The sequence below is a fragment of the Xenorhabdus sp. PB30.3 genome (assembly GCF_963895965.1).
Taxonomy (GTDB): Bacteria; Pseudomonadota; Gammaproteobacteria; order Enterobacterales; family Enterobacteriaceae; genus Xenorhabdus; species Xenorhabdus stockiae.
This window is the reverse complement of record NZ_CAWQMW010000116.1, coordinates 1-51,104: the sequence shown is the minus strand read 5'-3', so window position 1 is coordinate 51,104 and position 51,104 is coordinate 1. Positions and strand designations below refer to the sequence as shown.

Below are 51,104 nucleotides of genomic sequence, written 5' to 3'. Positions count from 1 at the left end.
ATGCAATTATTGCTGTGATGAGAGATTAACGACATTGATAGGTTGTAAAATAAACAATTAATTTTCTATCTATCCGATATGCGGTCAGTGATTAAAAGAAGTTCTTATAAGCGTTTTATATTTAATTACTTTTGAAAAAGTTGATCTTTGTTTGTTATTTGTTTCTTTTTTGTGTGTAAATTGTTTCGTAAGATGTGCATCTTAAATACAGCTGATATCAACAAAACAGACCATTTATTCGTCATTAAGTATGATTAACAGGGCTAAAATAGGGCCGTTGGCATAAATGTAACTTAGTGCAAATGTTCATAAACGCTAAAGTAAATGTAAAAATTTCATTAAAAGTTACCCATTGAAATAGATATTGTGTTACATTCTTTTCGTTTTACTGGCTAGTATCTCTGTGTCTCATTCGCAGAATTGTGTTACTTGTTAATAATAAAGGATATTAAGCACAATAAATTTTAGACGGATACTGATTATGGTCAGCTAATGTTTGCTAATAGTAAGGGGAAAATATCTTGACGGATCTGATTAACTTCATTAACAACATTCTTTGGGACTACGTATTAATATACTTGCTTCTTGGGGTTGGCCTTTACTTCACTATAAGATTTGGTTTTATACAACTTCGCCATTTTGGCCACATGTTTTCAGTCCTGAAACACAGCAAGAAATCAGATAAATCCGGCATCTCATCTTTTCAGGCTTTATGTACCAGCCTTGCGGCGCGCGTAGGGACCGGGAATCTTGCCGGAGTTGCGATTGCACTGACTGCTGGTGGCCCTGGGGCTATTTTCTGGATGTGGGTTGTTGCATTTATTGGTATGGCAACTTCCTTTGTGGAAAGCACGCTTGCTCAGTTGTACAAGACGAAAGACGATCAGGGAAATTATCGTGGTGGCCCAGCCTACTACATGGAGAAAGGGTTGAAGAAGCGGTGGATGGGTGTATTGTTTTCATTCTTCCTTATTATCGCGTTTGGTCTTGTATTTAATGCCGTTCAGGCAAACTCAATTGCACAAGCAGCTTCTTTTGCCTTCGATATCAATCCGTTATATGTCGGTATTGCGTTAGTCATTATTAGTGGTGTGATTATTTTTGGCGGTTTGCGCTCAATCGCGCGGGTTGCTGAATTAGTTGTTCCATTTATGGCGGGTGCATATTTAATTCTGGCATTCTGGGTTGTAGGTCATAATATTGAACGTATTCCTGAAGTATTTGCATTAATCTTTAAGAGTGCTTTTGGTCTTCAGGAAGCTGCGGCAGGAGCATTGGGTTATGGTATTTCCCAGGCAATGCTTCAGGGTGTTCAGCGTGGTTTGTTCTCGAATGAAGCGGGAATGGGTTCTGCGCCAAACGCAGCGGCTTCTGCTTCTCCATATCCGCCACATCCGGCCTCTCAGGGGTATGTGCAGATGTTGGGGGTATTTATGGATACGATCGTTATCTGTAGTGCTACAGCAGTCATCATTCTTTCTTCAGGCATCCTTAATGAGAATGTTACTGCCATCAGCGGAATTGAATTGACGCAACGTGCACTATCCTCCGCAGTTGGTCATTGGGGAACAACTTTCGTTGCCATTGCAATTTTCTTCTTTGCCTTTACATCAATTATTGCTAATTACGCTTATGCTGAAAGTAATATGATATTCCTTGAGCGTAACCATACCGCAGGTTTATTCATTTTACGTATTGCAGCATTAGCCATGGTGATGTTCGGTACAATGGCGGAAGTGCCTTTAGTCTGGAATATGGCAAACGTATCCATGGCCTGTATGGCTATTGTGAACCTGATAGCTATTTTCTTGTTATCAGGCATTGCGCTGAAATTGGCTAAAGACTATAACCAGCAGAGAAAAGCAGGGCAGTTACCAACATTTGATATTAATATGTATCCGGAACTCCAAAAGCAGATTGAAGAAGGCATTTGGGGTAATGAGCCGGCTCAGAAGAATCAAAAACGTAGTAGCTGAAATTAAGACCAATATTCATTATTAGTAAAATAAAATGAATAGACATATTAGCCGGATATTCCATATTTAATGGAAGTCCGGCTTTTATGTTATTGTAAAAACGGTATAACGCATAGCATTCCAGCCGATAAAAAGACAGCATCTACTCTAGTTTCATCTACTATATAGTGACATTATTCAATTTTTCTTCTGTTATTGTATAAATATGATGAGAAAAATCTTAGTAGGTGTGCTTATTACGCTGTTGATTGGTTGTAGTCGGCAATCCCCATTGGAAGAAAGGAATGATTATCTTATTGATCATTCTTATTCGTATTCGACAAAACAGAATATTGAATCAGTCAAGTTTCTGGTCGTACATTACACGGCCTTGAATGAGAAACGTTCTTTACGGGCTTTGACTGGCGGTAATGTCAGCGTCCAGTATTTGATTCCTGCTCATCCCAAATATAAAAATAATGAACCGATTATTTTTCAATTATCTTCTGAGGGAGAAAAAGCCTGGCATGCCGGCAGAAGTGAATGGAGGGGGTATAAAAATTTAAATAATTATTCCATCGGCATAGAAATAGTTAATTGTGGATTTAAAAAATACTTTTTTAAAAAAGAGTGGTGTGAATATCATCCAACACAAATAGATGCTTTGATTCGACTGGCAAAAGATATTATCCGTAGGCATAAAATTGAAGCTGTGAATGTGGTTGGTCATAGTGATATCGCCCCACTTAGGAAAGAAGATCCGGGGCCTGTTTTTCCATGGCATACTCTTTATGAAGAAGGGATAGGAGCCTGGCCTGATGCTGATACGGTCAGTAAATATTTAGCTGACAGAGCGCCAGATACGCCTGTTTCCGTTATCAGAATACAAAAAGCACTGGCTGTTTATGGGTATTCTATTCCTCAGACAGGTTATCTGGATGTGCATACACATAAAACGATCCGGGCATTTCAGATGCATTTTCGTCCATCAGATATTCAGGGTTATCCCGATGCAGAAACGGAAGCGATAGCATTAGCCTTAGTTGAAAAATATAAATTAAATGAAAACTAATCTCGTTGTGGTACTAAAAAAGTTAGTAAGGTAGCGGCCTGATATTGATGTCTGGCCGCATAACTTATCTTATGATTAGCAATTGTAAGACAGGTGTAATGGAAGTTTAACTCCAAGCTCTATATCTGTACTTTGACGAAAATCGTAAGGTGTAATGCCATATTCTTTACGGAACATATAAGTAAAGTGGGATTGAGAGCCGAAGCCAAAATCCAGCGCAATATCAAAAATGGGTTGGGAACTGTTCTTCAGAAGATGTACAGCACCAGCCAGACGACGTTGACGTATGTATTTACCCAGTGAGATCCCGGTGACTTCCTTGAATATTTTCTGCATGTGCCAAAGCGAATAGCCAGAGTAAGCAGCAAGTTCTTCAAGATGGATGACACGACCAAGGTGGTTTTCTATCCATTTACTCAGTGCGCATACAAGTGCTAAGTGATTATCCTGTGGCATTACAATTATAAATTGGTTAAAGGTGATGGGAAGTATACACAACTTCTTTTCAAGATTTTAGTTTTATACATAATCGACAATCGAGAGTTAATTTTACTCTTATCGGTCCTGAATATGCATTACAATCACAAGGGGACGAAGAGTGAATTAGTATGCATTTCCGGTATTTATTCTTTGTGAATGATGTTTTAATATTCATCTGATTTGAATGAGTAAACTAAATATTGGGTCAAAATTAGAGTCTGACACGATAGCAATAGTGTCAGGGCAGTTTGGGTATGATAGATCGCGCAAAAATTGAAGGAATCTAAGGTTTCTTCGGCCAGTTCAGGTCCAAAACGACAAATAAAATAGTTTAAACAGGTTCTATACCCAATGGATTTCGGGCTGAATCGTAGTGGTGGGTGAACTAAGCCAACACAGAAATGGCCTGAAAGACGACGGATATAATTATCGAAATAAGAGGACTAGATGACGGGGCATATACAACAGTCGACGCTTAAGCGTGGTTTAAAGAACAGGCATATTCAGCTTATTGCACTCGGTGGCTCAGTAGGAACAGGGTTATTTTTGGGAATTGCCCAAACGATCAAAATGGCCGGTCCTTCAGTGCTTCTTGGGTATGCTATTAGTGGTTTTATTGCATTCCTGATAATGCGCCAGTTGGGGGAAATGGTTGTTGCAGAGCCAGTAGCAGGTTCTTTTAGCCACTTTGCTTATAAATATTGGGGTAATTTTGCCGGTTTTCTATCCGGTTGGAATTACTGGGTTATGTTTATACTGGTTGGAATGGCGGAGCTCACAGCTGTCGGTATGTATATTCAATACTGGTGGCCTGAGATCCCGACGTGGGTTTCAGCAGCAATATTCTTTGTAGTGATTAACTCTGTCAATTTAATTAATGTCCGGCTTTATGGGGAGGCAGAATTCTGGTTCTCTATGATTAAAGTCGGAGCTATTATCGGCATGATCCTCTTCGGTTCTTATTTGCTCATTAGTGGAACAGGTGGGCCACAGGCCAGCGTAAGCAATTTATGGCAGTATGGCGGTTTCATGCCTAATGGTGCTGCGGGTCTGATCACAGCAATGGCCGTAATTATGTTTTCATTCGGCGGGTTGGAAACTGTAGGAATTACGGCTGCAGAAGCTGAAAATCCAGAAAAGAATATCCCGAAGGCAACTAATCAGGTTGTGTACCGTATTTTACTGTTTTATATCGGTTCGTTGTTCATTCTGTTGTCTCTCTACCCGTGGGTAAAAGTTGTTGAGGGCGGAAGTCCATTTGTTCTGATTTTCCATAACCTGGATAGCTTTTGGGTTGCTAATGCCTTGAATATTGTCGTGCTGACGGCAGCGCTGTCGGTTTATAACAGTGGCGTTTATTGTAACAGCCGAATGTTGTACGGCTTGGCTAAGCAGGGTAATGCACCACGTATTCTGACCAAAGTGAATAAGCGCGGTGTTCCGGTTTTATCAATTGCATTGTCAGCTTTGGCAACATCGATAGGTGTATTAATTAACTATGCTATGCCGGGTAAGGCATTTGAGCTTTTGATGGCATTGGTAGTAACAACCTTAGTTATTAATTGGATTATGATTTGTGTATCACACCTGAAATTCCGGGCTGCAAAGGATGCCGAAGGTGTTAAAACAAGTTTCAGAGCATTCTGGTATCCATTTGGTAATTTCCTGTGTCTGATATTTCTGGCTTGTATTCTTATTATCATCCTGACGATACCTGATATACGTATATCTGTTATCCTCATGCCATTCTGGATTGGAGCATTGTGGGTTGGTTATTTATTTTCCAGATCCAATAAAGCAAAGACATAACTTGATAGTTTTAAAATGAGCACACTTTTTCAGCCGGGCATAATGCCCGGCTGATTTTTTATAATGAATCTAATTTTATTAATCCCTGATAACAAAATTTTATTACGTGAGAAAACTATGTGAAAATTTAAACTACAAAAATTGCATATAAAATGAATGTTATCCATTTTCTCCATAAGATGTTTGCACTGAACTAATATCCGTGTAATAGGCTGCTTAAAGCTCAGTTCTTCCTGGGCTATAAACATGATGTCAGCTTCTGACATATTTAGATAATAAAGGACGTCTATAAATTGAATAAAATGGAATTTAACTGAACAATCTTTAATAAAGGATATACAAAATATAAACCAGCTGAATTTGGAGCAGTCATATTACACTCTCAGGTGTTAATAAATATACTCCATTCTTTTATTGCTTCTTCAATAAAGTTTAAAAGTTATAACTCTCTGCTGTATCTCTTAATAAGCGTGATAAACAGAATTATATATCAAAAAAATCAAAATACTTTCCTAGGGTTAAAATTCTATTTCCTTGTTAATTCATGGTGTTATGTGATATAAATACTTCTGGTTGACGTTAAATAAAAAGCAGATATTAATAATTTGAAATATGTGCTTTAGCTCGTGCCGCTGAAAAAAATGGCTTGCGATTATATAAAGAGTATGTGATAAAACACATGGGTAAACGAAGTACTGTTTCTGTTAATGAATAGCAGCAATGAATACGGGTTCGTTTCTTTTTAATGCCAATCGGCTAATAAAGTGATTCAAAGGAAATTTTTGAAATGGCAAAAATCACTGGTACTGTGAAGTGGTTCAACGAGTCTAAAGGTTTTGGTTTTATTACTCCAGCTGATGGCAGCAAAGATGTATTTGTACATTTTTCTGCAATTATGAAAGATGGATTTAAAACATTGTCTGAAGGCCAACAAGTTGAGTTTGAAATTCAGGATGGTCCTAAAGGGCCTGCTGCTGCAAACGTGACAACTTTATAGTAATAAAAAGTAATAAAAAGTAATAAATTTATTTTTGCTGGTATCTTCATGACCAGCTGAATATATATCGTTAATCTGTTTCATTATTTGACGATAACATATTGCAAATATCACTCTATTGGGATACTAATAGAGTGATTTTTATTTTGGCTCGGGGCGTTCTTAAGTGAACTGAGAAGTACCCGTATTACCTGATCTGGATAATGCCAGCGTAGGGAAGTCTCGGTATATCCCATATCCGATAGATCTTGAAAAGGCAACTTGAAAGAGAATGGGTATTCTGATTGCCGCTGTTCCTGAGCTGGTCGCAGGAATCATCATCATGTCAATTCATTCATTGACCATTGCAGGAACTGATCCTAGCGGTGGTGCCGGCATTCAAGCCGATTTGAAAACCTTTTCTGCACTTGGCGTTTATGGCACAACCGTAATTACCGCTCTCGTTGCGCAAAATACCACCGGAGTTCAAGCCGTTTACGATATTGCCCCCAGTTTCCTTGCTGCTCAACTTGAGTCTGTGCTTTCAGATGTCAGGATAGACAGTATTAAAATTGGCATGTTATCGAATGTTGCTAATGTAAAAGTTGTCGCGGAAATGCTGCATCGTTACCCAGTTCCTTACACTGTGCTGGATACAGTGATGCTGGCAAAGAGCGGAGATCCGTTACTGTCGGAAGAAGCGGCCACAGCCATGACAGAGTTACTACTACCTGCTGTTTCCTTAATTACTCCTAACTTACCTGAAGCGGCAGCGTTATTGAAATGTTCTTCTGCGGAAACAGAAGATGAAATGTTACAACAAGGGCGAAAATTATTATCAATGGGTTGTCAGGCTGTTTTGTTGAAAGGAGGGCATCTAACCGACGGAGAAAGTCCTGACTGGTTGTTTACGCCTGAAGGAGAATGGCGTTTTACTGCTTCCAGAGTTAATACCCATAATACACATGGCACGGGTTGTACTTTGTCGGCGGCTCTTGCTGCATTACGACCACGTTATGAAGATTGGCAGAGCACAGTGCCAGTTGCAAAAGCCTATTTACAGAATGCCTTAGTGCAGGCAGATAAATTAGACGTGGGAAAAGGGATAGGGCCGGTACATCATTTCCATCAATGGTGGTAGTTACTGACCGTGAAAATGGGGATATATCTATCCCCATATCTAATTTATTTATTATTCAGTGAATTAGTCTGATTTTATCAGGCTATAGTGACATTTTTGTCGAGGTAGACATCCTGTACTGAGTGGATCAGGGCAATGCCTTCTTTCATTGACTTCTTAAATGCCTTACGCCCAAGAATCAACCCCATGCCTCCAGCGCGTTTATTGATGACCGCTGTACGGACTGAATCATTCAAATCATTGGCACCAGAAGCTCCACCGGAGTTGATTAGGCCGGCACGTCCCATGTAACAGTTAGCCAACTGATAACGAACTAAATCGATAGGGTGTTCTGTTGTTAATTCAGTATAGACGCGTTTATCTGTATGCCCGAAACCAATTGCAGTGTAACCGCCATTAGTTTCCGCCATTTTTTGTTTAACGATATCCGCGCCGATAGTGGCTGCCAGATGGTTTGCCTGACCGGTTAAATCGGCACTTGTATGGTAATCAACGCCATCTTTTTTGAAGGCAGAATTACGTAAATATGCCCACAGTACAGTGACCATTCCTAATTCATGGGCACGTTCGAAAGCAGCAGAAATTTCTTCTATCTGGCGGCGTGACTCATGAGAACCATAATAAATCGTCGCACCAACTGCAACTGCACCCATATTGAATGCCTGTTCAACACTGGCATATAAAGTCTGATCATATTCGGCGGGGTAAGTCAGAGTTTCATTGTGATTTAGTTTCACCAGAAACGGAATTTTATGGGCATAGCGGCGGGAAACAGATGCCAGAACACCATAAGTTGAAGCAACGCAGTTACATCCTGCTTCAATCGCTAATTCAACAATATTTTTAGGGTCAAAATAGAGCGGATTTGCTGCAAAAGAGGCACTGGCTGAATGTTCAACGCCCTGATCAACCGGCAGAATCGAAAGATAACCAGTTCCTGCCAGACGCCCATGATTAAATAAAGTTTGCATTGAGCGCAATACTGCGTTTGGCCGATTATTTTCGATCATTACACGATCAACAAAATCTGCACCCGGAATGTAGAGATTTTCACGTGGAATAGTGGAACATTGATGTTGCAATAAACTTTCTGCGTCTTTTCCTAACAACTTCACGATATCAGTCATGTTTAACTCCAGTTTGCAAAAGGCGCTACTGATTGTTGTTTATATTTGCACGGAGTACAAGGTGAGCAGGAAGGGAAGATGTAGTGGATCGCTTCAGTTGAGATTATACCCGTCGTCTTTCAAATTACCTCTTTGTTGGCTTTACTCATTTCCAGTTACATAGTGTCTGGATTCATTCCCTTGCTGCTGCGATGTAACTTGGATTCATTAGGTATATTTTTCATAGTTAATGTTATGTTTATTAAAATTTAATTATTTCACTCCTGTCATGCATGTGTATAGTGAGATAATATCAATCGACTCTGTTGGAAATAACTATCTCAAGGTGTTTTTCTAAAAATTCCTTCAGGATGTTGAATAAATATGAGTAATATTTATTCAAACCGATTTTTTCATTTACAATTAATTTTGTAATGGGTAGTGAGATAATTATTATTGACTGGATAAACTCAATAACTAGTAATTCAGTTAATGATTTTTTCTTGCTGATATTACAGATGATTTTTCGAATTTTAAAATTTTCAGGAAAAGAAAAGGCTAGCCCAAGGGAGATTGAGCTAGCCAAGGAGGTGGTTCCTAGTCTTACAGTGAAACTTTTTTAGTTCTTCATTTTTCAGAATGGATGATACGAGAAATAAAATAGTATTGATGTGATCTGTTTCTAAAAAAATGGAACTATTTCTGTAAAATTCATACTGAATTATTTTTTAGGAACTGCATTTGTATGTGGTGCTCGGGTATTACCCGATTTCAGATTACGGATAAGCAGAGCATAATTCAGTTCAATTTCTTCAGGAACAGGTAAGTAAACAATATGACCATCACCCGGAGCAACTTCTATAGCCTGATTTTTTTTGTTTGTCATTGATGCCAGTACAAAGTTGATATTGCCTGCTGGCGTCATAATTTCAAGATTGTCACCAACGAGGAACTTATTTTTTACTGCTACTTCAGCCAGCCCGTTGATCCGGTTGCCGGTAAATTCTCCGACAAATTGTTGCGTCTCTGATACTGAATAACCATATTCATAGGTTTGATAGGCATCGTGAGTATGACGACGCAAAAAGCCTTCCGTGTAACCACGATGAGCTAATCCTTCCAGTGTGTTCATCAATGTTGGGTCAAACGGTTTACCGGCAACGGCATCATCGATGGCACGGCGGTATACCTGAGCTGTACGGGCACAATAGTAGAAAGATTTAGTGCGGCCTTCTATTTTCAGCGAATGTACGCCCATGCCAGTCAGCCGATCTACATGTTCCACTGCCCGCAAATCTTTGGAGTTCATGATATAAGTGCCATGTTCATCTTCGAATGCGCTCATATATTCACCCGGACGTTTGGCTTCTTCTATCATGAATACCTTATCCGTCGGATTTCCCTGTCCTAGTGTTGGCTCAATATTTTTAACCGGAATAGGGTCATGGGTATGAACGATATTGCCTGTATCGTCTTCTTTGCCTTCCTGCACATTATATTCCCAGCGACAGGCATTCGTGCAGGTTCCCTGATTAGGATCGCGTTTATTGATATAGCCCGATAGTAAACAGCGGCCTGAATAAGCCATACAAAGTGCGCCATGTACGAAAACTTCCAGTTCCATTTCAGGCACCTGCTGGCGGATTTCTGCAATTTCTTCCAGTGAAAGCTCACGTGAGAGAATCACCCGCGTTAAGCCCATTTGTTTCCAGAATTTCACCGTTGCCCAGTTAACTGCGTTTGCCTGTACGGAAAGATGGATATCCATTTCGGGAAAGGCTTCTCTCACCATCATAATTAAACCGGGATCGGACATAATTAGTGCATCTGGCCCCATTTCAACCACAGGCTTCAAGTCGCGGATAAAGGTTTTCAGTTTTGCATTGTGTGGGGCAATATTGACAACGACATAAAAACGTTTGCCTAATTCATGGGCTTCTTTAATCCCCTGAGCCAGTGTTTCATGGTTAAATTCGTTGTTACGAACACGCAGGCTGTAACGGGGCTGCCCGGCATAGATAGCATCTGCGCCATAAGCAAAGGCATAACGCATGTTTTTCAGGGAGCCGGCGGGTGAAAGTAATTCTGGAGTAAACATATTATTAGCGTTCTCAGTCTGAGTTCAAATCAGACCTTACCCTATATCATTACTAAGGGTAAGGTTAAAGAGGGGATTTTAGCGCTTATACCTTTTATCTTTCAAGATCGTCTTGAAAGGTACATATCATAGATAGAGAGGAAATAGATATGGTGAATGGATATGCTGATAAAAACGCGCCGCAGATGCGGCGCTGTTAACGAGCTACAACTAACTTCCTTTGGTTAAGTCCCGTATTTTATCTGTTACCCCGGTTTTCATCACAGACTGCATTCCCTTTTTCATTGTTGTTTCATCACCATAAGATTCACTAATACCAATAATCTGGTGATTTCTGGCTTTCAGGACAAAATATGTTTTGCCAGATTTATTTTTCCTCACTTCATGACGGGTTTTGTCCGGAGAGTTGATTTGCACCGAGTGAATACCTTTATTGGCGGCAGCCTTAGTGGTGTACATCTCACTGCTGAGAATAATATCACCGTTTGCTGTTACCAGATTGAAGTAAAATTGCCCGTTCTTCGCTTTCTTAAGATCATAGTGACCAATAGCCATAAGAAATTCTCCTGATTGGGTAATTATCAGATTAAGTTTAGCCTGAAATTTATGCAGGTGAATTTTTTAATAACAGTAGGTAACTTACATCAGACGGCAAATTTCTGCTTCCCAGCGATATCCCAACCCGTAAATTGAGCGAATGAAAGATTTATCTTCATCCAGCTGTTCTAACTTTCTGCGTAGATTTTTTATATGGCTATCAATTGTTCGATCATTCACAATACGATGATCGTTATAGAGATTATTCAACAGTTGATCACGGGAAAAAACACGCCCCGGCTGACTGGATATGATTTTAAGTAACCGGAATTCAACCGGAGTCAGATCCAGCACCCGTTCAAGATAGCGAGCCTGAAAATGGTTTTCATCAATCGTCAGGGCTCCCTGTTCGCTGACGATATCCTGCGGACGATAGCAGCGGCGTAAAATAGTTTTCACTCTGGCAATGACTTCGCGCGGGCTATAAGGCTTACAGACATAATCATCAGCACCAATTTCCAGCCCCAGCAGGCGATCAATTTCTTCAGTTTTAGCCGTCATCATCACAATGGGGATATCTGAAAATTTGCGGATTTCCCGACAGACAGATAACCCGTCAAGGCCGGGTAACATCAGGTCGAGCAGAATAATATCAGGCTGGTGTTGCTGGACATGAGCAACCACCTCATCACCGCGCACCAACCATTGTGTTTGATAATTGGCAGTTTGTAGATAATCAACCAGTAACTGTCCCAGTTTAGGTTCATCTTCAACGATCAGAACGGTATATTGTGCACTCATTATTTCAATATCTTATTTGGCGTCTTCTGTTCAGGAAATTTGAACAAGGGTAATTCTATGTGAATCTGAATACCACCTAAAGGTGATATTTCAGCGTAAATAAGACCATTGTGCGCTTCAATAATGTTGTAGCAGATTGCCAGACCTAAACCAGAGCCACCACTGGCTCGATTGCGGGAAGATTCGCAACGGTAGAAACGTTCAAAAATACGCTGACATTGTTCAGAAGTAAGACCGGGAGCACTATCTTGCCAGTTTAAAACCCATTTTTGCTGGTTCACATATCCGTGGATAAGCACTGTTCCGTGATCAGAAGTATAGCGAAGGCTATTTTCCAGCAAATTATGGAATAGCTGAGTTAATCGCTTAGGGTCTGCAAATACTACTGTGTTTTGCGGTAAATATAACTCCAGTGAAATTTGTTTATCGGCAAAACCTCCACGATAGGCAGCGGCAGCGATTTGCAGGAGCTCATTGACATTAACCCGTTCTTTTCGATAAGTCAGGGAACCGCGATCCGTCAGGGATAGCAAGTGTAAATCATCCACTAATTTTGTCAGAATGGTAACTTCTGTCAGTAGCGAATGAATAGTTTCCGCTGTCGGCTGACGGACACCATCCTGTAAGGCTTCCAGCTCACCACGCAGAATAGAGAGTGGAGTGCGTAATTCATGGGAGATATCTGCCATATAATCCCGGCGCATTTGTTCATTCTTTTCCAGCGTGCAGGCAAGGTGATTAAAATCTGATGCTAGTTGCCCGATTTCATCCTGATCGGATGATGCAACACGCACGCTGAAATCACCGGAAGCCAGTTTATGAGTGCCTTCCACCAGCCGCTTAACGGGTTTCAAGAAAATGCGGGATAAAACGAAAGTTGCAATCAGGGCCAGCATAGTAGAGAAGCCAGCGATAATCCAACTGGTCAGCTGTTGTTGCTGAGCAAAACGGATATCAGCCTGACGGGTAATTTTGTCCGAAGTACTGACAATAACCCAACCGACCACTTTATTCTGATAATTTACCGGAACGCGGTAAGTTTCTTCCGACATATTATCAGAATGACCCACTAACCGGCGCATATGGCTGTCAACCACCCAGAACTGGGAGCGCCAGGCGCGGGGAGACAGCTCTTGCCGGTTATCACTGTTCTGTTCGATATTTTGGATAATTTTAAAGATGGCCCGATCATTTTGAGTCAGGAAATCCCAGTTACCATATTGCTGGTATTGTTCTGTCAATGCTTCGGCCAGCATTCTGGCACGTAGCTGGCTGTTCTGCTGAATATAACCGATGAATCCATACTGGAAACTGAGGCGAATGCCCCAGTGCATTGTCACTAATACCAGCATACAGGTAGCAAAAATAGCCAGAAACAGTTTGCCGCTGATCCCGGCTTTTATCCGCAATTTCACAACGATTTTATTCTCTGAAATTTTGCTAAACGACGTTGTTGCCATTTCTCACGTAGTCTGTCAAAAGACAGATAAACGACAGGGGTGGTATATAACGTAAGAATTTGGCTCATAACCAGCCCCCCAACAATCGTGATACCCAGAGGATGACGTAACTCAGCGCCCGCACCATTGCTCAGTACCAAAGGTAAGGCGCCGAATATAGCAGAAAGAGTCGTCATCATGATTGGCCTGAACCTTAATAAGCTGGCCTGAAATATGGCTTCCCGCGCACTGAGTTGCCCGTTACGCTGAGCTTCAAGAGCAAAATCCACCATAATAATGGCATTTTTCTTCACGATACCAATCAGCAGCATAATGCCAATCATGGCAATCAGGCTAAATGGCGTATTGAAGAGTTCAAGTGCCAGTAAAGCGCCAATTCCGGCAGACGGAAGGGTAGAAAGGATTGTCAGTGGGTGAATATAACTTTCATACAATACCCCGAGAACCAGATAAACAGTGATGATAGCCGCAAGGATCACCAATAACTGTGAACGCTGACTTTCCTGAAAATCTTGCACAGTACCGCCAAAAGAGCTACGAACAGCGGATGGGACGCTGAGTTCAGTCATTGTTCTTTCTATCGCACTCACTGCATCAGACATCGTATAGCCTTCCGCAATATCGAAAGAGATCGTAGACGCTGCCGAAAGCCCCTGATGATAAATATCTAATGGCGCATTGGCTGGCCGCCAGCTGGCAAAATAGGAGAGCGGAATACGTTTTCCTTCCTTATTAATGACAAAGATTTTCTCCAGTGCGCTGATATTCTGGTTATATTCAGGAGCAACTTCCATCACCACTTTATATTGATTAAGAGGCTGATAAATCGTTGAAATTGGTTGTTGCCCGAAAGCGTTTCCAAGCAGGCTATTCGCCTGAGCAACGCTGATACCAAGACGGGCCATAAGATCACGATCATAGGTAATCGCCAGTTCAGAACCTTTATCGTCGTCATCAGAATTAACGCCCGTCAGTTGGGGTAACGTTTTCAATGCCTTGTGGATAATAGGTGTCCATTTGCGAAGCGCATCGGAATCGTCCGACAGTAAATTAAATTGATAAATAGATTTGGCATTACCACCGCCGCCGCCACCTGATCTGAGATCCTGCACAGGGATCAGATACAGTGAAGCCCCCGGCTCGTGGGACAACTTATCCTGTAAACGTTGTATGACTTTATCAATACTTTCTTTGCGTTCACTCACAGGCTTTAATGACATAAACATAAAGCCGACATTCATGCTGTCGCCACCGGTAAAGCCTGTCACATTTTCAACAGTCGGGTCAGCATTAATGACTTGCATAAAATGTTCCATCTTCTTTTGCATGGCCTGAAAAGAAATACTTTGATCAGCAACGACAAAACCCCGCAATTGACCCGTATCCTGTCTGGGGAAAAAGGTTTTCGGGATATTAATATAGAGCCAGCCATTTAGGACGATAATGCCGATCAGCATTAATAAAACCCAGCGTGTGTGGTTAAGAACCCACTTTAATGAGCGGCCATAATACTGCTGGAACCTGAGAAAAATTTTACCGAAACCGCGGGTTTTCTTCAGTGATTTTTCAGGTGAAGATTTTAGCAGGTGTGCACACATCATCGGAGTTAAGGTGAGTGACACAAACAAAGAAATGCCTATCGCCGTTGCGAGTGTTACCGAAAAATCAAGGAACAGCCTGCCGAGCATTTCATCGATCAACTGAAGGGGGATAAAAACCGCTACGAGAGACAGGCTCATGGCAAGAACGGTAAAACCCACTTCTCTTACACCCTTAAGCGCGGCTTGTGCAGGTTTCATCCCGGCTTCCAGATGACGGGAGATATTTTCCAGCACAACAATGGCATCATCTACAACAAAACCCGTCGCGATGGTCAGAGCCATGAGTGAGAGATTATTCAGGCTGAAACCACATAAATACATCGCAGTAAATGTGCCAATCAGTGAAACCGGAACGGCAATTGCTGGAATAAGAGTGGCACGCCCTGAACGCAGGAACAGAAAAACAACCAAAATAACCAGAGCAACGGCGAGAGCAAGCGCTTGTTCCACTTCATACAGGGAAGCTCGGATGGTGGGAGAGCGATCCTGTACAACATTAAGTTTAATATTGGCGGGTATGGAGGTTCGTAGAGTGGGAAACTCTGCACGAATTTTATTGATGGTTTCAATGATATTCGCATTTTGTTCACCCCGGATAATCAGGGAAATAGCCGGTTTATTACCGGACATACCTGCGGCGCGAATATCCTCTACAGACTCTTTGACCGTTGCGAGATCTTTTAAGCGAACAGGTGAGCCATCACGATAATCGACAATAATGGAGGCGTAGTCATCCGCCTTTTTTATTTCATCGTTAGTTTGTATTTGCCAGTTGTATTCACTTGTCTCAACATGCCCCGTCGGATTTCTAACATTGGCATTGTTGACCGCAGTGCGGACGTCATCCAGAGAGATCCCCTTACTGAACAGGGCGTTGGGATTGAGTTCAACCCTTATTGCAGGCAATGAGCTTCCTGAAACACTGACCTGACCGACACCTTCTATCTGTGAGATTTTCTGGGCAAGGCGTGTTGAGGCAATATCATATAACTGTCCCTCACTATAACTGTCTGATGTGAGCGTCAGGATCATAATGGGAGCGGAAGAGGGGTTTGCCTTGCGGTAGGTTGGGCGGCTTGGCATCCCTGAAGGCAAAAGACTTTCCGCCGCATTAATCGCTGCCTGTACATCCCGGGCAGCTCCGTTGATATCCCGGTTCAGTTCAAATTGTAGGTAAATGAAGGTATAGCCTAATGAGCTGGAGGAACTCATTTCCTTAACACCCGCAATTCTGCCGAGTGATCGCTCCAGTGGGGTTGCGACAGAGGAGGCCATTGTTTCCGGTGATGCGCCGGGCATATAAGCTGAAACACCAATCACAGGAACATCGACTTGCGGCAGAGGCGATACTGGCAACAGGATAAAACTGAATGCCCCACACAGTGTAATAGCTACACTTAATAATGTGGTTGCAACAGGCCGCTGGATAAATAAGGCGAAAAATTTCACAACGGCTCCTGATGATCAGTAGAAGAACGCGCTAATGCGGTTTGATTGTCATCCTGATGTCTTCTGTTTTGCCTATTTCTGTAATAGTGCGCCAGTCTGTCAAATAGCAGATAAATGACAGGAGTCGTAAACAGCGTCAGGATTTGGCTCATAATCAAACCGCCTACCATGCTGACACCTAATGGACGACGCAGTTCAGCTCCGATGCCACTGCTGAGCATCAATGGTAATGCGCCTAACAGTGCTGCCATTGTTGTCATCAGAATCGGTCTGAAACGCAGGAGACAGGCCTGAAAAATAGCATCGTAGGGCGACATACCTTTCTCGCGTTCTGCTGCCAGCGCAAAGTCAATCATCATAATGGCGTTCTTCTTCACAATACCGATCAGCAGAATAATCCCGATAATGGCAATGATATCCAGCTCATAGCCTCCCAGCATTAATGCCAGTAGTGCGCCGACTCCCGCAGTGGGCAGTGTTGACAGGATCGTTACTGGATGTATAAAACTTTCGTACAGTATTCCGAGCACAATGTACATGGCAACAACAGCAGCCAGTATCAGCAATAAGGTATTGCTCAGGGCATTCTGGAATGCCAGAGTTGCTCCCTGAAATTGTGTATTGATATCTTTAGGCATGTTAATGGCATGTTCTGTTTCCTTCACGGCATTAACAGCTGCTTCGAGAGAGGTATCCTGTGCCACATTGAATGAAAAAGTGGTCGCAGGAAATTGTTGCAAGTGATTAATGGATAAATATCCCAGCCGCTGTTCAATCGTGGCGATAGCAGTCAGAGGTACGATATTACCATCTGCACTTAAAAGCCGGACATCATTGAGCGCATCAATGCCGGGAGAGTGTGTTGTATCCTGCGCGAGTACAACCCGATATTGATTTGACTGCGTATAAATGGTTGAGATCATCCTCTGACCAAAGGCGTTATATAGCGTGTTATCAATCGCAGCAATCGTAATACCTAACCTGCTGGCCATATCACGATTTACATTGATATGAGCGACTAATCCCTTGTTTTGCAAATCACTGCTGATATCGACCAGTTCAGGACGCTTTTTCAGTGCTTCCTGTAACTTAGGTACCCAGATGTTCAGTTCATTAAGAGAAGTCGCCTGTAGCGTAAATTGATATTGCGTACGGGAAAGCTGGGTATCAATAGTCAGATCCTGAATTGGTTGCAGATATAAGGTGATATCAGGCACTTTGGCTATCCGGGCCTGTAGGCGTGGGATAATATCCTCAATTCTGTCATGGCGCTGGTCGAAAGGTTTTAACGTAATTTGCAGACGTCCGTTGTTCAGCGTAGGGTTACTGCCATCAACGCCGATGAATGTAGTCACATTTTCCACCGCCGGATCTTGTAGCAGTAATGCGCTTACCTGACGCTGTTTATCTGCCATGGCACTGAAAGAAATGGACTGTGGTGCTTCCAGTGTCCCCTGAATTAATCCATTATCCTGCGACGGAAAAAATCCTTTTGGAATGACGACATAGAGCAGGGCGGTCAGAGCCAGAGTGCCAAGTGTGACACCGAGTGTCAGCCAGGGATGGTTCAGGACACGTTTCAGCCATACGCTATATATCGCAATTATCCATTCAAAAAAGTGCTCACAGGCTTGTTCAAAACGATTATGTTTAATGTCTGATTCTGCTTTCAGCATTCGTGCGCACATCATTGGCGTCAGGGTGAGTGAGACAACGGCTGAAATTAAAATTGCCACCGCAAGTGTAATGGCAAACTCCCGGAATAGACGCCCTACAATATCCCCCATAAATAACAGTGGGATCAAAACGGCAATCAGAGAAAAAGTCAGTGAAATAATGGTGAAACCGATTTCGCCCGCCCCTTTGAGGGCAGCGGCGAGAGGTTTTTCTCCCCGTTCGATATAGCGGGAAATATTTTCGATGACAACGATGGCATCATCGACAACAAAGCCAGTTGCAATGGTCAATGCCATCAATGTCAGATTATTGATGGAGAAACCACAGAAATACATCACTGCGAATGTGCCGATAAGTGAAAGCGGAACGGCAATACTTGGGATTAAGGTGGCGGCGGCATTACGCAAAAACAGGTAAATCACCATGACAACCAGAGCAACCGCTAACAATAATTCAAATTGAACGTCTTTAACGGAAGCACGGATCGTGACAGTGCGATCCGTCAGAACGTCAACTTTAACCGATTTAGGCAGGCTGCTTATCAGCTCTGGCAACACGCTACGAATGTTATCCGTGGTTTCAATAACATTAGCGCCCGGCTGACGCTGAACATTAATAACAATGGCGGGTTTTTCATTTGCCCACGCACCGAGTTTCGTATTTTCTGCTTCCCGCTCAATGGTAGCAACATCACGCAGCCGAATCGGAGCACCATTTTTATAGGTCACGATTAAGTTGCGGTAATCATCTATGGATTTCATCTGATCGTTAGCAGATAAGGTAATTGACCGCGTTGGACCATCAAAACTGCCTTTTGGTGAATTCACATTCGCACTGACAATCGCATTACTAATGGCATGGCTATCCAGCCCCTGTGCGGCTATAGCCTGCGCATTTAACTTCACGCGGACAGCAGGACGCTGCCCGCCAGCCAGTGTGACCAGACCAACCCCACCGACCTGAGAAATACGCTGAGCAACACGGGTTTCCACCATATCCTGCACTTCTGTCATTGGTAAGGCATCAGAAGTGACGGCCAGCGTTAAAATTGGTGGATCAGCCGGATTCACCTTACTGTAGATGGGAGGGTAGGGCAGGTCATTAGGTAACAGATTGATACTTGAATTAATTGCAGCCTGCACATCCTGCTCTGCAACATCCAGTGGCAGGGAAAGCTGGAAGACCAGCGTAATAACAGAAGCTCCACCAGAACTTTGTGATGACATCTGTTTCAGGCCGGATATTTGCCCGAATCTGCGTTCCAGTGGGGCTGTTATGGCGGAGGTCATCACGTCAGGATTGGCGCCGGGATAGAGCGTAACAACCTGAATAGTCGGATAATCCACCTGTGGTAATGCAGAAACCGGCAGCATCCGATAGCCAAGAATACCAGCAAGCAAAATTGCAATCATAAACAGCGTCGTTGCTACCGGACGCAGTATAAACAAGCGGGATGGGCCGCCCCCTGTCACCGGAGAATCAGAAAGCATTAACTATTCTCCACCTTACCGTTTGACTTAGCTGATTTATCGTTGCTGTTATCTGATTTTGGTTGCAGAGGCTTAACAATTTCAACAGCCGCTCCTTCTGTCAACTGATCAATACCGTCTGTTATTACCTGATCACCAACGGACAGACCGCTGTTGATAATAACCAGATTATCATTTTGCAGTCCGATGGTTATTTTATGTTTTTTCACCTTATTATCTTTACCTACCAGCCAGACAAAGTGACCGTTGCCACTCATCTGTAATGCTGCATCAGGGATGACTATAGCGTTATCCAGCGTATTGACTTTGATTTGGATATTAACGAATTGATTTGGAAACAGTGCGTTATCCTGATTATCAAATCTGGCTTTCATTTTTATGGTGCCGGTTGCAACGTCAATTTGGTTATCGATGCTGAGTAGTTTGCCTTGTGCTAATTGCAGCTGGTTATTGCGATCCCGGGCAATGACGGCAGGTATCGTATTATTTTTCTGTGCCTTTAGTATGGCACTGAGATCGTTTTCAGGCAGAGAAAACAGCACGTCGATTGGATCAACGCGCGTAATGACGACAATTGGTTTTTCTCCCCCAGAAGAGATGTAGTTACCCACATCTATCCGTTTCAGACCAACACGACCTGAAATGGGGGCTGTGATACGGCTGTAGGCTAATTGGAGTTTTTGTTCATCAATATCTGCCTGATCACTTTTGAGGGCGGCCTTATATTGACGAACTAAAGCGTGCTGTTTATCCAGATCCTGTTGAGAAATTAATTTACTTTTTGCCAGTTGTTGATAGCGGGCCAAATCCTGCTCAGCATTGGCCAGCATTGCCTGATCTTTAACATATTGTCCCTGTGCTTTTGCCAGCCTGACCTGATAAGGGCGGGGATCAATTTCTGCCAGTAAATCCCCTTTTTTCACCTGTTGGCCTTCTATAAAATGCAGGGCAATTAATTGCCCGCTCACCAGACTGGTGACATTGACAGTATCTGCTGCCTGAACCGTTCCTAACCCTACTAGATAGTGGGGCACGGATTCCATTTTAGCGGTAGCCGCCTGAACAGGGCGGGGTGGTACTGCTGTTAAATTCTGTTGTGGGCCGGACTTTTGTGATGTTTTGAAATGGTTCCATGCAAAGAAAATTGCTGCGATTACAACGACTAACGCAGCAAAACAAAAAAAGTAGGTACGACGTTTATTGCTCATATATTCGACATTCTCTTAATATTGCATCGGTAATCAGCCACGCATGCATCTTATGCTAAATTAGTGTAAATATATATTTAATTAGTGTACTTGGAGAGAAATTGCCAATCATGGAGAAAATATGGAAATTGTGTCAATGAGATAACGCAGAACGTTTTATGAGGAAATCGAAGTTATGGAGGGCGAGAGAGCATGTAAAACATTCATTAGCATACGCGATATCTGATAAAGTATCTTTGATCAGGAATGATTGTTAAATTTAAAAACAATAAACATCGCATAATGAGATGGGAAATATGAAAAAATCAATAATATTAGGTATTATAATTTCACTTTTTTCTGGTTATTCATTTACATCAGAAAGCGAAATCCCACTAGATATTCAGGAGTACATAGATAGTATAGAAACTTGTCAACACTTCTCTAATGAATGGGATAATTCTCTTCCTGAAGAACGTAAAAAAGAAATAGAGGAAGGTTCAGCGGAATATTGTAAAAAAGCAAAAATTTTACATAATAAACTAAAAAATAAATACAAAGATGATATTCATAAAATAAAAATACTTGATGAGTACGATATGTCTATTCAGATAGAATTATAAAAAATAACAATCTGTTAGATTTTATTTTGTTATCAGTTTTCTTAGCGCAGTTGATACTTATAAAAACGGAAGTAATACTGAGTGAATTATCAAATAATGCACATATCCTATCTTGTTTTTCGTTGGTATAATATCGCATGATCGCTGATAAAGTGAGTCGCTAGAATTAGCAACAATGAAAATATAGTTTGGTTTAGGGAATCGTGATCTTAATCACATTGCCCCTGAAAAGATGCGGTACTTCAGACTATATTAAAAGCGATTGATAGTTCTTTAAAACCTAAACAAAACAGGAAGTTATTATGGCTAATATGATCTATTTAACCTTGCAAGGAAACAAACAAGGGTTGATTTCACAAGGTTGCTCTTCAGTTGAATCCATTGGCAATAAGTATCAGGCAGGTCATGAAGATGAAATTTTTGTATTAAATCTTCATCATTCCATTCACAGAGAACAAAATGTTAACCATAGTCCAATTGTATTTGTAAAACCACAGGATAAATCATCACCGTTATTAATGATGGCAATTTCAGATAATGAAAGTTTGAACCTGAAATTTGATTTTTATCGTACTTCACAATTAGGCTCTCAGGAACTCTATTACTCAATTGAGTGTCGTGATGCGACGATTATTGAGTTATCACCGAATTATCCGCACAGTATTAACCATGCGGAAGCACAGCCGGAAGAAATTGTTTCTGTTAAATATAAAGATATCATCAGTCGTCATCATATGGCAGGAACATCCGGATATAGTGTCTGGGACGAAAGAGTCTATTGATGCTGAGTTAACGTAGTAATTGCCAAAACGCCGATTGAATTATCGGCGTTTCATTATCACGCTTAAACCTCCTATGCAGGTGTTCTAAGCGTGACAATGAAACAAATCAGGTGCCAGAGTAATAATATCTTCAACCATGAGACACTCAGGGAGAGCTTTCCTAATGCACTGGGTATGGAAAATTAGCAATAAAATGGAAAAGATAATCATATCGAGTGTGATTTTTTTCTGCCTACATGGAGTTTCATGGGCATTAAGAGATAATATGCCAAAAGATTTGCAAGAATACATGAAAAAAACTGAATATTGCGAATATCTTGCAGGTGAATGGGATAGTGATTTATCTGATGCAAGAAAGCGATTACTGGAAGATGAGATTGATATATTTTGTAAAAAAGCCAATGAATTATTTTATGAGTTGAAGGAAAAATACAAAGACGATCCCAGAGAAATGGAAATAATTAATGAGCACAGTGAATTAATAAAATACTATGCTGAAAAGCCTATTGAGTAGTTTATTGAGTTTCATCAATCATAAGATTATGAGCCGCCAATCAAATGTCTTTTCATAATCATCAAAATATTTTCAAATGATAAATATTAACCCGTATTATATACGGGTTAAGTCAGTTGATGTTTTTTACGCATTAAACCAAAAACAGGGTTGCCAGTCCTAAAAAGATAAAAAAACCACCGGTATCAGTAATCGCAGTTATCATCACACTGGAGCCAATAGCAGGATCTCTGCCCAGTCTCATCATAATAAAAGGGATCAGCACGCCCATCAGGGCAGCCATCAGCAGGTTGAGTATCATTGCCATGGTCATCACTCCGCCCATTGCTGGGTCATCATAGAGCAGATAAGTGACAAGCCCCATAATTCCCCCCCAAATAATACCGTTTATCAGGGCGACACCCAGCTCCCTTAATAAAATATAAGGAAAACTTCCTGTCCGGATTTGATGGAGTGCCAGTGCCCGTACGATCATCGTGATGGTCTGATTGCCGGTATTTCCCCCGATACCTGCCACGATAGGCATCAGCGTGGCAAGGGCAACGAGCTGGGAAATGGTATGTTCAAACAGACCGATCACCCGTGAGGCAACGAATGCAGTGCACAGATTAATGGCTAGCCATGCCCAGCGGGTTTTTACTGCCTGCCCAACCGGAGCGAAAACATCTTCTTCACGGCTCAGGCCACCCATACGCCGGATATTGGTATCTGTCTCTTCGCTTAAGGTATCGACGATATCCTCAACAGTCAGACGTCCCATCAGACGGCCATTATTATCCACAACTGCAGCAGAAATCAGGTCATAACGTTCGAACGCACTGGCTGCATCTTCACCTTTTTGCTCCGGCAGAAAAGTGACGGTATCTATGTTCATCACTTCGGCGACTAATTTATCGGGGGCGCTGGTTAGCAGGGTAGTGAGCGGAAGTTCCCCCTGAAGCCGGTTTTTACGGTCAATAACAAAGATTTTATCCGTTGTTGCAGGAATAGACCCACGGGAACGCAGAAAACGCTGAACGGTACTGAGTGTGACATTGCCCCGTACAGTTACAAATTCAAAGTCCATCATCTGGCCGATGCTGTCTTTGTGGTATTGTAATACTTCCCGGATACGGTTGCGCTGGCTGGGTTCCAGATAGGTCAGCAGACGGTGTGTGGTATCCCTGGGAAGGTGTTCGACAATATAAGCCTGTTCATCGACATGCAGTGTACCGATTGCTCTAAGCAGCGCCAGATCCGACATATCCTTAATTAAGTTTTCCCAGACCGGGATTGAAGCTTCCACCAAAACTTCACCACGCTGGTTGTTGTCGATGAGCCGCCACAAAGCAAGACGCTCATCATAAGGCAGTGCCTCCAGAATATCTGCGATATCTGCTGCATGCAGGCTGGTCAGTAAAGAGCGTACTTCTTCAATTTTTTCGAGTAGCAGATCATTGCTAATCTTTGCATGTGCATCAGCCTGTCCTAATAATGTATCAACGAATAGCTTATCGTTAATTAACAGAGAAAATAGATGCTGGCGAGCAAGAGCCAGTTTTTGCGAATGCTGGCTGGCAACATTCGTATTATCGGGTTTAAAGGCTGGCTGTAACATTATATGACCTTTAGTTTTTGCCAAAATTACACTATCAGGAATGATGTTATTTTGTCTTAAGATCGCTGCTTTGTTCCATCATATTTTGCTTTTTTTGCTGATGATGTTCTAACGCTGCAATTGATGAATAGATAAAACGCCCAAATAAAATCAGAAAGCTGATAAGCAGAATTAATTTTGTAATCTGAGCGGTTTTCTTTTTCTTTTTCATAATACGATATCGTTAAGTTGATTCCTCTTGGATATGTAGATGCCAGCCTGTCACATCACTCCAGTAAGCTTGCTCTTTTTCTAAATCCAGTTGCATTAGTGTATTTTGAGTTAAATAGTTTCTCGGAAAAGAAAGTATCCAGTGCCCATGATCCGTTTCCAGTGTCAGTGACTCAGGTGTTGTTGTGGACTGACGCTGATTATTCAGCAGTGTTGCTAATCTTAATATCTGGAGCATAGGAAGATATTGCTTTTTCTTAAACAAATAGAAACGAGGGTGCTCATGAACTTTAACCGCTTTGCGGTGATAACGAACCAGTGTTGCCAGTAATGATTGCTGCTCTTGGTTGAAACCAGGCAAATCAGTATGTTGCAGGATATAGGCAGAGTGCCGTTGCAGGCCACTCAGATTAATACTTAAGCCAACTTCATGCAGCATGGCAGCCCAGAGCAGGATAGACTCCAGTTGTGGTTGTACCCGTTTCGGATTTTGCGCAGCCCACTGATCATACAGTGTTTTAGCTGTATCCCAGACACGACTGGCCTGTTCGCGATCGATATTATAGTGATCAGCAAGACTTTTGGCGGTTCTCTGACGGATATCCAGATGGCGGAAACGGTCTTCCATTTCGTAAAGAACGCCTTCACGTAGTGCTCCGTCAGACAAGCATAATTCCTGAATATTTAGGGCATCAAATATACCGCACAGGATTGCCAGACCAGGAACCAGAGTCTGTTTGCGATCGTCCGATAAACCGGGCAGATCCAGCGATTTGAAATTTTTGTATTTCAATACTCTCTTGACCAGCATCTGAAGCCGCTCAGGTGTAATCAGGCCATCTTTTTCACCCAATTCAACCAGTAATTCATGCACTGCCTTAATCGTACCCGACGCCCCCAGAGCAAAATCCCAGCCCTTGGTGCGGAATTGCCAGATGAGATTTTCCAGCTTTTGTTCTGCCTGAAGCCGTGCTTTACGGAAATTGTGTTCATTTATCACCCCATCAGGGAAAAACTGCCGGGCAAAACTGACGCATCCCATACGGCGGCTTTCAATGAGAAGAGGTTCGAAGCCTTCACCAATAACCAGCTCGGTTGAACCGCCACCAATATCAATCACCAGCTTACGGCCTTTTTCTGGCTGAGTATGTTCTACTCCCATAAAAATTAAACGGGCTTCTTCATGACCGGAAATAATCTCAATAGGATAGGGGATGACTTCTTTGGCCCGTTGCAGGAATTCTTCGGCGTTACTTGCTTCCCGTAAACTGTGAGTTCCTACAAGGCAGACGTTTTCTGCGGGGAAACCTTGCAAACGTTCAGCGAATAACGAAAGACTCTCAAGACCACGTTTGATGGCTTCTTCACTCAGTTCATTTTTATCGTTGAATCCATCAGCAAGGTAAACCCGTTTTTTCAGGCGACCGATAACTTGTAATGCCCCATTTACAATTCGGGCGATAACCATATGAAAACTATTGGAGCCCAGATCGATGGTTGCAATTTCCAGCGGTTTAGGCATTGGTGTATCGTGTTTCAACGGCATAAATTAAACTCTTGATTCAGGCTGTTCCAGATTTTTCAGGTAATCGTAAATGGCAGTTTGTGCGCGAATTTTACGTTTATTTCCTCGTGGGACATACCTATTGCTCAATTCTTTATCAATATAACGAGCCTTGACCGTATCACTAAACTGTAATTCCAGAATATCGAGAACACGCTGTTTTAACAGTGGGTCAAGCAGACAAACGGCAACTTCAATACGATAATCAATGTTCCGTGTCATCCAGTCTGCGGAAGAAAGGAAGATTTTCTCATCTCCTTTATTAGTGAAAACATAAACCCGATCATGTTCAAGGAAACGATCGACAATACTGGTAACCTGAATATTTTCACTAAAACCGGGCTGGCCGGGAACCAGAGAGCACATTCCCCGGATCAGAAGGCGTACTTTGACACCCGCTTCAGAGGCATCGTATAGGCGATCTGCCAATTCTCTGTCTACCAGATTATTTATTTTCAGCGTGATACCTGCAATTTCTCCTGCTCTGGCATTTTCAATTTCCTGATCAATTAATTTATTGAGCATAGCCCGTGAGTTTTGGGGAGAAACCATCAAGTTCTCAAACGTCACCGGACGATAAGGGTTTTCAATAAAGTTAAATACCCGGCGTACTTCGTTGGTGACTTCGGGTTTGGCTGTCATTAGGGAGTAGTCGGTATATAAACGGGCTGTTTTTTCATTGAAATTCCCTGTACCGATGTGGGCATAACGAATAATTTCATTCCCTTCAAGGCGTGAAATGATAAACAGTTTGGCGTGAATTTTCAGGCCGGGAGCCGAGAAAATGACATGCACCCCCGCTTCAGTCAGGCGTTTTGCCCAGTGAATATTGGCTTCTTCATCAAAGCGTGCCTGTAATTCCACGACGACTGTCACTTTTTTGCCATTGTGGGCTGCATGGATCATGGATTCAACTATGCGTGAGTCTTTCGCTACCCGATAGATGTTAATTTTTATCGATAATACGCTTGGATCGAATGATGCCTGCCGCAGTAATTCCAGTACATGCTCGAAAGTGTGATAAGGATAATAAAGCAATACATCCTGTTCACGGATAGCATCAAAACCATTGCGGAAATTATCAAACCAGGTATGGCGCAGCCGGGGCATTGGTTTATTCAGCAGAGTCCGGTTCCCTTCATTGGGGAATTTAATGAAATCTCTGAAATTGTGATAACGGCTGCCGGCAATTACTGAGTCATCATTGGAAAGCCCCAGTTTGCTACGCAATAATTCGACCATTTCATCAGGCATATCGCGCTGATAAACAAAACGGACAGGTTCGGCTGTCAGCCTTTGTTTCAGTGTTGAAGACATTAATTCCAGCAAGCTGGATTCCATTTCCGTCGCTAAATCGTATTCAGCATCACGGGTCATTTTCATGGAGTAAACACTCAGCGTGTCGTAATCAAAAAAGCCCTTAAAAATTTCATCCAGTGTGTAGCGCAGAATGTTATCGATCAGGATCATTGATTTGCGTCTTTTGGGCATTTCCGGCGGCAAATTAACGAAACGGGGAACTTTATCGGAAGGGATTTCCAGCAAAGCGTATTTGGTTTCCTGCCCGCGGATAATTTCTACCGCTAAATAGGTGTAATCATCTTTTAAAAATTCAACCAGATTAGTTTCTGGATTGATAACGATAGGCGTAATGTGTGGACGCAAATGCTGGCGGAAATACTGCCGTAGCCAGATTTGCTGATTCGGGGATATCTGCCGTTCATTGATGAGGAAAATCTGATTACGCGCCATTTCCAACAATAAATCGTTATAGAGTTCATCAAACTCCTGATCGATTTTGGCGACTTTTGACTGGATTTTTTTTAATAATTGCCGGGAACCCGTTGCAGAACCCCGGGCTTCGCTAATCAAAATGCGACGTTTTACATCGGCGAAACGGACTTTATAAAACTCATCCAGATTATTGGAGTAGATCCCTAAAAACCTCATCCTTTCAATAAGTGGATTACTTTTGTCAGCCGCTTCCTGAAGCACACGTTCATTGAAAGAGAGCCAGCTGAGTTCTTTTTCTGTATAGAGGCGGTCTTGGGACATTACTACTCCATTTGGTCCATTGGTTAACAGTGCTGCTTTTTACTCTGGGAATGCCTAATTTTGTTAGCAAAATAGTGATGCTGGAAAGTACACATTCGGATAGCAGTATGATAAGAGCCGTTTACAAAGAACTCATCAATAAGCTCTCCTTCAGTATAAAATCCCAGTTTATTGTATATATGAATTGCTTTTTCGTTTTCTTTATCAACAATTAAATAGAGTTTATAGAGGTTTAGGACTGAAAATGCGTACTCCATCGCAAGTTTAACTGCTCCTGTTGCATAGCCTTGCCCCTGATAAGCTGGTGCAATAATGAGCTGAAACTCAGCCCGGCGGTGGACATAATCAATTTCCACTAGTTCCACCAGACCAACTTTGGAATTCATACTTTCAATAATAAAACGGCGTTCACTTTGATCATGGATATGTTTGTCATAGAGATCGCATAATTCAACGAAAGCTTCATAAGGTTCTTCAAACCAGTAGCGCATGACACTGGCATTATTATCAAGCTGGTGGACGAAAGGGAGATCTTCCCGCTCAAGTGGGCGTAGGTTTACAGGTGGATTTTCGGAACCACTGGACATTAGATACCTCAGTGTTTTTAACGTAAGGACAACTTAGTTTTGATTTTTCTCAAAGAGAATATTATGAAGTAATAAAGTACAGCAAGGTGCCCGGTTAATTATTTTTACCTTAGTATGATTAAGTTTAGCTTAATTAACTAACCTTAACACAATGCTGTAGTTTTGGAACTAATAATAAATTTTGGAATTAATTATATCGATTAGTCTGAAGCATATCCTTGTTGAGAAAGTACTTTCCCATCCAAAATGGCGGTATTATTGCCCATGCTCAAACGCCCTTCCAGAAACCAGCCAATGACCATCGGGTAAATATTATGCTCCTGAGTTTGCACGCGTCGAATCACTTCCTCTTCTTGATCTTCTGCAAAAATGGGCACTTTGGCCTGTAAGATAACAGGACCACCATCAAGTTCTTCGGTGACAAAGTGGACAGAAGTGCCATGTTCCTGATCACCGTTTTCTATCGCCTTACGGTGAGTATGTAAGCCGGGATATTTCGGTAGCAGGGAGGGATGAATATTGAGTAGTCGTCCACGGTAATGCTGCACAAAGTCAGATGACAGGATCCTCATATAACCCGCTAAAACGATTAAATCGGGCTGATATTGATCAATGGCTGTAAGCAGGGCGGAGTCATAATCTGTGCGATCAGAATATTCCTTCGGATTAAGAAAATGGGTTGGAATAGCTGATTCTTCAGCGCGTTGCAGACCATAAGCGTCAGCTTTATTGCTGAACACAGCACAGATCTGACCATTAATCCGGTTTTGCTGGCAGGCATCAATGATAGATTGCAGATTACTGCCATTACCAGAAATTAAGACCGCAATTTTTTTCATAGTCTTCATTGAATCACTTTCTATTAACTGGCTTTTTATTAACTGATCGTAACTTGCTGTCCGCTATGATCAGATTCAGTGATGCTGCCGATTTGCCATGCGTTTTCACCCGCTTTATTCAGCCATTCAATCGCCTGTGTTGCCTGAGACTGAGGCAGGGCAATTATCATGCCGACGCCGCAGTTAAACGTACGGTACATTTCATGGTCGCTGACATTGCCAGCCTGTTGCAGCCATTTAAAAATGGCTGGCCATTGCCAACTGGTGCCGTCGATTTTTGCCTGCATATTTTCAGGCAGAACGCGGGGAATATTTTCCCAGAAACCACCCCCTGTCAGGTGGCAAATCGCATGGATTTCAATTTGTTCGATCAGTTCAAGCAGTGGTTTAACGTAAATACGGGTTGGAGCGAGAAGATGATCAGCCAGTGTTTTACCATCCAGCTCAGTTATCTCGGGATTGGTCTGGCTCACTTCAAGAATTTTACGGATCAATGAATAACCATTGGAATGTGGCCCGCTGGATGACAGTGCTATGAGTGCATCTCCAGCCTGAATTTTGCTGCCGTCAATGATTTCTGATTTTTCAACTACACCGACACAGAAGCCTGCAACATCGTAATCTTCACCGTGGTACATGCCCGGCATTTCAGCTGTTTCTCCACCGACCAGAGCACAGCCTGCTTGTTTACAGCCTTCCGCGATGCCGGTTATAACGCTCGAGGCGGTATCAACATCTAATTTCCCTGTTGCATAGTAATCAAGGAAGAACAGAGGTTCAGCTCCCTGAACTACCAGATCGTTAACGCACATGGCGACCAAATCAATGCCGATTGTATCGTGGCGCTTCAGATCCATGGCCAGACGTAATTTAGTCCCCACACCATCTGTGCCAGAAACTAAAACAGGTTCACGATATTTTTGTGGCAGAGAACATAATGCACCAAAGCCACCCAATCCCCCCATTACTTCCGGGCGTCGGGTCTGTTTCACTACACTTTTGATACGATTGACTAAGGCATTACCAGCATCAATATCGACACCAGCATCTTTATAGCTAAGAGAGGTTTTGTTGGTCACTGCGTAGCTCCCAGGCGGTTGCATTTGAATGAATAAAACAGAACGGAATAATTCTAACAGCCAAGGCAAACGTTTGCGATAGCTTTATGCAGGTTTATTGCGGATAAAAAATAGGAAAAAATGACTTGTAGTTGCTAAAAATCAATATATTGATAGTTGCCTGATCCCAAAAAGGAGGTATAATCCCGCGATTTTTTTATCTGCCGGCTATATACAGTAGGAGAAACCCATGAAGATCGTTGAGGTTAAACACCCACTCGTTAAACATAAACTGGGCCTGATGCGTGATCATGATATAAGCACTAAGCGCTTTCGTGAACTGGCTTCAGAGGTGGGAAGTCTTCTGACATATGAAGCAACTGCTGATTTAGAAACTGAGAAAGTGACCATCGAGGGATGGTGTGGTCCGGTAGAAATAGACCAGATTAAAGGGAAGAAAATTACTGTTGTGCCTATCCTGCGTGCAGGTCTGGGAATGATGGATGGTGTTCTGGAAAATATTCCGAGCGCCCGCATCAGTGTTGTTGGTGTTTATCGTGATGAAAAAACTTTTGAACCTGTACCTTATTTTCAGAAACTGGTTTCTGATATCAATGAGCGTATGGCGTTGATTGTTGATCCGATGCTGGCAACAGGTGGCTCTATGATTGCCACCATTGATTTGCTGAAAAAAGCAGGATGCCCTGTTATTAAGGTTTTGGTTCTGGTTGCTGCTCCGGAAGGGGTTGCCGCTTTGGAAAAAGCACATCCTGATGTTGAATTATATACTGCATCAATTGATGAGTGCCTTAATGAGCATGGATATATTGTTCCTGGCCTGGGGGATGCAGGCGATAAGATATTTGGTACAAAATAATATTTTTAGCCGGCTGAAAAGTCGGCTTTTTTTTGGTTCCTAGTAAAACATAAGAGGACATAGATAGTGACCCGTCGGACTATTGGGGTAGATGAAAGACCACCGTTAAGACAGACCATTCCGTTAAGTTTGCAACATTTATTTGCGATGTTTGGGGCGACAGTTCTGGTTCCCATTCTGTTTAAAATTAATCCCGCCACAATTTTATTGTTTAATGGTATTGGAACACTGTTTTATCTGTTTATTTGTAAAGGAAGGATCCCGGCTTATTTAGGATCCAGTTTTGCCTTTATATCTCCTGTATTATTGTTGCTGCCTTTAGGGTATGAACTGGCACTGGGCGGATTTATTGTCTGTGGATTGCTGTTCTGTCTGGTTTCCCTGATTGTTAAAATCGCGGGAAGAGGCTGGCTTAATGTGATATTTCCTCCTGCTGCAATGGGAGCTATTGTTGCAGTGATTGGTCTGGAGCTGGCAGGGGTTGCTGCTGATATGGCCGGGCTACGTCCTGCTGCGGGAACGGATGTTAATACGACGAATCTTATCATCTCAATGGTTACACTGGCTGTGACAATATTGGGTTCAGTCATGTTCCGCGGTTTTATGGCGATCATTCCAATCCTGATAGGGGTGCTGGTGGGTTATGCGCTATCCTTTTTTATGGGAGTTGTAGATTTTACACCAGTACGTGAAGCGCCATGGTTTGCATTGCCAACTTTTTACACTCCGCGTTTTGAGTGGTTTGCTATTATGACGATTTTGCCTGCGGCACTGGTTGTCATTGCGGAGCATGTTGGTCATTTGGTCGTAACAGCCAATATAGTGCAAAAAGATCTGCTGAAAAATCCGGGATTGCACCGTTCGATGTTTGCCAACGGTTTTTCAACGATTATTTCAGGGTTCTTTGGCTCAACACCAAATACCACTTATGGCGAAAACATTGGTGTAATGGCTCTGACTCGCGTATACAGCACATGGGTCATTGGCGGAGCAGCGATTCTGGCGATTTTACTTTCTTGTGTCGGTAAACTGGCGGCTGCGATCCAGATAATTCCGGTTCCGGTAATGGGAGGCGTATCTTTATTACTGTATGGTGTGATCGGTGCATCTGGTATACGAGTACTGATTGATTCAAAAGTAGATTACAGCAAAGCTCAGAACCTGATCCTGACTTCTGTCATTCTGATTATCGGCGTGAGTGGTGCGAAAATCCAAATTGGTGCAGCAGAGCTGAAAGGTATGGCACTGGCAACGGTAGTTGGTATTGGTATGAGTCTGATTTTCAAGTTGATTAGTATCATTCGCCCGGATGAACCGTATATTAGTTCTTCTGTGGAATCACTCAGTGATGATAAAAAAGCGAGTGAAATCATAAAATAATTTGTATTGGTTTTCCTTTAAGAGAAAGGGATTTTCAACGAACTCTTTCTCTTATTTTTTTATTAGGAAAATATTGGCTAATTTCTCTTGATATCCCTATAGTTGCTTAATTTCACCTCATTCCTACTTATCGATTTGCTATCTTTTTGTCATAATCTTTTACTATACTTGTAAGTACAAACACTCAAAGATGAAAAATATTGAGGGATAAAATGGAAAGCATAAATAATATTACTCTATATATAGATAAATCATTGGAAAAAGAATTTTATACAGAGCTTAAAAAATTTAATATAGAAGTTAATCCAATCGGCTCGGATTTGAAAACACTCAATATAGCTAAGCGGACGCTCACGTTTATTAAAGATAATTTAAGGTATCTTGATGGTTTAAGAAAATCATTAATTGCTCTTTTAGGTGGTGAACGTAATCTAAAAATATCTATCACTAAAAATGATGGTAGCTCCATATCTATTGAGGGTGATTTAGATAAAGGTGAAATTATTGAGGTCTTGAAAGAAGCAAGTGCTCTGATCATTTCGCAGTCTGATAAAGAAAGATAATTATTATTAATTAATAGATAATTCTCAGTTTGTTATCTGATATTTTTAAGTTTTTCTATTTTCTATCTTGATTGTTATTTTTAATGCTCATGGAGTTCAGCATAGGTCATATTATTCATTTCGGATATGTCATAACCAATGGTGATTTTAAACACAGTTTCGACAAAGAGTATTTTGTGGTGTTCAGTATAAATAATGTTCTGAAGCGAAAGAAAGGAATAATATTGAATATATGTCAATGATAATTTTTATTAAAAATAAATTTTTACTATTTCTTTGCTTTATTTTTCTTTTTTCATGAAAAAGCGAGTGCCAACGACAGCTACTATCTTAAACTAAGTATTCATTTCATTTGCTATCGTTTTTTGTGGTAAACTTGGTTTCTATGGTAAACTTAATGCTGTTCGTTATCCATTCTGTTTGAGGTGCTTCTGAATACACCGGCGCAGCTTTCATTGCCCTTATATTTGCCAGATGATGAAACATTCGCCAGTTTTTTTGCAGGTGAGAATTCTTCTTTATTAGCCGCAATAAAATTGGCTATTAGTCAGTCACATGGCAGTTATATCTATTTTTGGTCCCGCGATGGCGGGGGCAAGAGTCATTTGCTCCACGCAGCCTGTGCCGAACTGTCCCAGCAAGGAGAGGCTGTCGGATACGTGCCACTCGATAAACGTGCATATTTTGTTCCGGAAGTTCTTGATGGTATGGAACATTTATCATTGGTGTGCATTGACAATGTTGAATGTATCGCAGGTGATCCGGTATGGGAAATGGCTATTTTTAATCTTTATAACCGAATTGTAGAGATTGGCAAAACCTGTCTGTTGATCACCGGAGATCGTCCACCCCGGCAAATTAATTTAACATTGCCAGATTTGGCATCCCGGCTTGATTGGGGGCAGATCTATAAATTGCAGCCTTTGTCTGATGATGAAAAAATTCAGGCATTGCAATTACGAGCTAAGTTACGGGGATTTGAATTACCTGAAGATGTGGGGCGTTTTGTGTTAAAGCGGCTTGACAGAGAAATGCAAACGCTATTCAGAACGTTGGATGAGCTTGACCGCGCTTCTATTGTGGCACAACGTAAACTGACTATCCCATTCGTAAAAGATATTCTTGATCTTTAGTACGCCAGATCAGAAAAAAGTGATAGAGGTACAAAGCAGACTTCCCTATCACTTTTTTAATGATTAATTGCCCAAAATCTCTTTGACCTGTTCTGGTGGTCGCCCTAAACGTGCTCTATCTCCTGCAACAACAATCGGGCGCTCTATGAGCTTAGGATTATCAGCCATTGCCTGAAGTAAGGCTTCTTGCGTGAGTTCACTATTACCAAGCTCTAGTTCTTTATACAATTCTTCTTTTGTTCGCATTAATTGGCGGGCATCACCGAACCCCAGTTGTTTCAGTAAAACAGCCAGTTGTCCTGCTGTTGGGGGAGTATCGAGATAATGAATAACTTCTGGTGTAATACCGAGTTCCTGAACTAACTTAAGCGTTTCCCGGCTTTTTGAACAGCGGGGGTTATGATAAAAAATAACATGTTGCATATAAAAGAACCTCATTTCTTATATTGGCTATAGCGCTGTTGCAGCTTGCGTAACTGGTCGATACGAGCATCGTAACGGGCCTGATCATAGCTGTTCAGTTTTGCTAATGCACTGGCCTGACTAAGATAATTGATTGCCATATCAAATTTACCCTGTAATGCCATTGTTTCGGCGTAAGCTGACAGTTCTTCACTGCGTTTCCCCTGTTTGCTTGCTGCTTCGGCCATTAGTGACCAACCAGTTAAACTATCCGGATGACTGAAGGTGTATTGGAATAGCAGTTGTGATGCTTTCGAATACTGTTTGGCTTCGATATATACGTTAGCAAGATTGATTTGCAGCACAGAGTTATTTTTGTGTTTCTGTAAGGCTTGCTGTAAGCGGGTAATCGCCTGCTCATATTGTTTTTGTTCAATATCGATATCCGTCATTGCATCAATAAACCAGATATTATCTGGCTGGTTATTCAATAACGGGGTGAGCACTTTTCTGGCTTCGACATATTTTTTCTGTTTAGTCAGTAGCAGAGTCCGCCCATAAGAGGCCGAAATTTGTTCTTTTGGCGTTCCATGACTGTACTTATTGAGCAGATCTTCAATATAGGCTGAGCTTAGTGTGGATTCTAGTGTCAAAATTCGTACCCGGGCCAGTAGATATTCCTGTGATTCCGGAATAGATTTTTTCGGGTATTGATTGACTCTGTTACGGGCATCAGCTAAACGGCTATCAGGCAGTGGATGGGTATATAAAATTTCTGGAATTTCTGAGTTGTGCAAAGTTCGCTCACTCAAAGTTTGCATAAAATTAGGCATTCCATAAGGATCAAACCCAGCCCGGCTTAATATTCGCATACCGATACGATCTGCCTCCTGCTCATTTTCACGAGTAAAGCTGATCATACCTTGTGAAAAACCAGCCAGCGTACCACTCAGGGCTGCCATTCCTGCCTGAGGGTTAGCCATTAGCAGTAAGATAGATCCAAGTGTGCCGGCCCATGCCAGTGGTGCTTTTCGCTGTGTATCTTCCATCATACGAGCCAAATGGCGTTGTGTTACATGAGATATTTCATGGGCCATAACTGAAGCCAGTTCGCTTTCATTTCGGCTGTAACGGAACAGAGCAGAGTGGAGTACAACGTTGCCACCGAAAAAGGCATACGCATTAATGTTAGGATTATTGACGATATAAAAGTGAAAAGGTGTTTTCACTGCATCAGCATGGTTGACGAGCCTCTGGCCTAATTTATTGATGTATTGTGTTAATAGAGGATCATAAATCAAGGGTGTTCCAGCACGTATTTCACGGATATAGAAGTCACCCATCTCTATTTCCTGATTGGTACTGAGAGTGGATGCAGCGGTTGTACCAATATCTGGTAATGTTTCGTCAGTAGGTACAGAGTATGCAGGGCTATTGCCAAATAGTGTTAGACTGACCAGTATCGCTATCAGGGGTTTAGTAGATGTTTTTTTCATAGAGCGATTCTCATAAAACGATTTTTATAAAATGCTGTGCCCAGTTAGCTATCAATTTCAGGATACGTGTATGATAGCTAAGGTTAACTTAAAATCGATCAGCCGTAAGCACTTTTAGTAAAATAGTCATTAAGTATTGTTATTAAGGAGTTTGGTTTATGTTGGATATGATCATGCAATGGTATCGCCGCCGTTTTGCTGATCCGCAAGTTGCTGCACTATCATTCATTTTGCTGGCTGGCTTTGGCATAATTTATTTTTTCAATGGTATTTTAGCTCCTGTTCTTGCTGCGATTGTGTTGGCTTATTTATTGGAATGGCCGACGGTAAAATTAGAAAAGCTGGGTTGTAGTCGTACTCTTTCAGTGACAATCGTATTAGCCATTTTTATGGGGATCAGTGCATTGATTATCCTGATTGTTGCCCCAACAGTCTGGCAACAGGGACTCAATCTGTTTTCCGATTTGCCGAATATGCTTAATCGCTTTAAGGAATACGCCCGGACTTTTCCCTCTCGTTACCCTGTTTTAGTTGATGTCGGTATCATTGATATGTTTGCCGAAAATCTGCGCAATAAATTTTCTTTAGCGGGAGAATCTGTATTTAAATTTTCTGTAGCGTCTTTGATTGGCCTGATGACGCTCTCTATTTATCTGATTATTGTTCCTTTAATGGTATTTTTCCTGTTGAAAGATAAAAATAAAATGGTAGCGGCATTCCAGCGTATATTACCGCGTAATCACGGTTTAGCCGGGCAATTATGGTATGAGATGAATCAGCAGATTACGAATTATATTCGGGGAAAAGTTGTGGAGATGGTTATTTTAACCATTTGTACTTATGCTGTATTTGCTTTCTTTGAGTTGCATTATTCCATGTTACTTGCTGTTCTGGTTGGTTTATCTGTTTTGATTCCCTATGTAGGCACGGTAATAGTGACTATTCCTGTCATTGTAGTGGCCCTATTTCAGTGGGGATTAGGCGCAGATTTTTGGACACTATTTATTGCTTATCTGGTTGTTCAGGGATTAGACGGTAATCTGCTTGTTCCTATTTTATTTTCAGAAGCAGTTAATCTTCATCCGCTTATTATCATTATTTCCGTCATTATTTTTGGCGGATTGTGGGGTTTTTGGGGCGTTTTTTTCGCGATTCCATTGGCGACGCTGATTAAAGCTGTTATTAATGTCTGGCCGGAAGATAAATCAGAAGAGTTATCGCCGTAATTTGAAATTATTGCAGTAATTTTGATAAAAATTCAAATAAACAGACTGAACTAAGGAGTGGCGGTGAAATCACTGTTAAGTGTTATACCTTGCATGCTTTTAGGATGGGTTTTGTCACTGCTGGGGCTACCTCTGGCATATATGTTTGGAGCAATGGCGGCTGTTATTATTGCATCCCGGCTGAGAATATCACTTACAGCACCAAAACATAGCCTGACTGTGGTCCAAATTGTATTAGGAAGCTCTATCGGGTTGATGGTCAAAGGATTACCGATGGAAGAAGGGCGAGATATCCTGATGCTGCTCCCCGCATTATTAATCTGCCTGATCCTGCAATTTAATGTCGGTTATTTTTGGTTTCACCGGAAAATGGGATGGACACGCACAGAGTCAGTATTGGGTGCTGTTCCCGGTGCGTTGGCTGCGATCTTAGTGCTGACTGAACATTCCAAAACCCCGCCACAGAAAATTGTTATCTCCCATGCCATTCGTTTGGTCGTCTTGATTATTATTGCCGGGATTATTACCGGATTAAATCCTCCTCCAGTGATTGAAGCAGCACCCTTTTCTTATACACCCGGCATTATTGGCTGGTTGATCCTGATTGCCGCCGGAGGTTATATCGTCGGCGTTTTGTTGGAGCGTTTACATATTCCGGCACCCTATATGCTGACTTCATTGGTTGTTGCTATTGCTGTTCACTATCTGTCTGATGTAACACTGAAGCTGCCTGAATTGCTCAGTTTATTATCAATGGGGTTAATGGGCATGAGGATTGGTTTGTATTTTAGTGCGTTTCCGTTTTCAGCATTGATTAGTAATATTTGGTCTTCCATACAATCTGTATTTATCGCACTGACCATCACAGTTTTAGTTGCAGCAGTGACGGCACAGGTGATGGATTACCCAATGCACTTGCTGATCCTTTCGTGGGCGCCCGGCAGTATGGAAGCAATGTTATTTGCCGCTATGGCGATGAAGGTTAATGTAGGTATTGTGATGGCAAGCCACATTATACGTATGTCGTTACTTCATATAGTTTCTGCGATTGCACTGATCGTGCAGGGAAGGCATAAAAACAGCTAATTTATTCTACAGGAGTTTGTGGCATCCTCCGTCAGTCAGACGGAGGACTGTGTTACTTGACTTGCTACCAGCTACATCAGATTTCAGGATGAATGCTGTTGTAGATAATCCAGAACAACTTGATGATGATCACTTGTTTTGAATTTATCAAAAACGTGTTCAACATTACCCGCAGGATCAATCAGAAAACTGATGCGATGAATGCCATCATAGACTTTGCCCATAAACTGTTTTCTACCCCAAACACCAAACTGTTCGGCAACTTGATGATTAACATCGGAAAGCAGAGTAAAATTCAGCATTTCTTTCTCGACAAATCGGGATAATTTCTCGGGAGCATCTGTACTGATGCCTAATACGACAACATTAATTTTTTCCAGTTCATCCATCGTATCGCGCAAACCACATGCCTGAACAGTACAGCCCGGGGTCATTGCTTTGGGGTAGAAATAAACTAAAACACGCTGACCTTTGAAGTCAGATAAGTTAATGTTTTCACCATCTTGGTCAGGTAGGCTGAATTGTGGTGCCTTATCTCCGGCTTTCAATGGACTCATCACGTATTCTCCGTTTAGTCGTTTTTATCTAACTGGTTTTATACACTAATATTCTTATATGTTCACTACATGTATATTTTTAATCTTTCGGGTTGCCCCTTAATTCATAAAATGAATGAATAGTAGCTTCCGCCAGACTGGAAGCTGTGTCCACTATCTTCAGTGACTGGTTTCTCTTGTTTTTTATAAGGGGGCTGATATCAGTACAGGCAATCAGTAATACATGCACCTTTAATGCCTGCGCACAGGATAATATTGTCTCCCAGATAGCGACAACCTCCTCATGCTCAAACCCTTTCTCTTTAATTAACGTAATCAGTTTTGTTGTGTGATTACGCAATTTTGCCGATGAAACAGGTTCTTTCCCTATAGCCTGAATACGGGCCTGATAGAATCCGGCTTCAATGGTGGGTTCCGTACCAATGATTGCTATTTTTGTGTCATCAGGTGTTATTTTTTGGAGTGCACAATCAGCGATATGTAAGACAGGTATACCGATACAGGCCTTTTCTATTTCACTGTAATATATGTGCGCAATATTGCAGGGAATCACAATCAGATTTACTTCTGCTTTAACTAAATCTGCAATACCCGTTTGTAATGTTTGAACCATTTTCACATCATCAATAGCTTGCCCCGGATAAAAAGGAGTTGGTAAAGAGATGATGTGCATTTTGGGAAAATCTATATCGTTTTTTGCACCATAAAGATACTGGGATGCATTAACGAGCATGTCGATAAAAGGTGCCGTTGATCTTGGTCCCATTCCAGCAAGTACACCGATTGAATAAGACATTGCTTTTTCTCTCTATTTTTTATAGATACAGTTAATCAAAAATATCTATTTCACTTTTTTATCATTATTTGTTTTTATCCAGTCAACCGTATTGTCGCCCAACACTTCCTGTACACTGATACTGCCTTGAGCATTTAACTCTGCACATAGGTGCTGAAAGGTTTCTTTAAATACAACGCCTTTATCATCTAATGGATTATGGCCTGTGATTTGTATTTGCAGCCGTGCGGGCATATTTTCAGTAGCGGGGTGCGTTTTTGAAACCAATTCAGCAATATTGAAATTCTGGGTTGTGAACAGATTAGTAAAACGCTCGACGATGCCGGGAGAATCATCCACATCGACCCGAACTGAAATAGTAGAGGGAAATTTTTTTGCCGCGCCACTACGGGTACGCTTCATTACAACAAGTAATTCGAGTTCAGCGGCTCTTTGTGGCAGGGTCGATTCAATCAGAGTAATTGCGTTCCAGCTACCGGACAGCAACATAATAAAGGTAAATTCTTCGCCAAACATTGCCAGACGGCTGTCCTCAATATTGCCGCCGCATGTATTAACAAGGCGGGTGATGGTGTTGACGATCCCGGGGCGATCTACACCAAGAGCTGTGAGCACTAAAAAATGTTGTTTTGATTTCGGCAAAGCGATTTTCCTTATCTATGGTCGATGGCTGCGGGTACATGTCGCTACTAAACATAAAAAATGATCAAGAGAAGGTCAATGGCATTTATAAGAGATGGAGCACGATTATAATCTCTGTTTAATTGTCTACACTTGATATTAACAAAAATCATCGAAATCATAGGGCCAAAGAGTTTCCTTCCTTATGACAAGAAAGTACCATGATTTTCTTATTTGTAGTGTAAGACTCATTGTAGAGGAAATGGTAATGGAGAGTGGTCACTTCGATTTTACAGGTAGTATGGTTGCGATAATCACACCGATGGATTCAACTGGCCGGGTTGATAAGAGCAGTTTGAAAAAATTGATTGATTACCATATTGCCAGTGGTACGGCATCAATTGTTTCTGTCGGAACAACCGGGGAATGTGCCACGCTTAACCATGATGAACATGTCGATGTTGTACTGACAACACTCGAATTAGCTGATGGTCGTATTCCTGTTATTGCCGGAACAGGCGCGAATGCTACTGCGGAAGCAATATCGCTGACCCGATGCTTTGAAAATACAGGTGTTGTTGGTTGCCTGTCTGTGACACCTTATTATAATAAGCCTTCGCAGGAAGGTTTGTATCAGCACTATAAAGCAATAGCTGAGAATACCGACTTACCACAAATTCTGTATAATGTACCATCGCGTACCGGATGTGATTTGCTGCCACCGACTGTTGCACGTTTAGCGAAACTGAAAAATATTGTCGCAATCAAGGAAGCAACGGGGAACTTAAGTCGTGTCAGCCAGATCCAAGAACTGGTTAATGATGAAAGTTTTATTCTGCTAAGTGGTGATGATGCAAGTTTTCTCGACTTTATGTATCTTGGCGGAAAAGGAACGATTTCTGTAACAGCGAATGTAGCGGCAGCAGAAATGGCACAAATTTGCCAGTTGGCTTCTCGTGGTGAATTTGCGAAAGCGCGTAGCCTGAACAGTAGCCTGCAGGAATTGCATCATAAACTATTTGTTGAACCTAGCCCGGCACCAGCTAAATGGGCATGTCATAAACTGGGACTGATTGCCAGCGACACATTGCGTCTGCCAATGGTTCCGCTGACGCAAGAAGGGCAAATTTCAGTTGAGAATGCCTTGAAAATGGCTGAATTACTGTAAAATTTAGGGAATTTTAATGGCAACATTATTGCAAAAATCGAAGGTCATGAAGGTTGCTGGCCTGTCATTGGTCGTTTTGCTGGCAGCCTGTTCCAGCGATCAGAGCTATAAACATCAAGTGAGTGGTGATGAATCTTATCTTGATACCCCCCCTCTGAAGTTATTGAATATTCCTGCTGGGATGAACTTACCTCTGCAAAATGGTGAATATGATATTCCATCTGTGGATCCACAAGGGAATGTCGGAAAATCAGTTGATATACGCCCACCGTTGCAGGCCGTGGCGCTATTAGCGGGTTCCCGTGTTGAAAGTAGCGCACAAAGCAGTAAGCTGTTGCTTGAAAATACCCCTGAGTACAGCAAATTGTGGTCACAAGTAAATAGTTTTCTGGCGGAAAAAGGCTATCCGATTAGCCAGAAAGATGACGCAGCCCAGACATTGACAACTGACTGGATTTTGTGGCCTCGATCAGATGAAAATGTTCCTTATAAGGTTCGTTACCACATTTCTGTGGTTCAGCAGGGCTACCAAATTGTTTTAACAGTTTCAGGTGCAGGTCTGGAACAGGGTGATAAATCGATTAACACCCCGTCGGAAATCCAGCGTTACAACACCTTGATGCTAAATGCGCTGACTGGTTATCTGAACGATCAAAAAGAAGCTTCAGCTCAGCATAATACGCAGAATGATGGTGCTTTATCGGTACAAAGTGGCGGTGATAATACAGGATTGCCACAAATTATCGTCCGTGCACCATATAACGTAATCTGGAACAGGCTGCCTTACGCGTTGGAAAGCATAGGTATGCAGGTGAACGATCGTACCCGTTCGACTGGTGCGATAGAGGTTACCTATAAAGGTTTGTCCTCTTCCGGCTGGAAAGCGTTAGGTGTGGAAGCACCAACTATCAGCGAAGGTAACTATAAGTTACAGGTGGGTGATTTGGATAACCGGAGCAGCCTGCAATTTATCAGCGAAAAAGGTAAGCCGCTGACTCAGTCTGAAAATGATCAAATGGTAGAGGTGCTACAAGCAGCATTTAGCAAATCTACAAATAAATAATATATAAAGGGGCTTCGGCCCCTTTATATATTTAGGTAAAATTTTTTGTTTAATAGTCCGTTTAAAGATGTCATATCTCTGGAGTGTAATATGCAGAAAAAAGCTGAGTTGTATCGTGGAAAAGCAAAAACAGTGTATGCCACTGATAATCCTGACTTGCTTGTGCTGGAATTCCGTAATGATACATCAGCATTGGATGGTGAACGCATTGAACAGTTTGATCGTAAGGGAATGGTAAACAATAAATTTAACCACTTTATTATGAGTAAGCTGGAAGAAGCGGGTATTCCCACCCAACTGGAACAGTTGCTGTCAGATAATGAATCTCTGGTTAAGAAGCTTGATATGGTGCCGGTTGAATGTGTTATCCGCAATCGTGCGGCTGGTTCGCTGGTGAAGCGTCTTGGCGTGGAAGAAGGAATGTTACTGAATCCTCCTTTGTTTGATTTGTTTCTGAAAGATGATGATAAGCATGATCCGATGGTGAATGAATCTTATTGCGAAACTTTCGGTTGGGTTAGCAAAGAGCATTTAGCTGAAATGAAGCGCCTGAGCTATAAAGCGAATGAAGTCTTGGGTAAATTATTTGATGATGCCGGTTTAATTTTGGTGGACTTTAAGCTGGAATTCGGTCTGTTTAAAGGGAAAGTGGTGCTAGGTGACGAATTTTCACCAGATGGCAGCCGGCTGTGGGACAAGCAGACAATGGATAAAATGGATAAAGATCGTTTTCGCCAGAGTCTTGGTGGCTTAATTGAAGCGTACGAAGAGGTAGCTCACCGGATTGGCGTTATTTTGGATTAATGACGCAAACGATTACCTTGCTTGAATGATGGCTGATTTTGTATCAAACATGCGGGTATAAAAAACAAAGGTGCTCTGTACACTAGAGCACCTTTGATTTCATAATAAGATGTTTTCAGGGCGGATACCCAGCTATGGCAGGTTACAGCCAGTAATTTGTTTTTTGCTTCCAGCCTTTTTGCTGCATACAAAAACGATAGACCTGATTTCTGGAACTTTCGTTAACGTCAATGATATAACTTTCAGTCATAGGAACGCTTTGCATATATGTGCAATCTTTACCACAGGAATTTCTGACGGTTTTGAGGTGAGAAGTTTGGGCTACTTCATTTTTCACCGGGAATTGCTGTAGAGCGTTTGATTGACACTCCAAATCTGCTTCATGAAAAGGTGTTGGATTGCTCCTTGCTGGTATCCATTGAGTAGTACAACCTGTTAATAACATACTGATTGTGATTAAAAGTGCTGATTTTTTCATATTTCCTGTATGAACGCTTCCTGTTGCCGAGGAAGTGCCTCGTGACCTTTCCGCATTCACCTTATAAAAGCATCAATATCTGTCAGAAAGATAATTTGAAAGATTAACTACGTATTCGCAACTATTTTTTATAAAATATAGTGACTCATTGACTATATTTCCACTGATATTAATATTTCTACTTACATGTCTAATAATTAAGTTATCATTCTGCTCTATATCAGGATGTATATATGGAACAGAAAATGATGAGTCACATTGATCCTACTTTACTCATTTTGTTAGTGTTGGCAGGGCTTGGAATTATCAGTCATAACATGACGGTAACGTTGGCAATGTTGTTTTTGCTCGTTGTCCGAATTACTCCCTTGAATCAATTTTTCCCCTGGGTCGAAAAATATGGCCTGACACTGGGAATTTTAATTCTCACCATCGGTGTTATGGCTCCTATTGCAAGTGGCAAAATATCTGCACAGGATATATTCAGCTCATTCCTAAACTGGAAATCATTGCTTGCTATTGCTGTCGGCGTTCTTGTGTCATGGCTGGGAAGCAGAGGAGTATCCCTGATGTCAAGTCAGCCATCGACAGTAGCCGGATTACTGGTTGGCACGGTGCTCGGTGTTGCTTTATTTAAAGGCGTTCCGGTTGGCCCATTAATTGCGGCAGGTATATTATCCATTGTGATTGGAAAATCATGACAGGAATGGATTTTGAATGGAAAACGTTGCAGGAGCAGATGCAACGACAGGGGCAGCGTCGTTTACTGGTGCTCAGCGGAGAAAATCAGTGGAGTAAACAGATTGTTGCCTCTCTGAAAAACCAGCTACAGGGGGAATGGATAACCGTAGCATCTGGTACTCCCGATTCTGTTGAGCCAACAAAAGCAGTCGGTTTACTGGGGCGTGAATTTTTGCACGGGGTCTTTGATGCCACCCGAGGCTTTAATGCCGAAGCATTAGCAATACTAGCAGGGACTCTAAAAGCAGGAAGTTGGTTGGTGATGCGCGTTCCTGTCTGGTCACAATGGGTTGATTTACCAGATGAAGACAGCTCTCGCTGGAATGAATCTGCCGGTGTGATCCCAACCCCCCATTTCATTCAGCATATTCAACAACAGATCCTCAATTCTCCTGACTGTTTATTATGGCGGCAGGACAAGCCTTTTAAGACATCGTTATTGCCTCAGACTTTGTCGTGGAAGATGCCGGATGGGGATCCGACAGCAGGCCAGCAGCTCATTCTTGAGCAATTGCTACAGGTTTCACAAGGGGTCTGGGTAGTTACTGCGCCACGCGGGCGAGGAAAATCTGCACTTGCAGGAATGCTGGCTCGTCAGTGGCAGGGAAGTTGCTGGTTATGTGCTCCGGCAAAAATAACAACTGAAGTCATTCGGCGCTATGCTGAATCTTTTAATAATAGGCTTGAAGATGGCCTTCAGAATAGCGCCACAGTTTCTGACGCGCAGCAAATACCATTCTGGTCAGTTGATAATTTACTGAAATTTATCCGGGAGAATGCGTGTCGGCAACAAGGAAATACAGACACACAACAGAGCAGTGCTGACTGGCTTTTGATTGATGAAGCGGCAGCAATTCCGACACCGCAGTTATCTGAGTTGATACGCCATTTTCCACGTGTACTAATGACCACAACAGTGCAGGGTTACGAAGGCACCGGGCGAGGATTCTTATTGAAATTCTGTGCTGCTTTGCCTGATTGTCAGATTAGGGAGCTGAAAACGCCAATGCGCTGGTCTGAAAATGATCCGCTGGAAAAGTGGCTGGATAACGCTCTACTATTTGATGACAACAATTTGTTTTCATCGTTATTACCTGATCCTAATATTGAAAATAATTTGTCTTTTCAGTCTATTAATCAGGAAACGTGGTTACAACAGCCCCAGTTATTGCGGCAGTTTTACGGATTACTGGCAAGCGCACATTATCGTACGTCTCCCCTCGATTTACGTCGGTTACTGGATGGCAATGGAATGACATTCCTTGCTGCCATGTCCAGTTCCGATAATGCTAATCCACAATTGATTGGTGCTCTGTGGATGGTGAATGAAGGCGGGTTATCTCCGACACTGGCGCATGAAATATGGGCTGGTCGTCGTCGTCCGAGAGGTAATCTGGTAGCCCAGTCTCTGGCTGCTCATGCAGGATTTCCGCAGGCAGCAGTGATGCGTTCACAGAGAGTCAGCCGTATTGCTGTTCAGGCACAATACCGACGTATGGGGATTGCACAACGTCTGATTACTCAGCAGTGTCAGGTAGCCCGAACCCAAAAGCTGGACTTTATTTCCGTTAGTTTTGGTTATACCACTGAACTCTGGTCACTTTGGCAAAAATGTGGTTTTCAGTTAGTGAGGATGGGAACACACCTTGAAGCGAGTAGTGGTTGTTATGCTGCAATGGCGATTCTACCCTTGAGTGAACAGGGGAAATGGTTGGCCCGAGCTGCACAACAGCAGTTATCCCGTGATGCAAGTTGGCTAGAGTCGTTGACTGGGTTTGCGCTACCTGTTGAGCATAACAATGATAATCAGCTTAATGAAAATGACTGGCGGGAGCTGGCTGGTTTTGCATTTGCTCATCGTTCCTTGTCGTCTTCTTACTTTGCGTTGCAACGCTTGCTGTTGGTAAGTGATCTGGCTTTACCGGCGTTGAGGAAACATCTTCAACAAAAAATAGAGATTGAGCAATGTGCGCATGACTTATCACTGAATGGGCGTAAAGCATTGTTGAAATGCTGGCGGGAAGAAACGGCCCATGCTCTGGCAAATATTGATGAAATACTTGCCAGACAATGGAAAGATTGGGTTATTTCTTCTGATCATCCTTTTGATGATCACTCTTTTTACCATTCGCCTGAGGCCAGTCGTCCTCATCATCCCATGAAGCATTAAGATCCCGATGAGGAGGAAGTTCCGGTTTGTTATCCAAAAATTTTTTGGGATTGAGGCGGCTGAGTTCTTTTATCGCGTTAATAATAACCCCAGCGAGTAAGAGCAGGACTATCCACCAATAATCTGTTAACCAGTGCATGATTCTCCTTCTGTTTTAACGTATTTTTTAAAAACATAGGAGAGGTTAGCTGTCAGCCAGTCAATACCGGCAATATCACGATCCTGCCATGCATTTAACAGAGTCTGCTCATTGAATAGACATTCTGCTTCATGAGAAAGAGGCCAATAGCTGATATGCCACGGTTCATAGGCTACACCCAGTGCACAGTCACGGGTAAATGGACGATAGAAGTCATAGCGGGACATATTTTCGGTTAACCAGTCAGTTAGTGGCTCAAAATAACCACCCGCTTCATATTCCCATGGCTCCAGCAATAGCTTTTTACCCTGAGGCAATAGGAAAGGATCATAGATATCCAGCTCTGTTCCCCAATGGTGGCGACTTGCTCCCGGTAGGGCAGACCAGCGTAGAATAGCTTCACAGATTTCTCCTTCGGTCATTTTGCTGATATCAAGAGGCTGACTATCGGCATCCAGTACCGGGCGTTGCCCACGACATTTCTCATTCCAGATAGTCTGTTGGCGGGTAAAATCACGAAACGAGCTGGCTGGTTGTAATTTAAAGCCAGCATTGGCCGCATCCCGTTGCATCGCAAGGAAGGCTTTAGTTGCATCAAATTGTAAATGGTGGCCTCCCGACAGTGCCACTAGGTGTTCTGTCGAGAGACCTGTCAACATTTCAGGCGACATCATTTGATAATTGCTCCATGATACGCTGATAAATAAGGCTTAATTCCTGTAGGTCAGAGACGCTGACACACTCATTGGTTTTATGAATGGTTGCGTTAATAGGCCCCAACTCTACAACCTGAGCCCCGGTTCTGGCAATAAATCGCCCGTCAGATGTACCGCCGCTGGTTGATAGTTCCGGCTGGTATCCACAATAATGGCTGATAGCTTCAATTGTCGCATCAACCAGCTCCCCTTTGCAGGTCAGGAAGGGCTGACCGGATAACCACCACTCAATATCATGTTTCAGATTACATTTCTTCAACATGTTTTCAACTCGCTGGCGGATCTCGGTATCGGTCAGTTCGGTACTGAAGCGGAAGTTAAACTGAACCTTTAATTTACCCGGTATGACGTTATTACTTCCCGTACCCGCATTAATATTGACTATTTGCATACTCGTTGCAGGGAAAAACTCATTGCCATTATCCCATTTAGTATTGACGAGTTCCTGTAGGAAGGGGAGAGAATTATGAATTGGGTTGTCCGCAAATTGAGGATAAGCAACATGCCCCTGAATACCATGAATGGTCACAGTTGCAGTCAGAGAGCCCCGGCGACCATTCTTGATCATATCGCCAAGGCACTTTTGGCTGGAGGGCTCACCCACCAGACAGTAATCCAGTCGCTCATGGCGAGCCATTAAAGCTTCAATGACTTTAACAGTACCGTTTATTGCGTGGGCTTCCTCATCGGAAGTAATTAAGAAAGCAAGGCGACCCTGATGATTAGGGTTTTCTGCAACAAAGCGTTCTGCTGCAACAATCATGGCAGCCAGAGAGCCTTTCATATCCGCAGCCCCGCGGCCATACAACATTCCGTCACGAATGATTGGTTCAAATGGCGGGCTTTGCCATTCTGAAATATCACCGGCAGGAACAACATCGGTATGGCCTGCCAGAGCAAACGTAGCTCCTGTTCCATGGTAGGCCCAGAAATTCAGGGTATCACCAAAAGGCATCCGTTCAATGGTAAAGCCAGCGTTTTGCAGGCGTTGGATCATAATCTCCTGACAGCCCTGATCATCGGGGCTGACGGAAGGCCTTTTAATTAATTGCTGGGTTAATTCAATTACTGGACAAGTCATTATATACGCCCCTATTAAGTTGGAAGATCTTTCTGCCTGTCATCTTTCAGGCTGCGTTTCTTTGCAGCGGCGACGCAGCCTGAAATTTACCGGGTATATTTGTAAGAGAAATTCCCTACAGTTTTCAAGCTGTAGTTTTGTCAGCTTTCTTTTAGAAACTATTGGATAGAATCACGTGAAAAAAACTGTTGGTACTGTTCAGCTTTGAAGCCCAGTAAGTAACTGCCTGTTTTTTGCGATGTGTTTTCTTCTTGAGACGCTAATAGTGGTCGTTTAATGATAGCGGGTTGTTCCAGCATTAGAGCCTTGGCTGCTTCGGCATTATTGATGGCTGATTTTTGCTCATCGGTTAGTTTGCGCCAGGTTGTTCCGCGGGTATTGAGTAAAGATTCCCAGCCTAACTGTTCAATAAATAGCTGAAGTAGATCAGGTGATAAGCCGTCAGCGCGATAGTCATGGAATTGATATGGGATCTCTTGATCTTCCAACCAACGACGTGCTTTTTTCACAGTATCGCAATTTTTGATACCGTACAGAGTGAATGTTTTTTGAAAGGTGGTATCTGACATTATGAGATCCTTAATCCTGATTTAATCCGACATATATACCCGTTGTTTTTCAAGCTGCCTCTTGCTGACAAGGAAAATTCGTTTCCTTATCAGCGCAATGCAACGCGCAACCCATGGGGTATAGCTGTTACTTTCAAGTTGCAGTCAGTTGGCTGAATCCTGAAAGGGGGAGAGTATAATGCGGGAAATTTGCCATTTTATCCAGATAACACAAACCTACATATTGCTTCGGTTGAGTGGGGTTTACGTTTTCATCCGGCTAGCTATGCTCGCAAGGTTTGATCAGTGGTCAACTAGGCACAAGTTGGTTTGCTTTATTTAATATCAATAGATAGTTAAAATTTACAGAATGCAATTATCTATATATTTGGTGAATAAATTAACTTTTAAAACTTAGTTTCATTATAAAATAATAATATTATTTATTATAAGTTAAATTATTATAAATTTGGTTGAATTAATTCTCATTAACTTTAAGAGGTTTTAATTCACAATTTCCCTGTAAATTAAAATCAGGGAAATTGTGTTATACATTATAGGAATTGAGCGTCGAATATTATATTAAATCTGCTTTTCTATGTTTCAGATAGGTAATGGTGGCTTCGAGGCGGGAACGGGCTTTAAGTTTTTTCAACAGGTTACGTGTATGGACTTTGACTGTTTCTTCTGAGATAAAAAGAAAGTCAGCAATTTCTTTATTCGTCATTCCTTCTGAGATTTCTTTTAAAACATCTAATTCTCGTTTGGTTAATTTGGATAAAGGATCAACATAAAGATGACGGTTAGATAAATATTGGTAAACTTTCTCACTGTATACGGCTTGCCCGTTTACTGCTTTTTTAATGTTAACCAGTAGAGGGCTAAGTTCAATATCTTTTAACAAATAACCATTTGCACCTGCATCCACAGCATCATAAATATCACCTCTGTTATCTGAATCTGAGAGAACCAGAACATAGGAATCAAGCCCTTTTCGGCGTAATGACTTAATCGTATCAATCCCTGAAAGCCCATGAATCTTCAAATCTATTAAAATGATATCTGGCTTTATTTGACAAGCGATATTAATGGCATCTTCGCCGTTATCTGTCTCCGCAGTCACAATGAGTTCTCTTTCTGATTCAATCAGCCCTTTTAAACCATGACGAATGATAGGGTGATCATCGACTATCATGACTGTATGATTATGCATATTCCTTCTCCCATAATAGAAATGCCGGTCTTATGTTTTGATAAAACATAAAAAACAGAATTCTGTTTTATGTTAAATAGCTGTGTGATTTTTATAGAGTATATTGAATCATCAATAATAGAGATTCCAAAAATATATCCTGATATAAAAAATGAAATATCGCAAATAAGATTATCAA

Annotated in this window: 46 protein-coding genes and 1 riboswitch; of the genes, 19 read left to right on the top strand and 27 right to left on the bottom strand. The window is 42.1% G+C overall.

Annotated elements, in window-relative coordinates:
• Positions 1-521: 521 nt before the first annotated feature.
• Complete coding sequence (locus AACX38_RS08255) at positions 522-1,976, top strand: alanine/glycine:cation symporter family protein (protein WP_228863954.1); 1,455 nt, start codon at positions 522-524, stop codon at positions 1,974-1,976.
• A gap of 208 nt (positions 1,977-2,184) precedes the next feature.
• Positions 2,185-3,027: an N-acetylmuramoyl-L-alanine amidase gene (locus tag AACX38_RS08250; protein WP_193757302.1), complete on the top strand. Its 843-nt coding sequence runs from the start codon at positions 2,185-2,187 to the stop codon at positions 3,025-3,027.
• Positions 3,028-3,102: 75 nt separating this feature from the next.
• On the opposite strand, the gene AACX38_RS08245 is transcribed toward AACX38_RS08250, so the two are convergent.
• On the bottom strand, positions 3,103-3,483 hold the full coding sequence (locus tag AACX38_RS08245) for a helix-turn-helix domain-containing protein (protein ID WP_228863953.1): 381 nt from the start codon (positions 3,481-3,483) through the stop codon (positions 3,103-3,105).
• Positions 3,484-3,954: 471 nt separating this feature from the next.
• Between AACX38_RS08245 and AACX38_RS08240 the strand changes: the two genes are divergently transcribed.
• From AACX38_RS08240 to thiD, 3 genes are all read left to right on the top strand, one after another.
• Positions 3,955-5,316, top strand: coding sequence for an amino acid permease (locus AACX38_RS08240; RefSeq protein WP_099123579.1), 1,362 nt, complete (start codon positions 3,955-3,957; stop codon positions 5,314-5,316).
• A gap of 787 nt (positions 5,317-6,103) precedes the next feature.
• Entirely contained in the window at positions 6,104-6,313 is a 210-nt protein-coding gene (gene cspE, locus AACX38_RS08235; RefSeq protein WP_038269841.1) for a transcription antiterminator/RNA stability regulator CspE, read from the top strand.
• A 142-nt stretch (positions 6,314-6,455) separates the two neighbouring features.
• Positions 6,456-6,548, top strand: a riboswitch (TPP riboswitch).
• An 87-nt stretch (positions 6,549-6,635) separates the two neighbouring features.
• Positions 6,636-7,433: a bifunctional hydroxymethylpyrimidine kinase/phosphomethylpyrimidine kinase gene (gene thiD / locus AACX38_RS08230; protein WP_255712027.1), complete on the top strand. Its 798-nt coding sequence runs from the start codon at positions 6,636-6,638 to the stop codon at positions 7,431-7,433.
• Between the two features lie 77 nt (positions 7,434-7,510).
• Here the strand turns inward: thiD and fbaB are convergent, their stop codons facing one another.
• The 8 genes from fbaB to AACX38_RS08190 form a co-directional block, all read right to left on the bottom strand.
• A complete protein-coding gene (gene fbaB / locus AACX38_RS08225) occupies positions 7,511-8,560 on the bottom strand; it encodes a class I fructose-bisphosphate aldolase (RefSeq protein WP_228863952.1) in 1,050 nt (349 codons plus the stop codon).
• A 700-nt stretch (positions 8,561-9,260) separates the two neighbouring features.
• The gene (gene trhP / locus AACX38_RS08220) at positions 9,261-10,637 is read right to left on the bottom strand and encodes a prephenate-dependent tRNA uridine(34) hydroxylase TrhP (RefSeq protein ID WP_228863951.1); all 1,377 of its coding nucleotides are present in this window, start codon (positions 10,635-10,637) and stop codon (positions 9,261-9,263) included.
• A 210-nt stretch (positions 10,638-10,847) separates the two neighbouring features.
• Complete coding sequence (locus AACX38_RS08215) at positions 10,848-11,192, bottom strand: YegP family protein (RefSeq protein ID WP_099123392.1); 345 nt, start codon at positions 11,190-11,192, stop codon at positions 10,848-10,850.
• An 84-nt stretch (positions 11,193-11,276) separates the two neighbouring features.
• A complete protein-coding gene (gene baeR, locus AACX38_RS08210) occupies positions 11,277-11,975 on the bottom strand; it encodes a two-component system response regulator BaeR (protein ID WP_099110868.1) in 699 nt (232 codons plus the stop codon).
• Entirely contained in the window at positions 11,975-13,378 is a 1,404-nt protein-coding gene (gene baeS / locus AACX38_RS08205) for a two-component system sensor histidine kinase BaeS (RefSeq protein ID WP_228863957.1), read from the bottom strand. The genes baeR and baeS overlap by 1 nt, the downstream gene beginning before the upstream one ends.
• Positions 13,379-13,386: 8 nt before the next feature.
• Positions 13,387-16,485: a multidrug efflux RND transporter permease subunit MdtC gene (gene mdtC / locus AACX38_RS08200; RefSeq protein WP_228863950.1), complete on the bottom strand. Its 3,099-nt coding sequence runs from the start codon at positions 16,483-16,485 to the stop codon at positions 13,387-13,389.
• Positions 16,482-19,652: an MdtB/MuxB family multidrug efflux RND transporter permease subunit gene (locus AACX38_RS08195; RefSeq protein ID WP_228863949.1), complete on the bottom strand. Its 3,171-nt coding sequence runs from the start codon at positions 19,650-19,652 to the stop codon at positions 16,482-16,484. The genes mdtC and AACX38_RS08195 overlap by 4 nt, the downstream gene beginning before the upstream one ends.
• Complete coding sequence (locus AACX38_RS08190) at positions 19,652-20,860, bottom strand: MdtA/MuxA family multidrug efflux RND transporter periplasmic adaptor subunit (RefSeq protein ID WP_228863948.1); 1,209 nt, start codon at positions 20,858-20,860, stop codon at positions 19,652-19,654. Before AACX38_RS08190 ends, AACX38_RS08195 begins: the two co-directional genes overlap by 1 nt.
• Before the next feature lie 296 nt (positions 20,861-21,156).
• Here AACX38_RS08190 and AACX38_RS08185 point away from each other — a divergent pair, with 296 nt between their 5' ends.
• From AACX38_RS08185 to AACX38_RS08175, 3 genes are all read left to right on the top strand, one after another.
• Entirely contained in the window at positions 21,157-21,462 is a 306-nt protein-coding gene (locus AACX38_RS08185) for a hypothetical protein (RefSeq protein WP_099123396.1), read from the top strand.
• 302 nt (positions 21,463-21,764) lie between these two features.
• Complete coding sequence (locus AACX38_RS08180; protein ID WP_099110873.1) at positions 21,765-22,244, top strand: Hcp family type VI secretion system effector; 480 nt, start codon at positions 21,765-21,767, stop codon at positions 22,242-22,244.
• A 163-nt stretch (positions 22,245-22,407) separates the two neighbouring features.
• Complete coding sequence (locus tag AACX38_RS08175) at positions 22,408-22,758, top strand: hypothetical protein (RefSeq protein ID WP_228863947.1); 351 nt, start codon at positions 22,408-22,410, stop codon at positions 22,756-22,758.
• Between the two features lie 133 nt (positions 22,759-22,891).
• On the opposite strand, the gene mgtE is transcribed toward AACX38_RS08175, so the two are convergent.
• The 7 genes from mgtE to purM all read right to left on the bottom strand — a co-directional run bounded on the left by mgtE (position 22,892) and on the right by purM (position 30,689).
• Positions 22,892-24,355, bottom strand: coding sequence for a magnesium transporter (gene mgtE / locus AACX38_RS08170; RefSeq protein WP_099123444.1), 1,464 nt, complete (start codon positions 24,353-24,355; stop codon positions 22,892-22,894).
• A 46-nt stretch (positions 24,356-24,401) separates the two neighbouring features.
• Positions 24,402-24,566 carry a YfgG family protein gene (locus AACX38_RS08165; RefSeq protein WP_099110876.1) on the bottom strand — a complete coding sequence of 55 codons (165 nt, stop codon included), beginning with the start codon at positions 24,564-24,566 and terminating at the stop codon, positions 24,402-24,404.
• Between the two features lie 12 nt (positions 24,567-24,578).
• Positions 24,579-26,111 carry an exopolyphosphatase gene (gene ppx / locus AACX38_RS08160; RefSeq protein WP_228863946.1) on the bottom strand — a complete coding sequence of 511 codons (1,533 nt, stop codon included), beginning with the start codon at positions 26,109-26,111 and terminating at the stop codon, positions 24,579-24,581.
• Between the two features lie 3 nt (positions 26,112-26,114).
• Positions 26,115-28,184 (bottom strand): polyphosphate kinase 1, encoded by a 2,070-nt coding sequence (gene ppk1, locus AACX38_RS08155; protein WP_099123446.1) that lies wholly within the window; start codon positions 28,182-28,184, stop codon positions 26,115-26,117.
• Positions 28,185-28,207: 23 nt separating this feature from the next.
• On the bottom strand, positions 28,208-28,771 hold the full coding sequence (gene speG / locus AACX38_RS08150) for a spermidine N1-acetyltransferase (RefSeq protein WP_099123447.1): 564 nt from the start codon (positions 28,769-28,771) through the stop codon (positions 28,208-28,210).
• Positions 28,772-28,971: 200 nt separating this feature from the next.
• Entirely contained in the window at positions 28,972-29,610 is a 639-nt protein-coding gene (gene purN, locus AACX38_RS08145; RefSeq protein WP_228863956.1) for a phosphoribosylglycinamide formyltransferase, read from the bottom strand.
• Positions 29,611-29,648: 38 nt separating this feature from the next.
• On the bottom strand, positions 29,649-30,689 hold the full coding sequence (purM, locus tag AACX38_RS08140; RefSeq protein WP_228863945.1) for a phosphoribosylformylglycinamidine cyclo-ligase: 1,041 nt from the start codon (positions 30,687-30,689) through the stop codon (positions 29,649-29,651).
• Positions 30,690-30,918: 229 nt separating this feature from the next.
• On the opposite strand from purM, the gene upp reads away from it, so the two are divergent.
• The 4 genes from upp to hda all read left to right on the top strand — a co-directional run bounded on the left by upp (position 30,919) and on the right by hda (position 34,621).
• Positions 30,919-31,545, top strand: a complete 627-nt coding sequence (gene upp, locus AACX38_RS08135; RefSeq protein WP_099110881.1) for a uracil phosphoribosyltransferase — start codon at positions 30,919-30,921, stop codon at positions 31,543-31,545.
• A 66-nt stretch (positions 31,546-31,611) separates the two neighbouring features.
• Positions 31,612-32,925 carry a uracil permease gene (gene uraA / locus AACX38_RS08130; RefSeq protein ID WP_228863944.1) on the top strand — a complete coding sequence of 438 codons (1,314 nt, stop codon included), beginning with the start codon at positions 31,612-31,614 and terminating at the stop codon, positions 32,923-32,925.
• A 212-nt stretch (positions 32,926-33,137) separates the two neighbouring features.
• A complete protein-coding gene (locus AACX38_RS08125) occupies positions 33,138-33,488 on the top strand; it encodes a hypothetical protein (RefSeq protein WP_228863943.1) in 351 nt (116 codons plus the stop codon).
• 425 nt (positions 33,489-33,913) lie between these two features.
• Positions 33,914-34,621, top strand: coding sequence for a DnaA inactivator Hda (gene hda, locus AACX38_RS08120; protein ID WP_193757262.1), 708 nt, complete (start codon positions 33,914-33,916; stop codon positions 34,619-34,621).
• Positions 34,622-34,684: 63 nt separating this feature from the next.
• Here hda and arsC read toward each other — a convergent pair whose 3' ends face one another.
• Together arsC and AACX38_RS08110 are read right to left on the bottom strand one after the other, a co-directional pair.
• The gene (gene arsC, locus AACX38_RS08115; protein ID WP_228863942.1) at positions 34,685-35,044 is read right to left on the bottom strand and encodes an arsenate reductase (glutaredoxin); all 360 of its coding nucleotides are present in this window, start codon (positions 35,042-35,044) and stop codon (positions 34,685-34,687) included.
• A gap of 11 nt (positions 35,045-35,055) precedes the next feature.
• Complete coding sequence (locus tag AACX38_RS08110; protein ID WP_228863941.1) at positions 35,056-36,519, bottom strand: beta-barrel assembly-enhancing protease; 1,464 nt, start codon at positions 36,517-36,519, stop codon at positions 35,056-35,058.
• 158 nt (positions 36,520-36,677) lie between these two features.
• Here AACX38_RS08110 and AACX38_RS08105 point away from each other — a divergent pair, with 158 nt between their 5' ends.
• Positions 36,678-37,745: an AI-2E family transporter gene (locus AACX38_RS08105; protein WP_228863940.1), complete on the top strand. Its 1,068-nt coding sequence runs from the start codon at positions 36,678-36,680 to the stop codon at positions 37,743-37,745.
• A 63-nt stretch (positions 37,746-37,808) separates the two neighbouring features.
• Positions 37,809-38,831, top strand: a complete 1,023-nt coding sequence (locus AACX38_RS08100; protein WP_228863939.1) for an AbrB family transcriptional regulator — start codon at positions 37,809-37,811, stop codon at positions 38,829-38,831.
• Positions 38,832-38,914: 83 nt separating this feature from the next.
• Here AACX38_RS08100 and bcp read toward each other — a convergent pair whose 3' ends face one another.
• The 3 genes from bcp to AACX38_RS08085 form a co-directional block, all read right to left on the bottom strand.
• The gene (gene bcp, locus AACX38_RS08095; protein ID WP_099123036.1) at positions 38,915-39,388 is read right to left on the bottom strand and encodes a thioredoxin-dependent thiol peroxidase; all 474 of its coding nucleotides are present in this window, start codon (positions 39,386-39,388) and stop codon (positions 38,915-38,917) included.
• A 79-nt stretch (positions 39,389-39,467) separates the two neighbouring features.
• On the bottom strand, positions 39,468-40,184 hold the full coding sequence (locus AACX38_RS08090) for an aspartate/glutamate racemase family protein (protein ID WP_228863938.1): 717 nt from the start codon (positions 40,182-40,184) through the stop codon (positions 39,468-39,470).
• A 45-nt stretch (positions 40,185-40,229) separates the two neighbouring features.
• On the bottom strand, positions 40,230-40,826 hold the full coding sequence (locus tag AACX38_RS08085; RefSeq protein WP_228863937.1) for a glycine cleavage system transcriptional repressor: 597 nt from the start codon (positions 40,824-40,826) through the stop codon (positions 40,230-40,232).
• 247 nt (positions 40,827-41,073) lie between these two features.
• Here AACX38_RS08085 and dapA point away from each other — a divergent pair, with 247 nt between their 5' ends.
• From dapA to purC, 3 genes are all read left to right on the top strand, one after another.
• The gene (gene dapA / locus AACX38_RS08080) at positions 41,074-41,973 is read left to right on the top strand and encodes a 4-hydroxy-tetrahydrodipicolinate synthase (RefSeq protein WP_099123039.1); all 900 of its coding nucleotides are present in this window, start codon (positions 41,074-41,076) and stop codon (positions 41,971-41,973) included.
• Between the two features lie 16 nt (positions 41,974-41,989).
• Positions 41,990-43,036: an outer membrane protein assembly factor BamC gene (gene bamC, locus AACX38_RS08075; protein WP_228863936.1), complete on the top strand. Its 1,047-nt coding sequence runs from the start codon at positions 41,990-41,992 to the stop codon at positions 43,034-43,036.
• A gap of 90 nt (positions 43,037-43,126) precedes the next feature.
• Positions 43,127-43,840 (top strand): phosphoribosylaminoimidazolesuccinocarboxamide synthase, encoded by a 714-nt coding sequence (gene purC, locus AACX38_RS08070; RefSeq protein WP_099123041.1) that lies wholly within the window; start codon positions 43,127-43,129, stop codon positions 43,838-43,840.
• A gap of 142 nt (positions 43,841-43,982) precedes the next feature.
• Here purC and AACX38_RS08065 read toward each other — a convergent pair whose 3' ends face one another.
• Positions 43,983-44,318: a hypothetical protein gene (locus AACX38_RS08065; protein WP_228863935.1), complete on the bottom strand. Its 336-nt coding sequence runs from the start codon at positions 44,316-44,318 to the stop codon at positions 43,983-43,985.
• 248 nt (positions 44,319-44,566) lie between these two features.
• Here AACX38_RS08065 and AACX38_RS08060 point away from each other — a divergent pair, with 248 nt between their 5' ends.
• Positions 44,567-45,019 (top strand): DUF441 domain-containing protein, encoded by a 453-nt coding sequence (locus tag AACX38_RS08060; protein WP_228863955.1) that lies wholly within the window; start codon positions 44,567-44,569, stop codon positions 45,017-45,019.
• Positions 45,016-47,229 carry a tRNA(Met) cytidine acetyltransferase TmcA gene (locus AACX38_RS08055; RefSeq protein ID WP_228863934.1) on the top strand — a complete coding sequence of 738 codons (2,214 nt, stop codon included), beginning with the start codon at positions 45,016-45,018 and terminating at the stop codon, positions 47,227-47,229. The genes AACX38_RS08060 and AACX38_RS08055 overlap by 4 nt, the downstream gene beginning before the upstream one ends.
• Here the strand turns inward: AACX38_RS08055 and AACX38_RS08050 are convergent.
• From AACX38_RS08050 to AACX38_RS08030, 5 genes are all read right to left on the bottom strand, one after another.
• Positions 47,144-47,368, bottom strand: coding sequence for a YpfN family protein (locus AACX38_RS08050; protein ID WP_228863933.1), 225 nt, complete (start codon positions 47,366-47,368; stop codon positions 47,144-47,146). The genes AACX38_RS08055 and AACX38_RS08050 overlap by 86 nt on opposite strands.
• The gene (locus AACX38_RS08045) at positions 47,356-48,042 is read right to left on the bottom strand and encodes a M15 family metallopeptidase (RefSeq protein ID WP_099123044.1); all 687 of its coding nucleotides are present in this window, start codon (positions 48,040-48,042) and stop codon (positions 47,356-47,358) included. Before AACX38_RS08045 ends, AACX38_RS08050 begins: the two co-directional genes overlap by 13 nt.
• Positions 48,029-49,165: a succinyl-diaminopimelate desuccinylase gene (gene dapE / locus AACX38_RS08040; protein ID WP_228863932.1), complete on the bottom strand. Its 1,137-nt coding sequence runs from the start codon at positions 49,163-49,165 to the stop codon at positions 48,029-48,031. Before dapE ends, AACX38_RS08045 begins: the two co-directional genes overlap by 14 nt.
• Positions 49,166-49,323: 158 nt before the next feature.
• Positions 49,324-49,734, bottom strand: coding sequence for an ArsC family reductase (locus tag AACX38_RS08035; protein WP_099123046.1), 411 nt, complete (start codon positions 49,732-49,734; stop codon positions 49,324-49,326).
• A gap of 556 nt (positions 49,735-50,290) precedes the next feature.
• Positions 50,291-50,926, bottom strand: coding sequence for a response regulator (locus AACX38_RS08030; RefSeq protein ID WP_099110899.1), 636 nt, complete (start codon positions 50,924-50,926; stop codon positions 50,291-50,293).
• Between the last annotated feature and the right edge of the window lie 178 nt (positions 50,927-51,104).

Coding starts and splice junctions, on each gene's coding strand:
- AACX38_RS08105 (WP_228863940.1), top strand. CDS start 36,678: ATGTTGGATATGATCATGCAATGGTATCGCCGCCGTTTTGCTGATCCG.
- AACX38_RS08065 (WP_228863935.1), bottom strand. CDS start 44,318: ATGAAAAAATCAGCACTTTTAATCACAATCAGTATGTTATTAACAGGT.
- dapA (WP_099123039.1), top strand. CDS start 41,074: ATGGAGAGTGGTCACTTCGATTTTACAGGTAGTATGGTTGCGATAATC.
- AACX38_RS08030 (WP_099110899.1), bottom strand. CDS start 50,926: ATGCATAATCATACAGTCATGATAGTCGATGATCACCCTATCATTCGT.
- AACX38_RS08125 (WP_228863943.1), top strand. CDS start 33,138: ATGGAAAGCATAAATAATATTACTCTATATATAGATAAATCATTGGAA.
- AACX38_RS08185 (WP_099123396.1), top strand. CDS start 21,157: ATGAAAAAATCAATAATATTAGGTATTATAATTTCACTTTTTTCTGGT.
- ppx (WP_228863946.1), bottom strand. CDS start 26,111: ATGCCGTTGAAACACGATACACCAATGCCTAAACCGCTGGAAATTGCA.
- arsC (WP_228863942.1), bottom strand. CDS start 35,044: ATGCAACATGTTATTTTTTATCATAACCCCCGCTGTTCAAAAAGCCGG.
- fbaB (WP_228863952.1), bottom strand. CDS start 8,560: ATGACTGATATCGTGAAGTTGTTAGGAAAAGACGCAGAAAGTTTATTG.
- purN (WP_228863956.1), bottom strand. CDS start 29,610: ATGAAAAAAATTGCGGTCTTAATTTCTGGTAATGGCAGTAATCTGCAA.
- AACX38_RS08050 (WP_228863933.1), bottom strand. CDS start 47,368: ATGCACTGGTTAACAGATTATTGGTGGATAGTCCTGCTCTTACTCGCT.
- AACX38_RS08045 (WP_099123044.1), bottom strand. CDS start 48,042: ATGATGTCGCCTGAAATGTTGACAGGTCTCTCGACAGAACACCTAGTG.
- AACX38_RS08110 (WP_228863941.1), bottom strand. CDS start 36,519: ATGAAAAAAACATCTACTAAACCCCTGATAGCGATACTGGTCAGTCTA.
- purC (WP_099123041.1), top strand. CDS start 43,127: ATGCAGAAAAAAGCTGAGTTGTATCGTGGAAAAGCAAAAACAGTGTAT.
- speG (WP_099123447.1), bottom strand. CDS start 28,771: ATGTCCAGTGGTTCCGAAAATCCACCTGTAAACCTACGCCCACTTGAG.
- AACX38_RS08245 (WP_228863953.1), bottom strand. CDS start 3,483: ATGCCACAGGATAATCACTTAGCACTTGTATGCGCACTGAGTAAATGG.
- upp (WP_099110881.1), top strand. CDS start 30,919: ATGAAGATCGTTGAGGTTAAACACCCACTCGTTAAACATAAACTGGGC.
- mgtE (WP_099123444.1), bottom strand. CDS start 24,355: ATGTTACAGCCAGCCTTTAAACCCGATAATACGAATGTTGCCAGCCAG.
- AACX38_RS08215 (WP_099123392.1), bottom strand. CDS start 11,192: ATGGCTATTGGTCACTATGATCTTAAGAAAGCGAAGAACGGGCAATTT.
- ppk1 (WP_099123446.1), bottom strand. CDS start 28,184: ATGTCCCAAGACCGCCTCTATACAGAAAAAGAACTCAGCTGGCTCTCT.
- bamC (WP_228863936.1), top strand. CDS start 41,990: ATGGCAACATTATTGCAAAAATCGAAGGTCATGAAGGTTGCTGGCCTG.
- AACX38_RS08165 (WP_099110876.1), bottom strand. CDS start 24,566: ATGAAAAAGAAAAAGAAAACCGCTCAGATTACAAAATTAATTCTGCTT.
- AACX38_RS08060 (WP_228863955.1), top strand. CDS start 44,567: ATGAGTCACATTGATCCTACTTTACTCATTTTGTTAGTGTTGGCAGGG.
- AACX38_RS08240 (WP_099123579.1), top strand. CDS start 3,955: ATGACGGGGCATATACAACAGTCGACGCTTAAGCGTGGTTTAAAGAAC.
- AACX38_RS08035 (WP_099123046.1), bottom strand. CDS start 49,734: ATGTCAGATACCACCTTTCAAAAAACATTCACTCTGTACGGTATCAAA.
- cspE (WP_038269841.1), top strand. CDS start 6,104: ATGGCAAAAATCACTGGTACTGTGAAGTGGTTCAACGAGTCTAAAGGT.
- AACX38_RS08190 (WP_228863948.1), bottom strand. CDS start 20,860: ATGAGCAATAAACGTCGTACCTACTTTTTTTGTTTTGCTGCGTTAGTC.
- bcp (WP_099123036.1), bottom strand. CDS start 39,388: ATGAGTCCATTGAAAGCCGGAGATAAGGCACCACAATTCAGCCTACCT.
- baeR (WP_099110868.1), bottom strand. CDS start 11,975: ATGAGTGCACAATATACCGTTCTGATCGTTGAAGATGAACCTAAACTG.
- AACX38_RS08090 (WP_228863938.1), bottom strand. CDS start 40,184: ATGTCTTATTCAATCGGTGTACTTGCTGGAATGGGACCAAGATCAACG.
- AACX38_RS08195 (WP_228863949.1), bottom strand. CDS start 19,652: ATGCTTTCTGATTCTCCGGTGACAGGGGGCGGCCCATCCCGCTTGTTT.
- AACX38_RS08055 (WP_228863934.1), top strand. CDS start 45,016: ATGACAGGAATGGATTTTGAATGGAAAACGTTGCAGGAGCAGATGCAA.
- trhP (WP_228863951.1), bottom strand. CDS start 10,637: ATGTTTACTCCAGAATTACTTTCACCCGCCGGCTCCCTGAAAAACATG.
- AACX38_RS08175 (WP_228863947.1), top strand. CDS start 22,408: ATGCACTGGGTATGGAAAATTAGCAATAAAATGGAAAAGATAATCATA.
- AACX38_RS08180 (WP_099110873.1), top strand. CDS start 21,765: ATGGCTAATATGATCTATTTAACCTTGCAAGGAAACAAACAAGGGTTG.
- AACX38_RS08250 (WP_193757302.1), top strand. CDS start 2,185: ATGAGAAAAATCTTAGTAGGTGTGCTTATTACGCTGTTGATTGGTTGT.
- dapE (WP_228863932.1), bottom strand. CDS start 49,165: ATGACTTGTCCAGTAATTGAATTAACCCAGCAATTAATTAAAAGGCCT.
- thiD (WP_255712027.1), top strand. CDS start 6,636: ATGTCAATTCATTCATTGACCATTGCAGGAACTGATCCTAGCGGTGGT.